Below are 57,671 nucleotides of genomic sequence, written 5' to 3' on the forward strand. Positions count from 1 at the left end.
GGCAGCGTGGCCCGCACCGGCGATTTCGCCCGTTTCAATCTCCAGGTTCGGGATAGCGTCTGCACGTGCGCCGTCGGTAAGCACGAGGTTGCGGTTCGTCTCGTAGGTGTCAGTGCCCTTTGCCTCGGCGCGAATGAGGACGTCGCCGACCCAGCAGGTGCGCGCTTCCGGCAGTTGAGACTGCTTATCGCCCTGCAGCGCGCCCTTGTACAGCACGTTAGAGCGGCAATTCGGCACCGAGTGATCCACCAGCATGCGGTTTTCAATGTACTGGCCTGGATCTGCGAAGTAGACGCCGCTGAGCTCTGCATCGCCGCCCGGTGCAGCGAATTTCACGCGCGGCGTGATGCGCACGACCTCGCCGCCAAAGGCCGCAACGTAGTGGCGCAGCGTCGCGTCTCGCTCGAGCAGAATCGACTGTTGGCCGATGTGGACGGTGTCTTCATTCCATTCGGCGTCGACGACAGCATGCACCGTCGAGCCCTCGCCGAGGTGCCAGTTGACGTTGTCCGCGTGCGTGCCGGAACCTGCGTAGCGCAGCACCACGTTGCCCTTCGCGTGGGTGCCAGACTCGATCAGGATGTTGCCAAAGGTGGTGACGTCCTCGCCGGCACCCGTGACGGTAATGGTGATGTCCTGCTCAAGCTCGGTATCCGCCGGCAGGTGCACGATGATGCCGGTCTCAGCCGAAGACCACGCCTGCGCGGAGACGCGATCGACTGCGCCGCCGGCGACCTTCAAACGCTCGTCGGTAATCGGCACCTCTTCGACGCGCACGGCATCCGGCGCGTCGACAGTGATTTGCGCCTTCGCGGCTGCTGCGAACGTGCCGTTGTGCAGGCCGCGGATGCGGCGCAGGGAGATAAAGCGCCACACCTCGTCGCGGCCAGCGGGGACGGGGAAATCCTCGACGGTAAACGACTGGAAGAGGTCACCCTTGTTGTTGTGCGGGGTGGCGTTTTGTACGGGATCAACAGAAACGGTCATTGGGTTTAGCCCACCGATCCTTCCATTTGCAGCTCGATGAGACGGTTGAGTTCCAGGGCGTACTCCATCGGCAGCTCCTTCGCAATGGGCTCGACGAAGCCGCGCACGATCATGGCCATGGCTTCCTCCTCCGGAATGCCGCGGCTCATGAGGTAGAACAGCTGCTGCTCGGAGACCTTGGACACCTTCGCCTCGTGGCCGAGGGTGACTCGGTCGTTACGGATGTCGTTGTACGGGTACGTGTCGGAGCGGGAGATGTCGTCCACAAGCAGCGCGTCACACTCGACGTTCGACTGCGAGTGGTGCGCGTTCGCGTTGACCTGGATCAAGCCGCGGTACGCCGAACGGCCACCACCGCGCGCCACGGACTTCGACACCACCGAGGAAGAAGTATGCGGCGCCATGTGCGTCATTTTCGCGCCGGTGTCCTGGAACTGACCCTCGCCAGCGAAGGCAACGGAGAGCACCTCTCCGCGTGCGTGCTCGCCGGTCATCCACACAGCCGGGTACTTCATGGTCACCTTCGAGCCAATGTTGCCATCGACCCACTCCATGGTTGCGCCCTCTTCGGCCTTAGCGCGCTTGGTCACGAGGTTGTAGACGTTGTTGGACCAGTTCTGGATGGTGGTGTAGCGGCAACGGCCGCCCTTCTTCACAATGATCTCCACCACCGCGGAGTGCAGCGAATCCGACTTGTAGATCGGCGCGGTGCAGCCCTCGACGTAGTGCACGTAAGCGTCCTCGTCCACGATGATCAAGGTGCGCTCAAACTGGCCCATGTTCTCGGTGTTAATGCGGAAGTACGCCTGCAGCGGAATGTCGACGTGGACCCCCGGCGGCACGTAAATGAAGGAGCCGCCAGACCACACGGCCGAGTTCAACGCGGAGAACTTGTTGTCGCCAGCCGGAATGACGGTGCCGAAGTGCTCTTTAAACAGCTCTTCGTGCTCGCGCAGCGCGGTGTCGGTGTCGACGAAGATCACGCCCTTTTCCTCCAAATCCTCGCGGATCTGGTGGTAGACCACCTCGGACTCGTACTGCGCGGCGACGCCAGCGACCAGGCGCTGCTTCTCCGCCTCGGGGATACCGAGCTTGTCGTAGGTGTCTTTAATGTCCTCGGGAAGGTCGTCCCAGGAAGCCGCCTGCTCCTCAGTGGAACGGACGTAGTACTTAATGTTGTCGAAGTCGATGTCAGAGAGGTCTGCGCCCCACGTTGGCAACGGCTTCTTCTTAAAGATTTCGTGCGCCTTGAGACGCTGGTTGAGCATCCACTCAGGCTCGTTCTTAATCCCCGAGATGTCGCGGACGACATCCTCGTTTAAACCGCGGCGCGCGGAAGCGCCGGCGACATCGGAGTCGTGCCAGCCGTAGCTGTACGCGCCGATGGAATCAATGATCTGTTCATCGTTCATCGGTGTTTCGAGACCGGGTGCGGGGTTAGCTTTCGTCATTATCTCCGCTCCTTTCAGTATGAGTTCTCGCCGCCGTAGCGGTAGCGGCGAGAGGAATATTCGTCGTGCAGATGCCATCGCCGTCGGCGATCAACGCCAAGGGTTGCACATGCGTGCCCACGAGCGCCGAAATGGCTTCGTGCTCCGCCTCGCAAATCTCAGGATGCGCCGAAGCGACGTCCGAAACTGGGCAGTGGTGCTGGCAGAGCTGCACGCCATTGCCCACGGAGCTCACCGTGGCGGCATAACCGTGCCGATCCAGCACCTCGGCGATCGCATGCACGGTCGCCTTGGTCGCCTCCTCCCGGGAAACCGCCTCTGCGCCAGCTGCACCAGCGCCTTCAGCGGTGTCCGCCTCAGCGAGGACCTTCTCAATCCGTGCCCGGGCGAACTCGCGCACTGCGCTGTCTCCCCCAAGCTTTTTAATCATCTCCACGGCGTCGACGGCCAGACCGTCATAATGCGTGCCAAATGAACGCCGACCACGTTCGGTGAGCCGGAAATACTTTGCGGGGCGGCCCCGCGTCGCTTCCTCCCCAGCGACGGCGCGCGGATGGCACGTCTCAGCCAGGTCGTCTCCACGAAGTTTGTCGAGGTGGCGGCGCACACCTGCGGCAGAAAGGCCTAGTTGCTCGGCGATGTCAGTGGCGGTCACCGGGCCAAGCGTTAACAGTGCACGCATCACATCGCCGCGGGTATCTGCGCCCACCGCTCGGTGCTGCTCGGTCATTGCTTCACCTCAGCTTCCTTCAAGGTCGCGCTCCGCAGTGCGCTTCGTTGCACCACGCAACACTTCCACGTTGCTCGCGTGCAAAAGGACGTTCCTTTCGCCTTTACACAACACTAGTGTTTCCAAATTATTTCTGCTGCGTGGGGTCCCCGGCGTGTCATCGGCTACTCACACCGGCATGGACAACACCCCTAGAATGCATAGATTGTGAGACCACCGCACACCGCTGACCACGACCACGGCGCGCGCAGCCCAGCCCGAACCGTGTTTTCGCCCGGGCTCATCGAGGCGTTGCCGCGTCTGGGCACGGCCGGTTCACGTTCGGCGCTTTTGCACCGCGCTGATCTCTCGGACGCGGGTGTTGCAGCTTCAGCCATCGAGCTCAACCGTTTCGCCCTGCTGCGCTGGCTCGGCGCGCTCGGCACGCTGCTCATGGGCTTGGGCGGGCTCGGTGGTGGCGCACTACCGGTGGTAGATAACCCGTGGTTCAACCTGCCCGGCGGTGCGCTGATGGGCAGGATGATGCAAACGTCTTCCGCGGTAGTGCTCATTGGCGTTGGCTGCCTCGTGGTGGCCTGGCTACTGATGGGCCCCTTCGTCGGCGCGGGCACGAAGCATTCACGGATCAGTTCCCGAGTAATCTTTCGGACCTTCATCGTGTGGGCGACACCACTTTTCCTCACTGCCCCCTTGTTCACCCAAGACATCTACTCGTACCTGGCACACGGCTCGATCGTGCGCCAGGGGCTCGACCCCTACGCCGCAGGCCCTGTGGAAATCCTGGGCACAGACAACGACCTCGCGCGCTCGGTCCCCTTCATCTGGGCGCACTCCCCTAGCCCCTATGGCCCGGTGGCGCTTGGTGTTGCGGCGGCAATCTCCTGGCTCACCCAAGACTCCATCTATTTCGGCGTACTCGCCCACCGAGCGGTGTCATTCCTGGGCGTCATTTCGGCTGCCTGGGGCATTCGCGAATTGGCGAAGCGTTGCGGTGTCCACGGGGCTACCGCGCTGTGGCTCGGTGTGCTGAACCCTCTAGCCATGTTGCACCTTATCGGCGGAATCCATAACGAAGCGGTGATGCTCGGCTTTCTCTTGGTCGGCATGGAGCTCGGTCTACGCGGCGTCGACAAGCTCGCACAGCGCGCTCGCGATCCACGTGGCTGGGCACTGTTTCTCGCTTCGAGCGCGCTGCTGACCTGCGGTGGGATGGTGAAGGTCACCGGCTTCATTGCGCTCGGGTTCACCGGGATGGCACTTGCCAGACTCTGGGCCAAGGGCACAGGCACGCGGGCGTCGATACGCGCGATCAGCGCTGCGGCACTCATCCAGGCATTGGCCCTGGTATTGACCGTGGCGGCAGTGTCCCTGGCCACCGGAATTGGCCTCGGTTGGGTCACCGGGCAGGGCGGGGCGGCGTCGATACGCAGCTGGCTGTCAGTCACCACCGATATCGGCGTGCTCAGCGGGCGCCTCGCGATGCTTCTGCAACTCGGCGACCATACTGACGCGATCCTGACCATCACACGCGGGGCCGGGCTGATTGTCGCTGGCGCATTTCTGGTGCGTATGTTGTGGGCGACCTACCGCGGATCCATCCATCCCGTCGGGGGGCTCGGGGTGGCAACGCTGGTGCTGGTGCTGCTCTTTCCGGTTGTGCACCCCTGGTACCCACTCTGGGGAATCTTGCCGCTCGCGGCGTGGGCAAACCGCTTCTTCTTCCGGGCCAGCGTCGCCACCTACTGCGCTGTGTTTAGCTTCCTGGTGCTGCCCCGCGGCCTTGCCCTGCCGCCGGGGACTGTTGCGACCATCTACCTGGCCGCGGCGTGCTACTTCGCGCTGATGTGCGTGGCCGCGTGGCTGTGGTATCGGTGGCGCGCGGGCCGCGGGCTACACTAACCCCCATGGAAAACGATGCCCTGGTAGTTAGCGATGTGGTCAAGACATTTGGCCACACCAATGCCGTCGACGGTGTCTCCTTCCGCGCACAGCGAGGCGAGCTTTTAGCCCTGCTTGGCCCGAATGGCGCCGGCAAGACCACGACGATCGAAATGTGCGAGGGGTTTTCCCCTCCTACCTCAGGCAGCATTCGCGTGCTGGGCTTCGACCCGGCGGCACAACCGCAAAAGGTGCGCGACCGCATCGGCATCATGCTGCAGGGTGGTGGCTCCTACTCCGGAGTCAAAGTCCGCGAAATGCTGCGCCTGGCGGCCTCCTACAACAAGGATCCGCACGACGTAGACTGGCTGATCGAGCTGCTGGGCTTAGAGGGCGTGGCCAACACCTCCTACCGCCGGCTTTCGGGGGGCCAAAAGCAGCGTCTCTCGCTGGCGCTCGCGATCATCGGACGCCCCGAACTGCTCTTCCTCGACGAGCCGACCGCGGGCATGGATGCACAGTCCAGGCTCGCGGTCTGGGACTTGGTCAACGCCCTGAAGCGCGACGGCACCACCATCGTGCTCACCACGCACTTGATGGATGAAGCCGAGACCTTGGCCGACCACGTCGTCATTATTGACCGCGGACAAGTCGTCGCCGACGGACCCTTAAGCGAACTGATTTCCCGCGGAGATGAACCGCTGGTTACTTTCTCCACCGCCACCCCACTCGACCTGGCCGCGTTTAACGCGCAACTCGCGTCGCACGGTGCCTCCGGTGCCTCCGGTGCCCACGGTGACCCCGGTGCCCCCGGCGTCACCGCCGAAGCGCTGCGCCTGGGGTCCTACCAGGTGCGCGGAGAGAGAAACCCCGCGCTCATCACCGCGTTAGCGCAAGCGGCGGAACAGCAAGGCGTGCTTATCAGTCAGCTCGCTATCTCACACCGCAACCTCGAGGATGTTTTCCTCGACATCACGGGCCGAGAACTGCGCAGCTAGCCAGCATCCTGCCCACCACCCAACGCCCCTGAAAAATGAATCGAAGGAGAAACCGACAGTGAGCAACGTCGATGCTCAGGCACCGGGTTCGCCGCGCGCCGCGAATGCACTGCCTGAAGGCACTTTTCGTCCCAACCCACAGCGCGCGTCGCTGATGACTATGGCGCTCGCCCAGGGAAAGATCGAGTCGAAGCTTTTGCTGCGCCACGGCGAACAACTCTTGGTCAACATCTTGATCCCCGCCGCGCTTCTCGTCGTGGCCTCGATCGTCCCGATTTTCGAGAACACGAGCTTCAACGAGCTTGTCCCCATGGTGTTCGCCGTTGCCGCGACAAGCGCTGGGTTTACAGGCCAGGCGATTGCCCTTGCCTTCGACCGTCGATACGGGGCGCTGAAGCGTACTGGCGCCTCCGGGGTGCCCGCGTGGACGATTATCGTCGGCAAGATCATCGGGGTGCTGGCTACCGTCGCGGTACAAATCGTCGTGCTCGGCGCCGTGGCCTTCTACCTCGGCTGGCGCGCAAGCGGCATCGGCATCCTCTGCGGGCTGTGCACCCTTATCGTCGGAGTCGCTGCGTTCAGTGCCATGGGTCTTTTGATGGGTGGCACCTTAAGCTCCGAGATGGTGCTTGCTCTGGCGAACCTCTGCTGGCTCGTGCTGATGGGCATCGTCGGGTGGGTCCAGTACAGCGGCGACATTGGGCAGGCGGGCGCGTGGAATATCGTGCCCACCGTCGCACTGGCAGGCGCGCTGACGAAGGCGCTCGTGGTCTCCTTCAACTGGCAAGCGTGGCTTTCGCTGGTGTGCTGGGCGGTTGCCGCGATGGCAGCCGCCGCGCGGTGGTTCCGCTTCGACGGATAACGGTGTTTCCGCCGGCATGCGTTAAGCTGTGGACGACACTTTTCTCATCCGAAAGTTGCATGCATACTCGCCAAGTTTTCGAAAGGGAGCGCGTCTCGTGAAGTCGACGCATGTGGATTCCACCATTACTCAGTCTCAGGCGCTTGCCGGCCAAGAAGGCATTGCTGCGAACGCCGGAGCGGCCGGCCCGTCGATCAAACTTCAGCGGATCCTGGCCATGATCCTGCTGCTGTGCCAGGGCGGCATCACTGTGACTGGTGCGCTCGTGCGCGTGACCGGCTCAGGCCTCGGCTGCGACACCTGGCCTATGTGTCACCAAGGCTCGCTTGTTCCCGTCGCCGGCGCAGCTCCCTGGGTCCACCAGTTCATCGAGTTTGGCAACCGTCTCCTCACCTTCGTTGTTGCGGCTGCTGCCATCGCAGTGCTGGTCGCGGTGTACCGGGCACAGCGACGCAACGTCGTCAAGGCCCTTGCCGCCGTTTCGCTCGCAGGCGTCGCGGTCCAGGCGATCATCGGCGGGATTTCCGTACATCTGGACCTGCGTTGGTGGGCGGTCGCGGTGCACTTCTTGCCGTCAATGATCTTGGTCGCGGTCGCCGCTGCGCTGTACATGCGCATTGCAGAGCCCGACGATGTCGCACCCACGCGGATGTTCCCCAGGGCAGCAAGCAACTGGGCAATCATCGCCGCGGTCGCACTCGCCTTCGTGCTCATGACCGGCACCATGGTCACCGGCTCCGGGCCGCACTCCGGCGACGCGAACGCGGGTATGGACGGCCGACTCGAGATGGATACGCGCATGCTGGCCTACGTCCACGCCTTCTGCCTCTACATCTATCTGGGCGCGACCGCCGTCTCCGTGTGGATTTTGCGCAAGGCACAGGCGCCAAAGGACGCGCTGCGTACCGCAACAGTCCTCATCGTGCTGATCTTGGTCCAGTGGGCCATCGGCGTGATCCAATTCCGCATGGGCGTGCCTCGCTGGACCATCCCGGTGCACATTGGGATGTCCTCGATGGTGGTCGCGTTTACCACTTTCCTGTGGGCGCATGGCGCCCGCCGCGTTCCCACGCTGGTGTAACCGTTTCGCCTCTTTCATCGCCCGCCGGGGTACCCTTTGGCTATGCGCGCCATAGTCACCGAGTCCCCCGGCGGGTCATTGCTGTGTGCCGATGTCGCCGCCCCCACCCCGGCCGAGGGGGAGCTGCTTATCGACGTCACGTATGCCCTCCTCCAGCCGCAGACCCTCCCCGACGCTGCGAGCACCGTTGTCGGCGCTGCGGGCTGCGGCCGCGTCGCGGAAGACCCCGCAGGAGAGATCGCGCCAGGCACGCTTGTGGCTTTCGTCGACGCCGCAGGGGCGTGCGCCGAGCACGTCGTCGTGGCTCGTGAACGCGTCGCTGCCGTACCCGAAGGCATTGAGGAGTCGGTGGCAGCATGCATGCTCGCCCCGGGGATGACCGCGCACGCGCTGCTCTTTAGCGTGCGGGAGACGCACGACGGCGACACGATGGTGATCACCGACGGGGCGAGCGAGGTAGGCCTCGCACTGACGCAACTGGCCGCAGCGGAAGGTGCCACAGTGTTTTCCGTGGTGCGTACTGGTAGCGGAGAAGAAGCTGCCTACGACGCGGGCGCAACGGGTGTGTTCCGCTACTATCCGGACGCCGCGCAACGCATCTGTGAGGCCAACGGTGGGCGCGGAGTCGACGTGGTCTACGAATCTCACGGCGCGCCCACGACTGCATCGATCCACCCCCTGCAGCTCGCTGTCGAGGCGTGTGCGCCACGCGGCCTGATCTGTGTCTACGGAGACTTCAACGGCGACGTGCAAGGCCCGCGCATCGACCTTGCGGAGCTCGAGCGCCACGGTGGCCTGTATCTCACGCACCCCTCGCTGCGCTGGTACACGCAGACCGCAGACGAGTTCCGTTTCCATTCGCAGGCGGTCACACGCGCCGTCGAGGAGGGGACGCTGCGCTTCGAGGTAGGCCAAGTTGTCCCGCTCGAGCGTGCCGCTGATGCCTACGCCGCGTTCGATGGCGCTGAGCCAGGCTGTCTGGTCGTGCGTGTGGCTGGTTGAGACGCGGGCGTCGACAAGCGAGGGCGAGCGCGACTGCTAGAAATAGCTTGCGATGGTGGGCAGGCCGAGCACCGCATCGACTGAGAGGCCCAAAAAGAGCGCGGCCAAGTAGTTGTTGGACAAGATGAACAGCTTCAGGGGCTTGACTGCTTCGCCGCGCCGCACGCGCTGGTGCAGGCGGGTCGCGACGATCAGGAAAGCGATGCCGGAAACTAGCGCCACAATGAGGTAAATCCACGAGGTTGCAGGCACGAGCGCAAGCGAGACGATGACCGTCCACCACGAGTAGATCACAATCTGGCGGGTGGTCTCTTCCGGTGTGGCCACCACGGGCAGCATTGGCACCTCGGCGCGGGCGTAATCCTCGCGGTACTTCATTGCGAGCGCCCAGGTGTGCGGCGGGGTCCAGAAGAAGATGATGAGGAACATCACGACCGCTTGCCACCAGTGATCCGGCGAGCCGTCGGTGACGTTATCGCGAATCACCGCCCAGCCGACGAGCACAGGCATGCAGCCGGCAGCGCCGCCCCAGATCACGTTCTGCCAAGTCCTTCGCTTCAGCCACTTGGTGTAGACGAAGATGTAGAAGAAGTTGGTAAAGACAATGAAGGCCGCAGCGAGCCAGGAGTTGCACAACACCCCAAGCCACAACACGCTGACGATCAGCAGCACCCAGGCGAAGACGGCGGCGCGCGCCTTGGTGACCTTTGCGCGAACCAGCGGGCGGGCGCGTGTGCGGCCCATCTTCTGGTCGATGTCGTAGTCGGCCACCATATTGAAGGTGTTGGCCGCGCCGGCACCCATCCAGCCACCGAGCAGCGTGGCCAAGATTAGCCACACATTGACGCTGCCGCGGTCCGCCTGCAGCATGGCCGGAATTGCCGCCACCAAGAGAAGTTCAATGACCCTCGGCTTCGTCAATGCGAAATACGCCTTTACGGTCTCCAAAAACTTCTCCTCCAAACAGACACGCCGCACTCCCGGCGGCCTTGCTCATTGCTAGGTTGACGGACACGTATGCCTTGCTCGATAGCGTCTGACGCGCCACCTGTACGGCACAGTGACTTGAGGTGACTCGAGGTAACTCGAGGTGACTCGTGATACTAGTCGGAACGTCAGGCCGGAAAGTTCCCGTCTGCGCCGAGCACATCATTCCTTTGGTTGATGTTAACCCCCAGACCTGCTGAGCACCCAATCAGACACGCGGCGCGAAAACCGATGAGTAGAACACTGCCGTGGTGGAGCCGACTACACTGTGACACGCAAGCGCGCGACCGGGCGGGCGAGCCCGCTCCGGGCCCCGGCGTCGTGCCGGGTTCATGCGCGTCTGAACAGCACTTATTACATCGCGAACGATTGAGTGAGGATACTGTGACACAGTCGACCCTGCCCCCGGAACTGCAAGCCATGACCGTCCGTAATTACCCGGACGATTGGACAGAGACTGACACTCGCGCGGTCGACACCGCCCGTATCCTCGCCGCCGACGCGGTCGAGCGCTGCGGCTCCGGGCACCCCGGTACCGCAATGTCGCTGGCGCCTTTGGCTTACACGCTCTACCAGCGCGTCATGCGTCTGGATCCGACCGACCCGCACTGGGTTGGCCGTGACCGCTTCGTGCTGTCGAACGGGCACTCCTCCCTTACCCAGTACGTGCAGCTTTACCTCGGCGGCTTTGGCCTCGAGCTGGAAGACCTCAAGCAGCTGCGCACGTGGGGCGCGAAGACCCCGGGCCACCCCGAGTACAACCACACAGATCACGTGGAAATCACCACCGGCCCGCTCGGCCAGGGCCTAGCCTCCGCCGTAGGTATGGCTATGGCCGCGCGCCGCGAGCGTGGCCTGTTCGATCCGGAGACCCCGGCAGGCGAAAGCCCGTTTGACCACTACATCTACGTCGTTGCCGGCGACGGCTGCCTGCAGGAGGGCGTCACGTCCGAGGCTTCTTCGCTGGCGGGCACCCAGCAGCTGGGCAACCTGATTCTCTTCTGGGACGACAACCGCATCTCCATCGAAGACGACACGCAGATCGCGTTCACCGAGGACGTCATGGCGCGCTACGAGGCCTACGGCTGGCAGACGCTCACGGTCGAATCCGGCGAGGACATCGCGGCTATCGAGGAGGCTGTGGCGAAGGCGCAGGCAGAAACCACGAAGCCGACGATCGTGCGTGTCAAGACCGTCATCGGCTACCCCGCCCCGAACCTGCAGAACACGGGCGCGGCGCACGGTGCAGCACTCGGTGCCGAGGAGATCAAGCTGGTCAAGGAAGCACTTGGCTTCGACACCGACGTCGACTTCCCCGAAGAAGACGAGGTGATCGCGCACACCCGCAAGCTCGGCGAGCGCGCGGCCGCTGCTCGCAGCGAATGGCAGGAGCGCTTCGACGCGTGGGCGGAAAAGCACCCCGAGCACAAGGCCCTGTTCGATCGCCTGACCGCGCGCGAACTGCCCGCCGGTTGGAAGGACGAGTTCCCCACCTGGGAGCCGGACGCGAAGGGCGTGGCGACTCGTAAGGCGTCGGCCGCGGCAATCCAGGCGGCAGCGGCCGCGCTTCCGGAGCTGTGGGGCGGCTCGGCTGACCTTGCCGGTTCCAACAACACCCTGATCAACGGCGCGCCGTCGTTTGGCCCAGAGTCCATCACCACCGAGATGTTCACAGCAGAGCCCTACGGCCGCAATCTGCACTTCGGTATTCGCGAGCACGCCATGGGAGCAATCATGAACGGTATCGCGCTCCACGGCGGCACCCGCGTCTACGGCGGTACCTTCCTCATCTTCTCCGAGTACCTCTACCCCGCCATCCGCGTCGCGGCGCTGTCCGGCATTGACGGCTACTACGTCTTCACCCACGATTCCATTGGCCTCGGCGAGGACGGCCCCACCCACCAGCCGGTGGAGACGCTCACCGCGCTGCGCGCCATCCCGGACCTTGCGGTGATCCGCCCCGCCGACGCAAACGAGACCTCCGCCGCGTGGATTGCCGCGCTCGAGGGTCGCGAGCAGCCGAAGGCGCTTGCCCTGTCGCGCCAGAACCTGCCGGTGCTCGAGGGCACGAAGGAGAAGGCCTTCGAGGGTGTGGCCAAGGGCGGCTATGTGCTTGTCGACGGGGCGAAGCCCACCCCCGACGTCATCCTCATCGCTTCCGGTTCCGAGGTCCAGTACGCCGTCGAGGCAGCCCAAGCACTGGCGAAGGATAACGTCACCGCGCGCGTGGTCTCCATGCCGTCGATCGACTGGTTCCTGGAGCAGCCCGCTGAGTACCAGGAGGAGGTCTTGCCGGCTGCAGTCAAGGCCCGTGTATCCGTGGAGGCAGGCACCGCGATGCCGTGGTACCGCTTCACCGGCGATCACGGCCGCAACGTCTCTCTGGAGCACTTCGGTGCCTCCGCGCCGGGCGCTGAGCTCTTTGAGCGCTTCGGATTCACCACTGAGCACGTTGTGCAGGCAGCCCGCGAATCGCTCGCATCTGTTGCAGCACAGAAGTAACCGCGACAGGTAAAAAGGGGCTGGGACACCAGCCCCTTTTGTCGACCCTACAACGAAAGGCACACACTATGGCACACGAGAAGCACAACGGCCAGCACACCACCGTCGCGACCAACCGTCTGTACGACATCGGCACCTCAGTGTGGCTCGATGATCTCTCCCGCGACCTGCTCCACGGCACGGAGAACTTCGAGCTGTTTCTCTTAGAGCGCAACATTTTGGGCATTACGACGAACCCGGCAATCTTTTCCGCCGCGATCAGCGCCGGCGGCGACTACGATCGCCAGCTGGATGAGCTGCGGGAAGAGAACGTCACGGCGGAGGAAGCCGTGTACCGGATGAGCATCCGAGATGTGCAGGAGGCGTGCGACGTCCTTGCCGGGGTGTACCAGGACACGCACGGCCGCGATGGACGTGTCTCCATTGAGGTCGACCCGCGCTACGCGCATGACGAAGAAAAGACCATTGCCCAGGCGCGCGAGCTGTGGAAGCAGGTGGCCCGGCCCAACGCGATGATTAAGATCCCGGCCACCGACGAGTCCCTGCCCGCGGTTACGACGGCGTTGTCGGAGGGCATCAGCGTCAACGTCACCCTGATCTTCTCCGTGGACCGCTATAAGCAGGTCATTGACGCGTACAAGGAGGGCCTGAAGCGTGCAGCTGCGCAGGGCCGCGATCTGGAGGAGATCCACTCCGTCGCTTCGTTTTTCGTTTCCCGCATGGACGTCGAGGTGGACAAGCGCCTCGAAACCATCGGCACCCCCGAGGCGCTCGCGCTGCGCGGCAAGGCGGGTATTGCCAATGCGCGCCTGGCCTACCACCTGTTCCTGGACTCTTTCACCGACGTCGACGAGTTGCCCCCGCGGGCCAATAAGCAGCGCCCCTTGTGGGCGTCCACCGGCGTGAAGAACCCCGAGTACCCGCAGAACATGTACGTGGTGGAGCTCGCCGGCCCGGACACGGTCAACACGATGCCCATGAACACAATCAACGTGGTCAACGAATTGGATCAGCTCAAGGGCGATACCTTGACCTACGCCGATGAGCAGGCGCGCGAGGTCTTCGATGGTCTGGAGCAGGTCGGCATCGACCTCGCCGACGTGGTTGCGGTACTCGAGCGTGAAGGCGTGGAGAAGTTTGTCACGGCGTGGCAAGACCTGCTTGACTCCACCGAAGAAAAACTCAACGCGGCGAAGTAAAGGAGACGCGTACAAGGTGAACGAAGAACGGGATGCCCAGGTGCAGGGAGGTAATCCGCTGCGCTCGGCCGTCGACAAGCGGCTGCCCCGCATCGCCGGCCCGTCCGGACTGGTGATTTTCGGCGTAACCGGCGATCTGGCACGCAAAAAGCTTCTGCCGGCGGTGTACGACCTGGCGAGTCGCGGGCTGCTCCCGGCCGGCTTTGCCCTCGTCGGTTTTGGCCGGCGCGACTGGTCGAAGCAGGAGTTTCAGGACTACGTGCGCCAGGCCGTGCAGGCACGTGCCCGCACCGAGTTCGACCAAAATGTCTGGGATCGACTCGCCGACGGCATGCATTTCGTCTCCGGTGCATTCGACGACGATGCCGCTTTTGATGCGCTGGCCGCGACCCTCGCAAAGGCCGATCGCGCCCAGGGCGTCGGCGGCAACTGGGCCTTCTATCTGTCTGTCCCTCCGGAGCATTTCGCGAATGTCGTGCACCAGCTCGACCGCTGTGGGATGGCGCAGCCGGGTAAGGACGAGTGGCGCCGCGTCATCATCGAGAAGCCCTTCGGCCACGATCTGGCCTCTGCGAAGGAACTCAACAAGGTAGTCAACACGGTCTTCCCAGAACACGCCGTGTTCCGTATTGATCACTACCTGGGCAAGGAAACCGTGCAAAACATTATGGCGCTGCGGTTTTCCAACCAGCTTTTTGAGCCGATCTGGAACGCGAACTTTATCGACCACGTACAGATCACAATGGCTGAAGACATCGGGCTCGGCGGTCGCGCGGGCTACTACGACGGTATTGGTGCTGCCCGTGACGTCATCCAGAATCACCTTATCCAGCTGCTCGCCCTCGTCGCCATGGAGGAGCCGACCTCCTTCTCCCCACGCCAGCTGCGCGCCGAGAAACTCAAGGTTTTGCGCGCTACCTCCGCCACCGGCCCGTTTGCTGAGACGACCGCCCGCGGCCAGTACACCGCGGGCCTGCAAGGATCAGTCCCCGTCGTTGGTCTGCGCGAGGAGGAGGGCTTCGACCCGGCCTCGAAGACAGAAACGTTTGCCGCGTGCACGTTAGAGATCAACTCGCGGCGCTGGGCCGGTGTGCCCTTCTATCTCCGCACCGGCAAGCGCCTCGGACGACGGGTAACCGAGATCGCCCTCGTGTTTAAGCGCCCGCCCTATCAGCCCTTCTACCCGGATCAGACGAACCTGCTCACCAACAACGCGGTGGTGATCCGCGTGCAGCCGGACGAGGGCGTGCTCATGCGCTTCGGCTCTAAGGTTCCGGGCGTGGGCCTGGAGGTGCGCGACGTCAACATGGACTTCTCCTACTCGGAGGCGTTTACCGAGCAATCCCCCGAGGCCTACGAGCGGCTCATCCTCGACGCCTTGCTGGACGAGTCCAGCTTGTTTCCCACCAACTCTGAGGTCGAGCGGAGCTGGGAGATCCTCGACCCGATCCTGGAGTACTGGGATGCGCACGGCGAGCCGGACGAGTACCAGGCCGGCACCTGGGGTCCGGAATCAGCCGACCGCATGTTGGCAAAAGACGGCCGCACCTGGCGGCGCCCCTAAACGCGTATAAGGAAAGGAAGCTGCGACGTGATTATTTCGCTGCCGGATACCACTACCCGCCAAATCGCCGGCGCGCTGCTGAAAGCCCAGGAGAACTTTTCCATGGCCACGGGCCGCGTGCTCACCCTGCTCGTCGCCGCGCCTGATACGCAGGACTCGGAGACCATCCTCGAGACGGTACGCACTGCGACACGCGAGAACCCGGCCCGCGTGATCGTGCTGCTGCTTGGCGACGCTTCGGCGCCCACAAGCATGAACGCCGACCTCATCGTCGCCGCGCATTCCGGTGCCTCCGAGATGGTCGTCATGCGCTTGTTCGGCGAGCTCACCCAGCACCTCGACGCGGTGGTGACTCCCCTGCTGCTGCCGGATACGCCAATCGTCGCGTGGTGGCCCGGCCAGGCGCCCGCGCGACCTGTCGAGTCGCAGCTCGGCGCAATCGCGCAGCGACGTATCACGAATGCGCTCGCCGACGACGCGGATGCGCCACTGCGGACCTTGGTCGAGGGCTACCACCCCGGGGATTCGGATATGGCGTGGTCGCGCATTACGCCATGGCGCGGGGTTGTCGCCTCGGCCCTCGACCGCTACGCCGACGACCCGGTGCGGTCAGTCTCGATCGCTGGCGACCCGGCCGACCCGGCAGTGCTGCTCGCAGCCGGCTGGCTCGCCGCGTGTTTGGACGTGGAGGTCACGCGCGCCCCCGTGACGCGGCCCCGCAAGGGCGTGCCTGTCGAACACCTCGCGTTGCATTGCGCCAATGGCGACATCACCGTTGATGTCCTCGACGCGCATACCGCACGCGTGGCGGTGCCGGGAAGCCCCGCATCGCACGTGGCGCTCGGCGCACGCTCGGACGCGTCGTGCCTGGCTGAGGAGCTACGCCACCTCGACGACGACGTCACCTACGCCCGCGCACTGCAAGCCACGACGCTCGTGCGGGAGACGAACCGCGCTCCCTCGTCGGCACCTGCAGTCGACATCGTGCGCGCTGATGATCGTGCGGCGCTCGTCGAGGCCGCGGCCGACCGTCTCATGCGGCTGCTCGCAGACATCCAGGCGGACGGCACCGGTGGGCTGCACGGCGACGGCGTCCCGCGCGTGGTGCTCACGGGCGGCACTGCAGGCATAGAGCTGCTCTCAGTCCTCGCCGACCACGCCCAAGGCGGAGAGAGCCACGGTGTCGATTTTGGCGCAATCGAGTTGTTCTTCGGCGACGAGCGCAACGTGCCGGTGACCCACCCAGATTCGAACGAGGGCCAGGCCCGTCAGGCGCTTCTCGACCGCATTGGGGTGCCTGCCTCCCGCGTCCATGGTTGGGGCCTTGACGGTGGCGATATGCAGGCGGCAGTCGCCGACTATGAACGCATGCTCGACGTCGCCGCGCCGCGTGGCTTTGACCTCCATCTTCTGGGCATGGGTGGTGAGGGGCACATCAATTCGCTGTTCCCCCACACTGACGCGGTCCGCGAGGCGAATGCGCGAGCATGCGCTGTCACCGACTCTCCGAAGCTTCCCGTACAGCGCACCACGCTCACGTTGCCCGCAGTGTGCAGCGCCGAGCGCGTGTGGCTGCTCGTCTCCGGCGCTGAAAAGGCGGAAGCCGCGGGCCACGTTGTTCGCGGTGCTGCCGCCGAGGACTGGCCCGCTGCGGGCGCACACGGCCGGCAAGAGACAGTGCTTTTTGTTTCTGAGGACGCCGCGGGCGAACTCTAGCGGCCCCTCAACGCCGCGAGCCCCTCCCAGCTGTATCGCTGGGAGGGGCTCGCCGCTATTGCGTCTGGTGTTACGCGGAATACGTCTGAATCAGGTTCAGCGCGATGATGCACGCCAACCAGATCAGAGAAATCAGGATGGTGTAGCGATCCAGGTTCTTCTCCACGATGGTCGAACCGGACAGGTTCGACTGCACGCCGCCGCCAAAGAGGCTGGACAGGCCGCCGCCTTTACCCTTGTGGAGCAGGACGAACACGGTCGCAAGCACCGATGCGATTACGAGCACGATCTCCAGAGCCAACGTCATGTGGGGCTATCCTCCACTTTCACTTTGGGAAATTTCTTGAACCTGCATAAGCCTACACCATCACCTTTTCGGGCCCCGCGGCGGACACACGGCTTCTCAAGCGTCCGCCGCGATCCGCGCGGCTAGGCGACGGCGTTGGCCGCAGCGGCTGCCAGTTTGGCAAAGTCGTCGCCCTTGAGCGACGCGCCGCCAACCAGCCCGCCGTCGACGTCCGGCTGACCGACGATCTCGGCGACGGTCTCGGTCTTGACGGATCCGCCATACAGGATGCGGATGCCATCGGCCGTCGCATCGTCAGCAAGCTCGCGGACCAGCTCGCGGATGGCGTGGCAGACTTCCTGCGCATCCTCCGCAGAGGCGACCTTGCCGGTACCGATGGCCCACACCGGCTCGTAGGCGATGACCGTGCGGTTGAGTTCCTCCGTGCTCAGTCCGGCCAGCGAAGCGCGGGTCTGCTCCTCGACGAAGCTCACGTGCTTGCCTTCCTCGCGCACCTCGAGCGGCTCGCCCACGCACACGATCGGCGAGATGCCGTGCGCGAGAGCCTTCTTCGCCTTCGCGGCGACGAGCTCGTCGCTCTCGTTGTGGTACTGGCGGCGCTCGGAGTGGCCGACGACGACCCAGCTGCACCCCAGCTTCTCCAGCATGGCGGCGGAGATTTCGCCGGTGTATGCGCCATTGTCGTGCTGGGACACGTCCTGGGCACCGTAGGTGATCTGCAGCTTGTCGCCCTCGACGAGCGTCTGCACCGAACGCAGGTCGGTGAACGGGACCGTCAGCGCGACATCGACAAGTTCGTAGCCGTCCTTCGGGAAGGCAAAGGCGAGCTTCTGTGCGCTGGAGATTGCCTCAAGGTGATCGAGGTTCATCTTCCAGTTGCCGGCAATGAGTGGCTTGCGTGCCATAGGTATGTACTCCTCTTTCAAGTAAACGGGATACGTGGGGTAAGGACTACTTCGACAGGACGACGACGCCCGGCAGTTCCTTGCCCTCGATGAGTTCCAGGGAGGCGCCACCGCCGGTGGAGATGTGGGAGAACCCATCCTCGTCGAGGCCGAGGGTGCGAACGGAGGCGGCAGAGTCGCCGCCACCGACGACGGTGAAGGAATCGTTGTGCTTCGTTGCCGCGATCATCGCCTCGGCGACCGCCTTCGTGCCGTCGGCAAACTGCGGGAACTCGAACACGCCCATCGGGCCGTTCCAGAACACCGTCTTCGAGTCCTCGATAGCCGCGGCGTACAGCTTGGCCGTCTCCGGACCGATGTCCAAGGACATCCAGCCCTCCGGGATACCGTCCAAATCGACGGTCTTCTTTTCCGCATCCTTGTCAAACTTCTCTGCGACAGCCAGGTCGACTGGCAAGACGAGCTTATCCCCGTAACGCTCGATGAGCTCCTTGCAGGTTGCAATCATGTCTTCCTGCAGCAGGGAATTCTGGACGTTGTGGCCCTGCGCTGCGAGGAAGGTGTAGCACATGCCACCGCCGATGACGACCTTGTCTGCCTTTTCCGCCAACGCTTCAATCACACCGAGCTTGTCCGAGACCTTGGAGCCGCCCAGCACGACGACGTAGGGGTGAGCCGGGGCATCCTTGACCGACGAGAGCGTAGAGACTTCCTTCTCGACCAAGTAGCCGGCGTAGGCCGGGAGCTTCTTCGCAATGTCGTACACCGAGGCCTGCGCGCGGTGCACCACGCCGAAGCCGTCAGAGACAAAGGCACCGTTATCAGCGGCCAGGGCGGCCAACTCTGCCGCGAATTCCTCTCGTTCCGCCTCGTCCTTGGAGGTTTCGCGCGGATCGAAGCGTACGTTCTCCAGCAGTAGGATCTCGCCTTCGGTCAGGCCGTTGGCGCGCTCGTGCGCGTCTTCGCCAGAGACGTCCCCGGCGAGCGCGACGAACTGGCCAAGACGCTCGGAGAGCGCTTCCGCCACAGGCTTCAGCGAAAAGGCGGGGTTGACCTGGCCCTTCGGGCGCCCCAGGTGCGCCATGGCGATGACCTTCGCGCCGCCATCGAGGAGTGCGCGAAGGGTCGGCAGAGAGGCGTCAATGCGACCCGCGTCGGTGATGTTGCCGTCCTCGTCGAGGGGGACGTTGAAGTCGGATCGGACGATGACGTGGCGGCCGTCCACGCCTTCGTCGAGAAGCTGCTGCAGTGTTTGCGTGGTCATCGGTGATTGCTCCTTACAAGTGTGTCTTTGGGTGCCATGATACGCAGTTCTACGCCGAAGGCCCGGTGCATGCGATGTGCACGCACCGGGCCCATCAGCTGAACCGCGAAAGGTTTAGAGGTTGTCAGCGACGTGCTTGGTCATACGGATGTACTGCGAGGTGTAGGACCACTCGTTGTCGTACCAAGAAATGACCTTGACCAGGTTGTTGTCGATGACGCGGGTCATGCCAGCGTCAAAGATTGCGCCGTGGTTGTTGCCGATGATGTCGGAGGAGACGATCGGGTCCTCGGTGTAGAGCATTGCCTTGCCGAGCACCTCGTCCTCGGTCGCCTTCTTCACCGCTGCGTTGATCTCCTCGGCGGTGACGTCCTTGTTCAGCTGGACCGTCAGGTCGGTTGCAGAACCGGTGATGGTGGGCACGCGCATTGCAAAACCATCCAGCTTGCCCTCGAGCTTGGGCAGGACCAGAGCGACGGCCTTTGCAGCACCAGTCGTGGTCGGCACGATGTTCTGGGCAGCGGCACGAGCGCGGCGCAGATCCTTGTGCGGAGCATCCTGGATGCGCTGGTCGCCGGTGTAGGCGTGGATGGTGGTCATGAGGCCGGACTTGATACCGAACTCCTCATCGAGCACCTTGGCCAGCGGAGCGAGCGAGTTGGTGGTGCAGGACGCGGCGGAGATGATGTTCTGGTCGTTGGTGTAGTCGGTGTGGTTGACGCCCCACACGTAGGTGCCGTCGACGTCCTTGCCCGGAGCAGAGATGATGACCTTCTTCGCGCCGGCATCCAGGTGCGCCTTTGCAGTATCACCAGAGCGGAACACGCCGGTGCACTCGAGGACAATGTCAACGTCCAGGTCGCCCCAAGCCAGCTTGGACGGATCCTTCTCCTCGGAAACCTCGATGCGGCGACCATCAACACTGATGGAGCTGTCGTCGAACTCCACCTCGTGACCAAACTGGCCGTACGCGGTGTCGTACTTCATCAGGTGCGCAAGAGTCTCGTTGTCCGTGAGATCGTTGATCTTGACAACCTCGAGCTCGCCCTGGAACTCGTCCTGGATGATGCGGAAGGCTGCGCGACCGATGCGGCCGAAACCGTTGATGCCAATACGAGTAGTCACTGTCAAATACTCCTCTGCTGAGTCGAGTTCTACGGGGCACACGTTGCGCCCCAGGGTTCAGGCTCTCAACACCTGCCGGGAAGCAGTAAAGGTACTGCTACCTGCACAGTTACCGGTCGATCCGGCCCCTTTTGAGCCTGTCGGTGCCCAGTGTAGCGATGCGTGTACAACCATGCATGGCTCCGTGGTGGCCGCTCGCACCTTCGTCAAGGGGTCGAAAATCACGCGCACAAACGGGGGTGGAAATGCCGCTTTCACCCAGATAAGGGTGCCCGGTTTTTGCCTCGACTACGCATTCCGTCGCAACCCTCCCCCGCCTATCGAACGCCCAGCCCCATCAAGGAACACGCGAGTTAGTTGACGTGACTGCAATAATTTTCTGTGTAATATGTCACACTTCGGGTTCATGCGACTTTTCGTCGTCAATAGCGGCGGTCGTCGACGGAATTCCCAGTTCTTTTGCCCGCTTATCCGCAAGTGACAATAGCCGGCGAATTCGACCCGCCACCGCGTCTTTCGTCATCTGCGGATCAGCGAGCTTACCCAGCTCCTCCAGGGACGCGTGGCGGTGTTCTGCGCGCAAGTACCCTGCTTCCGCGAGATGCTCTGGTACATCATCGCCGAGGATGTCCATCGCCCGCTCAACGCGCCGCGCTGCGGTGGCAGCAGCCTGCGCCGAGCGGCGAGTATTCGCATCGTCGAACGTTGCCAATCGTTGACCCGAGCGCGCCCGGAGCTGCTTGCGCCGCCGCTTTTCGTCCCATTCCAGGCGAGCAAGGGGCGCCCCCATCCGGCTGAGCAAAATGCCGATGGTCTCTCCGTCACGAATGTAGACGCGTTCAATGCCTCGCGTCTCTTTCGTCCGCGTCGCAATATCAAGCCGCCGGCCCAGGCCGACGAGCGCGAGCGCCGACTCTTCAGACGGGCACGCAACCTCGAGCGCAGAGGTCCTTCCCGGCTCAGTCAGCGAACCTCGCGCAAGGAACGCCCCGCGCCACGCAGCCTCGACGTCGGCAACAGGGCCGGAAACGATGGTGTGGGGCATGCCCACAACTGGGTGCCCGGACGCGGTGACCAGGCGCAGTTTGCGCACCACCTCTCGCATCCCGTCACGCACGGTGACAACGCACTTTCGCTCCTTCGTGGCGGAGCCGGGGGCGACGATGCCGAGTTCCGGCTCCACGCCAGTGGTGGCGCGCAGCATGGTCACCAGCCGACGGGCAACCTGTTCTTCGCCGAACTCCATGACCAGTGCCACGCCTTGAGGCGTGTCTTGGAAGCTGCCGGCGTAACGGATCATGGCGGTGGCCTCTGCTAGCTGCGTACTCGCCTGAGTGAGGCGAACGTTGAGCAGCTCATCTTTGACTTTTGCGGTCAGCGCCACCGTTGCTGTCCCTTTCTCTTTCGTCTCGGCTGGATAGCCCCGTTTGAAAACGCAGGCATGCGCGCGACCTCGCTATCGGGGCTATCGGGGCGAGGGCGCGCGTATCGACGCTTGATTCTAGCGTGCCCGGTACAACTCCAAAATTGCCTCGGCCAATTTCGCCGGATCGTGCTTGTCAACGAGCTGTCCTTCTGCCGCAGGAACGTGAACGTCACGAAACGCGATACCAGCACTGACCCGCTCCGCCGCGCGCTGCAGATGCCTCCGCTCACCAGCTGAGTGAGACGTGTGGTTGTCGGCGAGAAAATAGTCCACGCGCAACTCAGGGGCATGCTGATTAAACACCTGGATATGCCGCTCAGTACTAAAGCCCAGGGTTTCGCCCGCCTGCGGCAGAAGGTTCAGCATCACGACGACCATCGCGTCGGTCGAATTCAACGCGTCCACGATTCGCGGCACCAGCAGGTGGGGAAGCACTGAGGAAAACCACGACCCAGGTCCGATCGACACGATGTCAGCGGAGTGGATCGCCTCAATCGCCTCGGCCGAAGCCTCTGGACGACTTGGCAGCAAGCGCACTCGGCGCACTTCACCCGAGGTGGAGGCAACGGCTGCCTGCCCCCGCACCGAACGCAGCACTCGCGGGTCGTCGTCCAACCCGGAAACATCCGCCTCGATGTCTAATGGCTGCGGGCTCATCGGAATGACGCGACCGACCGACCGGGTCCACCTCGCGACGATGTCGAGGGCGTTTTGCATGCCGCCGAATTTCTCGGCCAAGCTCACGAGCATGAGGTTGCCGAGGGGATGGCCGGCCATCACGCCATTGCCGCCGAAACGATGCTGCAGCGCCTCCTGCCACAGCCTGCCCTCTTCATCGTCTGCAGTCAGCGCGGCGAGCGCCATACGCAAGTCACCCGGCGGAATGATGGGAAACTCCCGGCGCAACCGGCCTGAAGATCCCCCGTCGTCCGCGACGGTGACCACCGCATTGATCTCAGTGGCCTTGGCTTCGCGGGCGGCAAGCAGGGTTTGGTACAAGCCGTGTCCGCCTCCCAGGCAAGTCATTGCAAGTCGCTGCTGGGACTCGCTCATTGCAAGCTCCTTTCACATGGGAAAGACAACGTATCGGGGTGCCTGTCGCGCCGAAGTGTCGTACGCATGGGCCGAAAAACCTCTTAGTCTCTTGTCAAATCCCTATGCAAGACACTGACATCAAGCTCGGGCTTTTTGCGCAGCCGCTTTCCAATCTCTTCTGCCACCGCAACCGAGCGGTGATGCCCGCCCGTGCAGCCGACGCCCACCGTGATGAAGTCCTTGCCCTCATGCCGGTAGCCTTCAAGCGTACTGCTGAGCAGCCGCACGAAATTCTCAATGAAGGGCTCGGCGTCCGCTTGGCCGAGTACATAGTCAGACACCGGCTTGTCCACACCGCGGAACTCTCGGAGCTCCTCGACCCAGTAGGGATTAGGCAGGAACCGGACGTCGACGATGAGGTCCGCGTCGCGCGGCGAGCCGTGCTTAAAGCCGAAAGATTCGACGGTGACGTGTTGACGCCCGGAGGCAAGCTCGCCTATCGACGCCTCAATCGAGCGCCGCAGGTCATGCACCGACTGGTTCGTCGTGTCGATGATGACATCGGCAACCTCGCGAACTGGTTCCAGCTCCTTGCGTTCCCGCTCTATACCGTGCTTCAGCGTGTCCTTGCCCTGCAGAGGGTGGGTGCGGCGGACCGAATCAAAGCGCTGCATCAGCACCCCGTCACGTGCCTCGAGGTAAAGCACGAAGGGGTTGTAGCCACCCTCTTTGATCTTGGAGATGGTCTCCATCAGCGAGCCGTTGAACATGCGCGCTCGCACGTCGGTGACGACAGCAACCTTCGCCACGGGCGAGTGCTCTCCCGTCGACATCTCGACGAGCTCAAGAATGAGCTGCGGCGGCAAGTTCTGGGAAACGAAATACCCTTTGTCCTCGAAGATTTTTGCCGCCGTGGACAGGCCGCCGCCGGACAAGCCGGTGATGATGACGGGGTGCAACGTTTGCGCTGACTGGCCCACGGATTGGGTCTGAAGCTGGTGCGACTGCGTCATACTCACATCCTAACGGAGCGGAGCCTGCGGCGCGGGTGCCTTTGGCGCTTCAGCGACCTTCGTGCAGGTGCGCGTAGATGGTCGCGGCGAGCTTCGGACCGACTCCGTCGACCTCCTGGATTTCTTCCACTGTCGCCGCCTTGATCTTTTTCACAGAACCGAAGTGCTTGACCAGCTCCGTTCGTCGTGCTGGGCCGAGCCCGGGAATGGAGTCGAGCGCGGACGCGCGCATCCGCTTGGAACGTTGCTGCCGGTGGTACGTGATGGCGAAGCGGTGCGCCTCGTCACGGATCTGCTGGAGCAGGTACATGCCCTCAGAGTTGCGCGGCAGGATCACCGGTTCATCATCGTCGGGAACCCAGATCTCCTCCAAACGCTTCGCCAGTCCGATGAGTTGGACGTCGACGACGCCGAGTTCGTCGAACACCGCCTGTGCGGCATCGACCTGCGGCTTACCACCGTCGACGATGAAAAGCTGCGGTGGGTAGGCAAAGCGCTTGTTGTTCGTGGTTTCCACCTCGGCGGCTTCTTCGGCAAACATCAGCGCAGCGCTCTCCTCATCGGGGTGCGCCAGCTTGTCCTCGTTATAGCGTTTAAACCTGCGACGGGTGACCTCAGCGATAGAGCCCACGTCGTTCGAATGACCGTCGCCGGCGGCCTCCTTGATGCGGTAGCGTCGATAGTCCTGTTTTTTCGGCAGGCCGTCCTCGAAAACTACGAGCGAGGCGACCACATCCGTGCCCTGAATGTGCGAAATGTCGGTGCATTCCATCCGCAGCGGTGCCTCCTGCATCCCCAGTGCATCCTGGATGTCCTGCAGCGCCTGCGATCGCGCGGTGAGGTCACCGACTCGCTTGAGCTTGTGCTGGTGCAACGCCTCAACTGCGTTCTTGTGCACAGTTTCCATCAGGGCCGCCTTGTCGCCGCGCCGAGGCACCCGGATGTCCACCTGCGCGCCGCGCAAGCCCTCGAGCAGCTCGGTCACCTCGGCAAGCTCGTCTGGCATTTCGGCAACGAGGATCTCCCGGGGCACTGGCTGCGGCGCGCGTATCGACGTCCACGATTCCTGATCCACACCGCGCCGCCGGATCTTTTCCTCCTCGCGCTTGCGGTCTTCCGCAAGTTCCTGGCGCTGCCGCTCCACCGCATCCGAGTAGTACTGCACAAGGAAGTTCTGCATCAGGACGGGCAACGCGGGGTCCGTATCCCCGTCTTCGAGCCGTTCGGTCGAGCCGGGTTCGTCACCGGTTTTCTCCACCACCCAGCCGCGCTGGGCGCGGATTCGCCCGCCGCGGACGTTGAAGATCTGGACGGCGGCCTCGAGTTCGTCGGTGTCGAAGGCGATGATGTCCGCGTCGGTATCTTGGCTCAGCACTACGGTCTGGCGTTCCATCACCTTGTTCACCGCGCCGAGGTCATCGCGCAGGCGCGCCGCTTTTTCAAACTCTAGGTTCTCCGCGGCCTCCTCCATTTGCTTTGTCATGCCGCGCACGAGGGAATCCGTGTTGCCGGACATAAAGCCGAGGAAACCGGCAACGATGGCTGCGTACTCTTCTTCGTCCACACGCCCAATGCACGGTGCAGCGCACTTGTCAATGTAGCCGAGCAGACACGGTCTGCCCAGAGACTCGTGGCGGTTGTACACGCCATTGCTGCACGTGCGGATTGGGAACACGCGGGTGAGCAGGTCGAGTGTTTCGCGCACCGCCCACGCGTGCGAGTAGGGCCCGAAGTAGCGCACCCCCTTGCGCTTCGGACCGCGGTAGAAAAAGGCGCGTGGGAAGCGCTCCCGCACACTGACCGCGAGCATGGGGTACGTCTTATCGTCCCTGTACATCACGTTGAACCAGGGATCGAACTTTTTAATCCAGGTATATTCGAGCTGGAGCGCCTCCACCTCGCTGGAGACCACTGTCCACTCCACCGACGCGGCCGTGAAGACCATCTGGCGGGTCCGAGGGTGCAAGTGCTCTGGAGGCTGGAAGTAGTTGTTCAGCCGCGAGCGGAGGTTCTTCGCCTTGCCCACGTACACGACGCGCCCGTTCGCATCGCGGAACTTGTACACACCCGGGTCGGTGGGAATTGTGCCTGTCGCCGGGCGGTAGTCCTGCGGGTTCGCCAACCTGTCAGTCCCTTTCCGTAGTTAGGCTGCTGAGTCCTCCGGCATGTACTGCGCTTCAAGCTCGCGGAACTTGGCGACGGCGTCCAACGCCTGTTCCTTGTCGCCAGCCTGAATGGCCCAGAGCGGCACATACTCGAAATCTGGCAGCTCGAGGCGAGCCATGCGCGAGCCCTTGGGGAAGGACAGCCCGTAGATAACCAGCCAGGGGTAAAAGCGAGTGCCGATGATGTTGGCCACCTCTACCCCATCCTCGTTGGCGCGGACCCGCGGGCGGGTCAGGCAGACCCACGACACAATCGAGATGATGATGCCTACACCAACGAAGGCAAATTTATCGATCCCTGTAATCGCGACACCGGTAAACTCCACGTCCACTACTGCGGCCATGAAAATGTGCACCGCCATGACGAGCACAACCCACGCGAGAGCGACGCGGCGCAAAAAGCGCGACTTCACGGTGAGTTCCCAGGGCTTGGTCGAGGTCTGCGCATGCGGGTCAAGGGCGTTGAGGTAGATAAGCTCCTCGTCGCTCAGCTTGCGCGTCTGCGCCGCGCGCTGCGCGCTGTTGCCTTCCCCCATCGTTCCAGTGTCCCCTGTCACGCGAACGTCCTTTCCTTCCCGCGGCTCAACCGAAAGATTGAGCGTCAGTTGCTTTCCTTGGGATCCTAGTCCCGGGCGCGCAGCGCGCGCACTTTGCCCAGCTCTACGGCCGCGCCGAGCGCCGCACGGACGGCCGCTTGCCCCTTGTCCTCCTTCGAGTCTTCCCCGCCGGAGCGCTCGTAGGCCTGATCCTCGTCTTCCACAGTCAGCACGCCGTTGCCCACGGGTACGCCCTCGTCAAGCGCGACGCGGGTCAGCCCGCTCGTCACCGAGTCGCACACGACCTCGAAGTGCGGCGTCTTGCCCCGGATGACGCACCCAAGTGCGACCACGGCGTCGTAGCGACGGGCGCAGGCCTGCACCAAAACAGGCAGCTCCATCGCGCCGTCAACCAGGTATTCGTCTACCTTCGCGCCGAGTTCGCGCGCTGTGGCTTTCGCACGCTCACGCAAGGTATCGACGATGCGCGCGTTCCAGCGCGTGGCCACGATGGCCACTGTCAGGCCCTCAGCCTGCGGGGTATAGGGTTCCGGCTCACCAGAGGAGGCCATAGGTTTTCCACTCCTTTTTAAGTCGTAGCTCGAGGATACGCGCAATTAGCCAGCCGAGGGCGCGCCGTCGCCGGCAGCCGGTGTGTGTTCGTTCATCCAGCGCTCGACGGCCGGCAGGTCGTGCCCCATGCGGTCGCGCTTGGTGCGCAGGTAACCGATGTTGTCGTGCGAGGGCACGATCTCGATCCGGGTACGGCCGGCGACTCGCGGGCCGAAGCCGCTGAGCGCGTGCACCTTGTCCGGATTGTTGGAGAGCAACTGCATCGACTCGATGCCCAGGTCGGCGAGGATTTGGCCGGCAACTGAGTACTCGCGGGCGTCGATAGGCAGGCCCTGCTCCAGGTTTGCATCCACGGTGTCAAGGCCCCGGTCCTGCAGCGCATAGGCCTGCAGTTTTGCCAGCAGCCCGATTCCGCGCCCCTCGTGTCCACGCACGTAGACCACCACGCCGCGGCCCGCCTCGTGGATGCGGCGCATGGATTCGTGCAGCTGCGGGCCACAATCGCAGCGGGCCGAGGCGAAGGCGTCGCCGGTGAGGCACTCGGAGTGCACGCGCACGAGCACCTCCTCCGTACCGTCGAGCTGCGCGGGGTCGCCGGCAATGAGCGCGACGTGCTCGCTGCCGTCGATGTCGTTGCGGTAGCCCACGGCATGAAACTCGCCAAACTCCGTGGGCAGGCGGGTCTCGGTCACCCGGCTGACAAAGCGTTCATGGCGGCGTCGGTAAGCGATGAGCTGGTCGATGGAGATCATCACCAGCCCGTGGGTGTCGGCAAACTCGCGCAGCTCATCGAACCGGGCCATATCGGTCGGTTCCTGCTCGGAGACGATTTCGCACAGCGCTCCAGCCGGGCGCATCCCCGCCAAACGAGCGAGATCCACGCTCGCCTCGGTGTGCCCGTCGCGGACGAGCACGCCCCCAGCACGCGCACGCAGCGGCACCACGTGGCCGGGGCGAGTGAAGTCGCCAACGGTCGTCGACGCGCTCGCGAGGCGGCGCAAGGTTTCGGCGCGAGAGGTGGCGGAAATACCGGTCGTTCCCGTCGCCGCGTCCACGGTCACGGTGTAGGCGGTACCGCGAGCGTCTTGGTTCCGCGCCACCATGGGCGGCAGGTCGAGCCGGTCCGCGTCTTCGTCTTCCAGGGCCACGCAGATGTAGCCGGAGGTGTAGCGCACCATAAAAGCCACGAGCTCCGGGGTAGCCGCCTCGGCGGCGAAGATGAGGTCGCCCTCGTTTTCGCGATCCTCATTATCCACCACAACCACCGCTTCCCCACGGGAAATGGCGGCGATTGCGTCTTCGACAGCGTCCAAGCGGGAACCGTTACTCATACTCGTTTACCTTAGCCCGCACCATATTCTCGACGTACTTGGCTACCTGGTCGACCTCCACGTTCACCGGATCGCCGACTTGCAGTTCGCCGGCGGTGGTTTCTGCAAGTGTGGTGGGAATCAGGGAAACCTCGAAGTACCCCTCACCGACCGCCGAGACTGTCAGGGACGTCCCGTTCACCGCGATCGACCCCTTCTCCACGACGTAGCGCCCCAGCCCCTGCGGCAGACTAAAGCGCAGGACGTCCCATCGCGGGCCCGGCGTGCGCGAAAGCAACTCGCCGACGCCGTCGACGTGGCCCTGCACGATATGGCCGCCGAGCCGATCGCCGACCTTGAGAGCCCGCTCCAGGTTCACGCGCTGCCCCGCCTGGCCGAGGCGGGTGCGGCGCATCGTCTCCGGCATCACATCGGCCCAAAAGCATTCTGGCTGCGGCGCACCTGCCTCAGGTTGCTCTGGCAGCCCGGTCACGGTCAGGCACACCCCGTCGACGGCGATGGAGTCGCCGTTGCGCGCATCTTCAATCACTTTGCGTGCGCGGATGCACACGCGCGCATCCTTCTCACCAGCTTCGATGGCCTCGATCGTGCCGACTTCTTCAATAAGTCCAGTAAACACTGCTCGTCCTGTCTCTTCTTCCTACTCCAGCAAGTCTTTCCGCGCCATCTCGATGAGCACATCATCTCCCAGCCGCACCACGCGTTCGAGGCGGAAGCGCTGCGCCTTGGCGATCGTCCCCGCGACTTGTCCGCCGAGCACCCCTCGCCCGTCACCGAGCAGTGCCGGCGCGACGTATGCTTGGATCCGGTCGATAAGACCCGCGGTGACAACACTGTGCGCGAGCCGCGCGCCTCCCTCGACGAGCACGTCACGCGCTCCCTGCTCCCACAGCGCCGCCAGCGCGGCCTGCGGGTCCGGGTATTGCGCGTAGCCAAGACGAGCCAGGTTGCCCTCGCCGATGTCGCTGGTGCCCACGACCACGCGGCGCGGTTGCGTCGGGTAGAGCTCACCGTCGGGGCGGCGCGCAGTGAGCTGAGGGTCGTCCGCAATCGCCGTGCCCGTACCCACAATGATTGCGTCGCGCCGCGCTCGATCGCGGTGCACGTGCGCCCGCGCCGCCTCGCCGGTAATCCACTTGCTCGTGCCATCCACCGCGGCGGTGAACCCGTCCAGGGTCGCCGCGTACTTCCAGGTCACCGCGGGTCGCCCCATGCTTATCGACGCCCGCCACGCCGCCAGCGCGACCACCTCCGTGGGCCGATACGTCACCTCTACTCCCGCGCGCCGCAGCACGTCGGCTCCCCCCGCAGCCTGCGGGTTTGGGTCTTTGGTGAGGTAGATGACGGCGGCCACGCCGGCGCTGGCCAGCGCGTCCGTGCACGGTCCGGTGCGCCCGGTGTGGGCGCAGGGTTCAAGCGTGACGATCGCGGTGGCGCCTTGCGCACGGCTACCGGCCGCGGCCAGCGCGTTAACCTCGGCGTGCGCACCGCCTGCAGGAGAGGTCGCCCCGATTGCGATGAGTTGCCCGGTGGCGTCGATAAGCGCGCAGCCGACCGGCGGGTTTGGCGAGGTCGTGCCCCGCACCCCCTCGCCCGCAGAGATTGCCGCGGCAATTCCAGCCTCGATTGCGGCCGGGTCCGGCCAAACATGAGCCATGTCGCACCTTCACACAGTTTTGCACACAGTTTTGAGGGCGCTAGCTGCGCGCCTCTCGCGCGAGCTCGCGGAGGCGCTCAACCGCCTCGGCCGGGTTCTCGGCACCGAAGACCGCAGAGCCCGCGACAAAAGCATCGACGCCGGCCTCCGCCGCCTGCGCGATTGTCGCATTCGCAATGCCACCGTCGATCCCGATGATGGTGTCGAGCCCCTCGGCAGCGATGTGATCACGCAGCGCCATGACCTTGCCCAGCACCTCAGGCATGAACTTCTGGCCTCCGAAACCGGGCTCCACGCTCATCACCATGACCTGGTCAAATTCACCCACGGAGTCCAAGTAGGGCTCGATGGGGGTGCCGGGTTTGACCGCAAATCCCGACTGCACACCAAGATCGCGGCACTTTCGTCCCGCCGCGACGTGGTCCTTCGTCGCCTCCACGTGGAAGATCAGCCGGTCGCCGCCTGCCTTGACGTACGTGGCAAACCAGCGCTCCGGCTCCTCGATCATCAGGTGCATATCCAAGAACTGATCCGTGACCCCGTCGACTGCCTTGGTCACATCTGGTCCAAACGACAGGTTGGGCACGAAGTGACCGTCCATGATGTCAACGTGGAGCAGGTCGGCGTTAGCGACCTTGCGCACGTCGTTGCCAAGATGTGCGTAGTCAGCCGCGAGGATTGATGGGGCGATGTAAATCATGGTGCTAAGCCTACTTCTTCCGCAGCACCGCAAAGAACATGGCATCAGTGCCGTGCCGGTGCGGCCACATCTGCACGCTCTTTGCCTCGCCCGTCTCAGCCATCCCGCAGGCGTACTCGCAGGCCTCAAGCTCCTCGACCTCTCCTCGCTCGAGCGCGTCATCGACCACGCCGCGAGTCTCTCGCACATCGGGAGAGCACGTCGAGTACACGACGACGCCACCCGGGCGGGCGAGCGCAATCGCGGAGGCTAGCAGGGACTTTTGCAGCGGAACAAGCTCGTCGATATCGCTTTCCTGCTTGCTCCAGCGAGCTTCGGGGCGACGTCGCAAAGCACCGAGCCCGGAGCACGGCGCGTCCACCAGCACCCGGTCGTAGCCGGGCTCCAACCCGGGCGCGCGCCCGTCTGCGGTGTGCACCGTGACCGGTAGACCCTGGGTCGCCTTGCGCACCAGGTCCGCGCGGTGCTTGCTGGGCTCAACCGCGTCCACAGTAGCGCCGTCGATGCGAGCGAGCGCACCCATCAGCGCAGCCTTGCCACCCGGACCGGCGCACAGGTCAAGCCAACGCCCTTGATCGTCGGCGACCTCCGTTTCGACAACGGCGCGGGCGATGAGCTGCGAGCCCTCATCCTGCACGGCAGCGATCCCCTCACGCACCGGTGCCAGCTGCCCCGGGTCACCCTCATCCAGGTACACGGCGTAGGGCGAGAATCGGCCTTGCTCGCCCCCGATGGCCAGCGCGAGCTCCTCTGCGCTGAGTTCACCGGGGCGAGCGACCAAGTGCACCCCTGGTCGTCGTGAATCGGCCTCAAGCGCATCACCGAGCTCATCCGCGTGCGCGCCGAGCGCGCTCTTGAAGCTTCTCGCGATCCATGCCGGGTGCGCGTGCTGGAACGCGAGCGCATCGAGCTTGTCCGACGGCATGAGGCGATCGAACCACTGCTGGGCAGTCGAGCGGCCAATTGTGCGCAGGATCCCGTTGGCGAATCCCTTCGCCTTGCCCTGGCCGGCGGCCTCCACCAGTCGAACGGAGGTGTCCACCGCCGCGTGCGGCGAGACTCGCGTGTAGAGCAGCTGGTAGGTACCGAGCCGCAGTGCGGCGAGCACCCACGGGTCGATCTTGTCGAGCTCGCGGGAAGAATTCGCCGCGATGACCGCGTCGAGTACCCCCTGCGTACGGAGCGTGCCATAGGTCAGCTCGGTGGCGAACGCCGCATCACGTCCGGTGATGTGCCGCTCGCGGAGCAGCGCGGGCAGCACCAGGTTGGCGTAGGCGCCGTCTGTCGCGACACGGTGAAGTACGTGTAACGCAGCCTCGCGGGCGGGGTCGTTGCTCTGCGTGCCGCGTTGACGCTTGCGCCCGCCTTGTTTCGACGTCCTCGGCTTTCGTTGATCCGTAGCTGGGACCGACTTCTTCGGCTCGCGCCTGCCTGCGGCCCGGGACCTGAATCCTCCGCTCACTCAAACACCACTCCTTGCGCAACCACGTCTGGCTGGAGCCCGCGGCCCCAGTCTGCTGCAGCCATCATCTTCTTCCCCGGCGGCTGCACGGTGCCCAGGACCACGTCTTGGGTCGCCGTGCCGACGCGCACTTCGTTCTTCTCGACGCTCACGTGACCCGCTGCCAGCGAATCCGCGTTCCCCACCCGCACCGGTCCGATTTTCACGCGTTGGCCTTCCCACGTCGTCCACGCGCCCGGGCCGGGAGTGTGCGAGCGCACGGCGCGATCAATTTCCGCGGCGGAGCTGTGCCAATCGATGCGCGCGTTGTCGGTGGTGAGTTTCGGTGCGTACGTTGCCTCGCCCTCTTGCGCAGCCGGAACGATGCTGCCGTTGTCAAGGCCGGTCATCGTCTCGACGAGCAGGTCGGCACCCGCGTACGCAAGCCGGGTAAGCAGCGAATCTGCGGTGTCGTCTGCACCGATGTGTTCAGTTAGCGTCGCCAGTACCTCGCCCGTGTCCAAGCCCTCGTCGATGCGGAACGTCGTGGCACCGGTGACCGAATCGCCCTCCCGGATAGCTGCCTGCACCGGCGCCGCGCCGCGCCAACGCGGCAGCAGAGAGAAGTGCAGGTTTACCCACCCGTGCTTGGCAAGCGCGAGCATGTCTTCCGGGATCAAGTTGCCGTAGGCCACCACGGGGATCGCGTCTGGGGCAAGTGCCTGCAGACGCTCACGCACCTCCGCGTTGTCGCGCAGCGACTCGGGCGTAAGCACCTCGATGCCGTGCGCTTCGGCCAGTGCCTTGACCGGTGAAGGATGCAGCGTCCTGCCTCGACCACGTCGGGCGTCGGGTCGGGTCAGCACCGCCACCACCTCGTGCTCGGAATCAATGAGCCGCTGCAATGCCACCACCGCTGGCTCCGGGGTCCCGGCAAATACCACTCGCATTTATTTCTCCTTCCACCAATTCGACGCGTAGATTTCCGCCATCGCCGCGTTTTTCTCCTCGCGCTCCATCCGCTGCATGAACATGACTCCGTCGAGGTGATCCGATTCGTGCTGGATACACCGCGCCAACAGCCCCGATGCGGCTATCGCTACCGGGCGCCCGTCAACGTCGCTCCCGGTTGCCAGTACATTCGCCGCGCGCGTGATCGTGCCCCGTACTCCAGGTACCGACAGGCACCCCTCGGTGCCCGTTTGTGTCTCTGTGCCGACCTGGTGCCAAACTGGGTTGACCAGGTGACCACGCATGCCGTTGCATTCGTAGACGAACATCCGAATCTGCAGGCCCACCTGGTTGGCAGCCAACCCCACGCCACCGGAAGCATCCATGATCTCGAGCATCTCCGCGGCAGTGCTTCGCAGCCCGTCCCCAAACTTTTCGACGGGACGCGCCGGGGTCTTCAGTATTGGGTCGCCAAAAAGGCGCAAGCTCAGCGCAGTCATGACTGCCAAGTGTACTGACTGTCCAACAGGTGCGCGCAGCCCACTACCCCACATCAATGGGGTTGACTTGGATGCGCAGCGGCAGGGTCTGCTTGCGCGCTGCCCGGTGCACCGCGCCCGCCCGCAAAGCCCGCCCCAACTCCGTGCGACCGCGCAAAGGCGAACGCACAAGCATGCGCTGCGCCTGGCCAAAGCGGGGCACGTCCCACTCGCCCGGCAAGGTGACGCCGGCTGGCAGGTCCACGGGGCCAAGCACCTCTGCGTGCTCTGGCAGCTCAACGTGATCGAAGAAGTCTTCCAAGGCATGCCGTGGCGCGTCCACGACGGCAATGTGGACGGCAGGTGGGAAGCGCGCATCCTTACGGTGCGCGAGCTCAAGCGCGGCGTGCCCGACCACGTCCCACCGAATGAGGTGCTGCACGATCGGCAGCGCCGGGTCTGCCACGACCACCACCTCGCCGCCTGCACTATGCGGTCGCACGAGCGCTGCCGCTTGCAGCCATTTGGCAAAGGTGTCCTCAGTCGCTCGCAGATCTGGGCGCTGCAAAAGCGCCCACACATCCAACAGCACCGCGGCGCCGTAGCCTCCTGCAACGCTCGGTTCAGCCCCCGGTGTGGCCACGATGATGGCGGGCTCGTCTGGCACCGAATCCAGCACCTTCTCGCCCCAGGAAGTACGCACCCGAAATTGCGCAAACGCCCGACCGAGTTCTTCCGCGGTTCTTTCGGTACCCAGCACCGTCGCCCGGACACGCCGCGATCCGCAGGCTGGACACACGTGCGCAGGATCCATCCGCCCGCACCACCGGCACGTGGGTGCCGCCGCTTCTTCGCCGGACGGCAGCCCCAGCGGACCGTTGCACCACCGGCAGCGAGCCGGCGTCCGGCACTGCCCGCAGGCCAGCGATTGGATATAGCCGGTCCTTGGCACTTGGAAGAGCACAGGTTCACCGCGCTTGAGCGCACGACGCGCAGCCATGAATGCCTCGGAGGGAAGGCGCGCGTGGCGTGCGCGCGGATCGCGCTCAAGGGCTATGTCCGAATCACCAGCGGCGTGGATGTGCGGGCTCAGTTGGCGCAGCACCGGACGCGGCGCGACGAGCTCGTGCATCCAGCCAGATTCGACGAAGAGTTGGGTCTCTGCTGTCCTCGCCCAGCCACCAAGCACCAGCGGCACTCGCTCCATCGCGGAGCGCGTGGTTAACACTTCGCGCGCATGCACATACGGCGCGCGCGGATCCACCAGGTTCGCGTCACCGTCGTGCATGAGCACCATGAGTCGCAGGTCTTGTACTGGGGCGAATGCCGCCGAGCGCGTGCCCACAACGATGCGCCCCTGGCCATGCAGGATTGACAGGTAGCGAGAGTACCGAGCTTGCGGCCCCTGGCTCGCCGTCAGCGTCGTCACCTGCTTTGCGCTGACCAGCTCCCGTATCGCGCGCTCACACGTATCGACGTCGCGTTGATCCGGCACAACGATCAGGACACCCCCACCGTCGCGAGCCAGCTTGACTCCTAAGGCTGCGAGCGCTGCTGCCCAGTCATCACCGGGTGCCACCTGCCACGCAGCGCGCGCCATCTTGCCTTCGACTACAGCGTCGACGAAGCTTTCGCCGAACTCGTAGCTGCTCCACGCGGAGAGGTCAGGTTCGGCCACCTCGCCGAGCTGCGCCCACGGCGTCGACGTGTCCGTCTCCTCGGCCTTCGCGTGGCGCGCCGGGATGGCGGCGCGGTAGATGTCTGAGCGCACGCCGGCATAGCGCTGCGCCAGGGCGTCGATAAGCGAGCGAAGCTGCTCCGGGGCGACCTGCTCGGGCGAGATCACTCGCTCGATGAAACGGAGGCTGCCCTCGTGCGAAGAGGCCGACGTGCGCTCCAGCATTATCGCGTCAACCAGGCGGCCGGCGAAGCGGATCCGCACACGCACTCCCGGCTGCGCTACTTCCGAGTCCTCCTCGGTAACGAGGTAATCGAAAGGGCGATCAAGCTGCGGCAAGCCAAGCAGTGGCAGTACCCGTGCGACGGGAAGGCGAGCGGCAGGCTGGGACATGGTGCCAGATTCTAGCGCAGCGTTGTGCCGTGGCATGCCCCGCCGCTACCGGCTACTTGGCCGCGGCCTTGAGCTCTTCGACCTTATTGAGCTGCTCCCACGGCAGCTCCACGTCGGTGCGCCCGAAGTGGCCGTACGCGGCGGTTGGGCCGTAAATAGGACGCAGCAAGTCGAGATCACGAATGATCGCGGCCGGGCGCAGGTCGAAGACCTTGTCCACCGCCTGCTGGATCGAAGCATCGGTGTGGCCTTCGGCGGCCGTGCCGAACGTCTCCACGTACAAACCCACCGGGTTGGCGCGGCCGATTGCGTAGGCAACCTGCACCTCCACGCGATCTGCAAGGCCAGCGGCGACGATGTTCTTCGCCACCCAGCGCATGGCATACGCGGCAGAGCGATCGACCTTTGAGGGGTCCTTGCCAGAGAATGCGCCGCCGCCGTGGCGAGCCATGCCGCCGTACGTATCCACGATGATCTTGCGGCCGGTCAGCCCCGCATCCCCCATCGGACCGCCGAGCACGAATGAGCCGGAGGGGTTGACGAGTAGTTTGGTGTTGTCGTTGTAGAAGCGCTCCAGACCGGCGTCCTTGACCACCCACTCCAACACCTGCGTGCGCAGCGCCTCGCGGAGTGCATCGCCGTTGAAATCCGGGTCGTGCTGGGTGGAAATCACCACGGTATCCAGGGCGACTGGGCGGTCGCCATCGTACGCGAACGTGACCTGCGTCTTGCCGTCCGGGCGCAGCCCCACGACCGTGCCCATCTTGCGTACCTCTGTCAGACGACGGGCAAGGCGGTGCGCCGTAGCGATCGGCAGCGGCATGTACTCCGGGGTTTCATTCGTGGCGTAGCCGAACATCAGGCCCTGGTCACCAGCGCCTGCCTGATCGTTTTCTTCTTCCGAGTCCTGCTCGCGCACCTCCTGCGAGGTTGAGACACCGTCGGCGATCTCGGCCGACTGGTCCCCGATGGCGATATTGACACCGCAGGTGCGCCCATCAAACCCAACCTCCGAGGAGGTGAAGCCGATACCGACGAGCTTGTCGCGCACGATCTTGGCAATGTTCGAGTACGCAGAAGTCTTCACCTCACCCACGACATGCACCTGCCCGGTGGTCACCAGCGTTTCGACGGCCACGCGCGAATGCGGATCCTGCTGAAGCATGTCGTCCAAAATGGCGTCCGAGATCGCGTCGCAGATCTTGTCCGGGTGGCCCTCGGTGACGGACTCACTAGTGAACAAGCGGTAGTAGGGATCAGTAGACAATACGGTCTCCTTTTTCGATGCAGCAATAGCGTGTATTACGCACCCGCGCCAACTGGGAACCACCAGACAACAACGCTGCTCTGTGGTGGCACCGTGGATGGAAACCATGGCGATGCGCGCACGCGTTGCGGCGGGAACTTCACCAAGAATAGACCAAGCGGTCTAAAACTGCAATGTTGCCCTGCAGACCAATTGGACGAGATACTGATTCGCTCCACTACCTCGAGGTTTGCAGCGTTGGCGAACGAGACAACACGATAATCCCGCGTGAGCACCCACACCGAACACCCCGTTACCAACGGGCTTTCCCGCGCCAAGAAGGACGGGTCACCCCGAACGGTGCAGCAGACGGCCTACGCGTTTGCGTGTCACCGCCTGCCCAGTCAACTGCCAGACAAATTCCGCAGGGGCGGAAGATTTGCTTGCCGACACTCCGCCGTCCCGGCCGACTCGCTGCCGCTTCTCACCCAGCTGGTTCCCAGACTAATTCCGCATGGGCGGAAGTTTCGCTTGTCGACGCTCCACTGTCCCGGCCGACACCCCGCCGCTTCTCACCCAGCAGACTCCCAGGCTAATTCCGCACAGGCGGAAAACCGGCCGTGCGTTCGGGCAGAATACACGCACCTGTAACAACGGTAGAAATAGGCGTTTAACTGGCATGTTCGAAACGTTCAGCACTCATGTTATGCATCCTTGTTAGCGTACGTACATTCGATCCACCCACCACAACACGCCACCACACACCCAGGGGTGCCCACACCAATGTCCGACACCAAAACACCGCCAAAGACCCCGACCCAAGTCCGAGAAGACATCATCGGCGTCTACACCGCGCTGAGCCAACACCACGCCCAAGTACTTTCCGCCATTAGCCAACTATGCGAGCGTGATATCCAAACCGAATACGCCTGCAAAAGCATCCCCGTCTGGCTGATCCGCTACTGCCGAATGAAAAAATCACGCGCCTACGAATACACCGCAGTCGCCATCAAACTCCGACGCTTCGCCTACCTGTGTGAAGCCTTCCATAGGGGCACAATCGACTACTCCACCGTACGACTACTGCTCAAACACATCCACAAAGAAAACGAACACCGCCTCGTCGACATGGCCATCGAACTGGGCTACCACGGCCTTGAAGAAGCACTCGCCGGCCAAAAAGACACCGAAATCAACCCGACACCACCCGCCAAAGGCCTACACCTACGCGAAGACGGCAACATCACCCGCGGATGGTTCAGCATGAGCGCCGTCGACGGCGCACAATTCAAAGCCGCACTCAAAGCAGGAGCCCTCGCCTACCACGCAGGCCTGAACACCATGGCCGACTACGTCGACGAGCACGGCAACTTCGACGAGACCAAACTCACCACCGCGTTAGAGGAAGCCACCACCCGGCCCGATACAAGCGGAGCAGACATCCTCAATACCGGCTTCGGACTACCACCCCAACGCTTCCTGCTCCACGCACTGATGGGCATGGTGCAATTGGTGCGCTCCGGCATGGCCAAAAGCACCCGCCTGGCACCAGCAGCACAAGTCAACATCATGATGAGCACCAGCGGCAACGGCTACCTGCCCAACAACAAAGCCGTACCCGCCTTCAACCTCGCCAACATCGCCGCCAACGCCGAAGCCCGCGGCGTGCTCTTCGACGACCACGGACTCATCATCAACTACGGCCGCAAACGCAGGCTTGTCTCCAAAATCCAAATGGAAGCGCTCATGTCCATGTGGGGGCACCAATGCGCAATGCCCGGATGCAATCATGACATGTTCATGCAAGCCCACCACATCGATGAATGGGTCAACGGTGGCCACACCGACCTAGACAACCTCATCCCCCTGTGCTCATCATGTCACTCCATGGTCACCGACCGCGAAATCCTGATTATGCGCCACGGCGCAGAAATCCACTTCATCGCGCCCGACGGAGCCCGCTGGGTCTCCAACAACCGCCAAACCCCACAACGCAACGACCACGCACGCCTCCAATGCGAACTCGAAGACTACGGCGACACCTTCGCCGACAAACCAAGCAACCACCACAACTGCAAACACGACAACTGCGACACCTGTCAGTGCCCGCCGGAACCAACACCCGACCGCAACGGCGCGCCCAGCACGTAGCCGCAGCGCGGTGTGCTTGCGTGCCGGCAAAATCCCTCATGTCACATGCCGATGTGCTCGATCGCGTCCCAGATCCTCGCCGCTACCTCGTGTTTGGTGCCATCGGTAACCTCGGCTACGTTGCCGTCGCGAGTGAGTAGCCAACCGGAATTTCGAGGCTGTCCGAACACCTTGCCGCCGGAGACATCGTTGACCATAAGCATGTCCGCGCCTTTCCGCGCAAGCTTCGCTTTGCCGTACTCCAGAGGTTGGTCCGTCTCAGCCGCGAATCCCAGAATGCGCGCGCGTGTCTCCCCTGCGTCGCGCATGGTGACCAGCCCACGTAGGATGTCCGGGTTTTCCACCAGGTGTAGCGTCTCGAGGTCCTCGTTCGCCTGCCCCTTTTTCAGCTTCGAGGTTGCCTCATGCTCCGGGCGGAAATCTGAAACTGCGGCAGCCATGATGATCACGTCTGCATCGGCGGCACGCTCATGCATCGCGGTATTCATCTCACGCGTGGAACGTACCCGCACGACCTCGGCACCAGCGGGCGTTTCTAAATCTTCGGTGTTCCCTGCCACGACGGTGACGTGTGCGCCCTTGTGCGCGGCGACGTCGGCAAGCGCGAAGCCCTGGCGGCCCGAGGACCGGTTACCGATGTACCGCACTGGGTCAATATTCTCCTGCGTGCCGCCCGCGCTAATAAGCACTCGAGTGCCAGAGAGCGACTGCGTAAGCGGACCAGTGGCGAGTACCGTGCGCGCCATCTGCGCGATCACGTGCGGTTCCAGCAGACGCCCGGGACCTGTGTCCTTCCCCGTGAGGCGGCCATGCGCGGGCTCGAGTACCGTGATCCCGCGCTCGCGCAGGGTGGCGACGTTTGCCTGCGTGGCCGGGTTCTGCCACATCTCCGTGTGCATCGCTGGCGCGACCACGATCGGACAGGTGGCGACGAGCACCGTGGCCGTGAGCAGGTCGTCCGCGCGGCCTGCGGCGATCCGCGCAATCACATCCGCTGTGGCCGGAGCGATAACGATCAGGTCCGCCTCTTGGCCGACTCGCACGTGCTGCACCTCGTCCACACGCGAAAATACGCCCGTATCAACGGGGTGGCCGGACAACGCCTCGAAGGTAGCCGGTCCGACAAACTCGAGTGCGCTAGGGGTCGGGACGACACGCACGTCGTCGCCCCCCTCTTTGAAATCCCGAATCAGGTGGCACGCTTTGTACGCCGCGATGCCGCCGGCTACGCCCACGACCACCTTTAACGCATGTGCTGGGCTCTTGGACTCGGTGCGCTGTTTGTGAACTTGGCTCATGGCCACCAAGCATACGCAACGCACAACGCCCACCTGCCGACAGGAAGGCAGGTGGGCGTTTACAGCGTGGCTTGCGCCGAAACAGCGCGTCTTTGACGTTACTGCCCCTCTTCGTGCTCCAGGAGACCCGCCTGGATCTCGCGCAGCGCGATGGAAAGCGGCTTCTCGCCGGGCTCCGGTGTCACCAGAGGGCCGACGAACTCGAAGACGCCATCTTCGGAGTCCTGGTAGAAGCTGTTGATCTGGCGGGCACGCTTTGCCGCGAAAATCACGAGAGCGTACTTGGACGATACCTTCGTCAGCAGCTCATCGATCGGGGGTGCGGTAATACCTTGCGGGGTGTCGTAGGTCTTCTGCTCCGGTGAATCCGCGGTGACCTGCGACTGATCCTCAGTAATATTGCTCACAAAAACCTACTCGTTTGTCTCGTTGTTAGTGCTGTTCATCAGGATGCTGGCAATTGCCGCGACGGCGTTGTCCACATCGTCGTTGACCACCACATCATCGAACTCGTGTTGCGCATTGAGCTCTTCACGTGCAGTAAGCAGTCGACGCTGGATTACCTCTTCCGTCTCCGTACCACGGCCGGAGAGGCGCTGTACCAGAATCTCCCACGAAGGCGGGGCCAAAAAGACAGTCGACGCCTCAGGCATCAGCCGTTTGATGTTGCGCGCGCCTGCGAGGTCTACTTCCACCAGCACGGGACGGCCCGCATCGAGCGCCTCCTGCACCGGACCAGCCGGGGTGCCGGAACGCTGCAATCCGCCATGAATGTCGGCCCACTCCAGCATCTCGCCCGCATCAATGCGGCGCTGGAAGTCGTCAGCACTGACAAAGAAGTAGTCTTCCCCGTCGACTTCACCCGGGCGCGGTGCCCGAGTGGTCATTGAGACGGAGAAATACAGATCAGGGACATCGCTCACAAGCCTGTGCACCACTGTCGATTTACCCACAGCGGAGGGGCCGGCCAGCACGACCAGCCTGCCTCGCGGCGATACCTCAGTCATGCTTTAGTCCTCGGAGAAACCGAAGCGCTCGAGCAGGGCACGACGCTGACGCTCGCCCAGGCCACGCAGACGACGAGTCTGTGCGATCTCCAGCTCTTCCATGATCTCGCGAGCCTTGACCTTGCCCACCTTCGGCATTGCCTCGAGCAGTGCGGAGACCTTGGTCTTGCCAATGATCTCGTCGGACTCAGCCTTTGCGAGCACGTCCTTGAGGTTGGTGTCGCCGCGCTTGAGGGAAGCCTTCAGCTCGGCGCGCTGCTTACGTGCCTCGGCTGCCTTTGCAAGTGCTGCCTTGCGCTGCTCATCAGTCAACTGTGGAAGTGCCACTGGTTCCTCCATAAAGTAGTAGTACGTTTCGGTCCAGTCCTACCTAAACCTTCGCTCTGAAAGTACCGGGGCAAAATACCACCGGTGCAACTCTCAGTTCTGGCTCAGTGTAGCACTGGGTTAGTTCCGCCGCGTTGAAGACGTGCCGGTGACGGCACCGCAACTCCTACCGCGCACCGCGCAGTATTTCGCCACGTCAACGCTTTGACGGAACTAAACTACCAGGCTTTTTGACGAAAAGCGCAAACGCCCCCGCCAACTGCCCTATTTTGCCAGGTCGCAGGCTTGTTTTCGCAGTTCACCAACGACCGGCCCGGTCTTGAGCACAGAGCGCGACACGTTCGGAAATACGAGGTGTGCCTGGCTCCCTGCGATCCGGGCGACATCCTCCATTGTGGCGCCCTGCGCGCCCACACCGGGCATGAGCACCGGTGCGTTAAGGCCCTCGAGCACAGGCGGGTGTGCCACCGTTGCTCCGACCACGACGCCGACGTGACCGATCCCCTCGCCCGCGTTGTACTCCGCGCACCCGTCGACCATGTATTGCGCCACAGTGCGACCCTCCAACAACGAACTCTGGAAGGCCTCCGCCTCCGGGTTCGAGTTCGCCGCCATGACGAACACTCCCTTGCCGTTTGCAGCGGCGAGCTCGATCGCCGGAGCGAGCGAACCGACGCCAAGGTATGGCGTCAGGGTTAACGCATCCACCTCGAGCGGGGCACCAGGCGCGAGCCACGCTGCTGCGTAGCCAGCCATCGTCGAGCCGATATCGCCGCGTTTCGCGTCCGCAACGACGAGCGTATCGCGTTCCCGCAGCGCAGCAAGCGTCTCTTCCAGAACCGCGAACCCGCGCGAACCAAAGCGCTCGAAGAAAGCGACCTGTGGCTTCACAAGCGCCACGTGGCCAGCGAAAGCTTCCACGCAAATGCGGGAAAACTCGGCAAGGCCGTCCACGCTGTCCGGCAGGCCCCACTGTTGTAGTAGCGCAGCGTGAGGATCGATGCCGACGCACAACCTGCCGTAGCGCTGGCCGGCGTCGACAAGCCGCTGCCCGAATCCGGGATTTGGTGCCATGAAACCTAAGCCTTCGCTTCCTCGCTCGAGTGCTCCAGCTCCTGCAGGCTCGTCACCGTGATCTCGTTGTCGCGGATCGCCTCGATCCCCTGCACCGCAGCGGTAACACCCTGCACCGTCGTCATGATCGGCACACCTGCTACCACGGCGGCGGCACGGATGTCGTAGCCGTCGTGACGGGCACCGGAGGAACCGGCCGGGGTGTTGAGAATCAGGTCGATCTCGCCCTCGCTGATGCGATCGACGATCGAGGTCCCTTCCCCACCTTCGCGGACTTCCGACGCCTTCTGCGCGACCTCGCAGTCGATGCCGTTGCGGCGCAGCATCTGCGCGGTACCTGAGGTTGCGACGATCTTGAAGCCCATTGTGGACAGCCGCTGGATCGGGAAAATGAGCGTGCGCTTGTCGCGGTTAGCCACGGACACGAACACCGTGCCCTCCGTCGGCAGCGGGCCGAAGGCAGCGACCTCGGCCTTGGCATACGCCACACCGAAGGAGGGTGCGAGGCCCATCACCTCGCCCGTCGATTTCATCTCGGGGCCAAGGATGGTGTCCAGCAGCGAACCGTCGGGGCGACGGAAGCGCGTAAACGGCAGCACCGCCTCCTTCACCGCGATCGGGTGGTCGAGTGGAAGGGATCCGCCATCGTACTCCGTGGGGATCAGGCCCTCCTCGCGCAGCTGCGCAAGGGTGGCGCCCATCATGATGCGTGCCGCAGCCTTGGCCAAGTGCACGCCCGTGGCCTTGGACACGAACGGCACCGTACGGGACGCACGCGGGTTCGCCTCAATGACGTAGAGAATGTCGTCCTTCAGCGCGAACTGGACGTTCATCAGGCCCTTCACACCAATGCCGTGCGCGAGTGCCTCAGCAGAGCGGCGCACCTGGGCGATGTCCTCCGGGCCGATCGTCATCGGCGGCAAAGCACAGCCCGAGTCGCCGGAGTGGATACCGGCCTCCTCGATGTGCTCCATCACGCCGCCGAGGTAGACTTCGTCGCCGTCGCAAAGCACGTCGACGTCAATCTCAATCGCGGAGTCGAGGAAGCGGTCCACCAGCACCGGGTGATCCGGCGACAGCTCAGTCGCACGATCGATGTAGTCGTGCAGGCTCGCCTCGTCGTACACGATTTCCATGCCGCGACCGCCAAGCACGTAGGAAGGTCGCACCAGCACCGGGTAGCCGATACCGGCCGCCACCTCGCGTGCCTCCTCAAAGGACGTCGCGGTGCCGTACGCCGGCGCCGGCAAGTTCGCGGCGGCGAGCACGTCACCGAACTCGCCGCGGTCTTCTGCCGAGTCGATGGCCTCCGGGGTCGTGCCTACGACGGGCACGCCCGCGTCCGCGAGGCGCTGCGCCAGCCCCAACGGGGTCTGGCCGCCCAGCTGGACAATCACGCCAGCCACCGTGCCAGAGGCAGACTCGGCGCGGTAGATCTCCATGACGTCCTCGAAGGTCAACGGCTCGAAGTAGAGGCGATCCGCCGTGTCGTAGTCGGTGGACACCGTCTCCGGGTTGCAGTTGACCATGACCGTCTCGTAGCCGATGCGGGAGAGCTCTAGCGCCGCATGCACGCAGGAGTAGTCGAACTCGATGCCCTGGCCAATACGGTTCGGGCCCGAGCCCAAGATAATGACCTTCTCCCGGCCGGTTTCCGCAACTTCGTTCTCGGCATTCGGGTCCATCTCGTATGCCGAGTAGTGGTACGGCGTCTGCGCCTCGAACTCGCCGGCGCAGGTATCGACGGTCTTGAACACGGGGTGGATGCCCAGCGACCAACGCAGGGAACGCACGCCGTCCTCCCCCGCCAGTTCAGGCCGCAGTGCCGCGATCTGGGCGTCGGACAGGCCGTACGCCTTTGCCTCGCGGAGGAGTTCGGCGTCGAGCACGGGGGCGTCGACAAGCTGCTGGCGGAAGTCCACGAGCGCTTGCAGCTCGGCGAGGAACCAGGGGTCGATGCCGCTGGCCTCGTGCACCTCGTCGATGCTTGCGCCGAGGCGCAGCGCGAGTTCGACGTCGTACATGCGCTTGTCGGTCGGGACCTTGAGGTCCTCGAGCACGGCGGGCAGGTCGCTTTCGCGCCCTTCGGCGAAGTACTCATCCGGGCGGGTCCAGAAGCCGTTCGGCTTGTCCTCCATCGAGCGCATCACCTTGTTCAGGCCCTGGATGTAGTTGCGGCCGATGCCCATGGCCTCGCCGACCGCCTTCATCGAGGTGCCGAGCGTGTCATCGCTGCCCGGGAACTTCTCGAAGGCGAAGCGCGGCATCTTCACGATCACGTAGTCAAGCGTCGGCTCGAACGCTGCAGGCGTCACACCGGTGATGTCGTTGGTGATCTCGTCGAGGGTGTAGCCGATCGCCAGCTTGGAGGCGATCTTGGCGATCGGGAAGCCGGTCGCCTTCGAGGCCAGCGCGGAGGAACGGGAAACGCGCGGGTTCATCTCGATCGTGATGATGCGGCCGTCTTCCGGGTTGACCGCGAACTGGATGTTGCAGCCGCCTGTATCCACGCCTACCTCGCGGATAATGGCGATGCCTTGGTCGCGCATCGTCTGGTACTCGCGATCCGTCAGCGTCAGCGCGGGGGCCACGGTGACGGAGTCGCCGGTGTGGACACCGAGCGCGTCGACGTTTTCGATCGAGGCGATGACCACGACGTTATCGTCGCCATCGCGCATCAGCTCGAGCTCGAACTCCTTCCAGCCGAGGATAGATTCCTCGATGAGCACGTTCGCCTCGGGGCTTGCCTCGAGGCCGCCGCCGGCGATGCGGTCGAGATCCTCCATGGTGAAAGCCAGGCCTGAGCCGAGCCCACCCATGGTGAAGGAGGGTCGCACGACAACGGGCAGGCCGAGCTCTTCGACAGTGTCGTGGACCTCATCCATGGTGTAGCAGACGCGGGAACGGGCGGACTCGCCGCCAATCTTTTCCACGATGTCCTTGAACTTCTGGCGGTCCTCGCCGCGCTCGATGGCGTCGATGTTCGCGCCGATGAGCTCGACCCCGTGCTTAGCCAGGATGCCCTGCCGATCCAACTGGATTGCGGCGTTCAGCGCAGTCTGTCCACCCAGGGTAGCCAGGATGGCGTCGACAGGGGTGCCCTGCTTCGCCTCCTTTTCCAGAATCATGTCGATGTAGTGCGGCTCGATCGGCTCGACATAGGTGTGGTCCGCAAACTCCGGGTCCGTCATGATCGTGGCCGGGTTCGAGTTGATCAGGGTCACGCGCAGACCCTCTTCTTTGAGCACGCGGCACGCCTGGGTGCCCGAGTAGTCAAACTCGCAGGCCTGGCCAATTACGATCGGTCCGGAGCCAATAACCAGGACGTGGTTGATGTCTTCTCGTTTCATCGGTGATACTCCCTAGTACTTTCGTTCTTCCTGGTTATTTCGCGTTCGGGCTGTACTCACGCATCAGCGCAATGAACTGATCGAACAGCGGGTTCGCATCGTGCGGACCCGCGGCAGATTCCGGGTGGAACTGCACCGAGTACGCCATGCCGTTCTCCAGCGCCACGCCTTCGACGACGTCGTCGTTGAGGCAGGTGTGGGTAATCACGGCAGGGCCGAACTCGGTATCGAAGCGATCGCCCGGGCCAACGCCCTCGGGCGCGGCCAGCGCGAAGCCGTGGTTCTGGCTGGTGATGTCGATCTTGGAGGTCAGGTGGTTCTTCACCGGGACGTTGACCCCACGGTGGCCGAACTTCAGCTTGTAGGTGTCAAGACCGAGCGCGCGCCCGAGAATCTGGTTACCAAAGCAAATACCAAACAGCGGCAGCTTGTCCTGGATGATCTTGCGGGTGATCTCCACCATTTCATCCGCGGTGGCCGGGTCGCCCGGGCCGTTGGAGATGAACACACCATCCGGTGTGTACTGCGCAATGTCCGAGAAGGGAGTGTTCGCCGGCACGACAATGGTCTCCACCCCGCGCTCGGCAAGGTGGTTCGGCGTGGCGGTCTTGATCCCCATGTCGTAGGCCACGACGGTGAAGCGCTTCTCGCCCTTCGCCGCAATCGTGTACGCCTCGTCGGTGCTCACCTGGGCAGACAGGTCAGCCCCAGCCATGGAAGGCTGCGCGTTCACCTTCGCCACCAAGTCTTGGACATCGCTTTGCGACGCCGCGCCCACGAACAGACCTGCCGGGGCGGAACCCTCGTTACGCAAGTGGCGCACCACGCTACGGGTGTCAATGCCCGAGATGCCGACGATGCCCTGCGCACGCATTTCCTCTTCGAGGGAGCGCGCTGCGCGCCAGTTCGAGACGCGCTTGGAAAGATCGCGCACGATGAGGCCGGCAACCCAGATGCGGCCGTCGTGGGACTCGTTGTCTTCGTCGTTCCAGCCGGTGTTACCGATCTGCGGGGCCGTCATCACCACGATCTGGCGGTGATACGAGGGATCAGTCATCGTTTCCTGGTAGCCGGTCATGCCGGTGGTAAACACCGCTTCGCCGTACACCGGGTCAATGTCGCTGTCGCGCTCAACTGCGCCGAAAGCGTAGCCACGGTAGACCTTGCCGTCGCCGAGCACGAGGGCCGCGGGGATTCGAGATTCAGTCATAGTTGCTTCCTTTATAAACCTATTTCGTGCTGGTGATGGTCGTTTCTGCTGCAGTATCCTCTGCCCGGTAGGTCACCGTGCCACGCAGCATCGTCAGCGCAATGCTGGTCGCAAACTCGGTGCCTTCGTAGGGGGTGTTCGAGGCCTTGGAGCGCAGCTTGGCACCTTCGACGGTCCACGCCGCGCCCGGGTCGACAAGCACGAGGTTGGCTGGCTCCCCCTCGGCAATCGGGCGGCCTTGGTCCTTCAGACGCAGGATTTCGGCGGGGCGTTCGCTCATCACCTTCGCCACGAAGCGCCAGTCAGCCAAGCCAGATTCGACGAAGACCCGCGCGATGATTGGCAGCGAAGTCTCCAGGCCAAGCATGCCCGGCTTCGCGTGCTCGAACTCGACGCACTTGTCTTCGGAGCCGTGCGGGGCATGGTCGGTCGCGACCACATCGATCGTGCCGTCGAGCAGCGCGTCCCGCAGCGCGATCGTGTCGCGTTGCTCGCGCAGCGGCGGATTGACGCGGTACACGCCGTCGTAGGACTCGAGCTTTTCGTCGGTAAGCAGCAGGTGGTGCGGTGTTGCCTCGGCGCTGACCCCGATGCCCTGCGCTTTCGCCCAGCGCAGAAGCTCCACGGTGCCCTCGGTCGAGGCGTGGCAGATGTGCAGGCGCCCGCCGTAGTCGCGGGTCATGATCACATCGCGAGCAACGACGGATTCCTCCGCTACCCGCGGCCAACCGCCCAGGCCGAGCCGGGCCGCAGTCTCTCCCTCGTGCGCGACTGCGTCCTCGGTCATGCGGTGGTCTTCTGCGTGTTGGGCGAGCAACACGTCGTAGGCCTTGGCGTACTCGACTGCCCGGCGCATGACCTGCGGGTCATTGACGCACTTGCCATCGTCAGAGAACATGCGCACGTGGCCTTGGCTCATCAGCCCAATCTCGCTGAGCTGTGTGCCCTCGAGGTTCTGCGTGATCGCGCCCACCGGGTAGACATCGCACTTGCCGTAGGCTTGGCCCTTTTCCCACACCGCATCGGCGAGGAAAGGCTGGTCAATCACCGGGCTCGTGTTCGCCATGGTAAACACCGCGGTAAAGCCGCCTTTGGCGGCTGCTTCGGAGCCGGTGGCGATGGTTTCCGTGTCTTCGCGGCCCGGCTCGCGCAGGTGCACGTGCATGTCCACGAGGCCCGGGAGCAAGACTTTGCCGCCCGCATCGATGACCTCGAAGGACTCATCTTCGATTTCGTCGAACTTGAGGTCTTTCCCGATAGCGGCGATGACGCCGTCGTCGATAAGCAGCTGTACCTCGTCCTCACCATACGGGCGGACGTTTGTGATTCCGATCTTTCCCATTTACTCTTCCTCTCCCGCGAGCAGCGTAAACAGCACCGCCATGCGGGTGTACACACCGTTTGAGACCTGCTGCAGTACCGCGGTGTTGTCTCGCTCCGCAACAGCAAAGTTAATTTCCATCCCGCGCAGCATCGGGCCCGGGTGCATGATGATCGCGCCTTCTTTCATCCGGTCGGCACGCTGCGGGCTCAAGCCGTACAGCGTGGCGTATTCGCGATGCGAAGGGAAAAAGCCGCCGTGCATGCGCTCGGCCTGCACGCGCAGCATCATCACCACATCCGCGTCGACAACCTCGGCGTCCAAGTCGTATGCAACACGCGCCGGCCAGTGCTCCACCCCCGTAGGCAGCAGCGTCGGCGGCGCCACCAGCACAACTTCTGCTCCGAGCAGGTTGAGCAGATCCACGTTGGAACGCGCGACGCGCGAGTGCACGATGTCGCCCACGATGACCACCTTGCGGCCGACGATCTCGCCGATGCGCTGGCGCATCGTCACCGCGTCGAGCAGGGCCTGAGTGGGGTGCTGGTGCTTGCCGTCCCCGGCGTTGACAATCGACGTGCCCGGCAGCCACTGCTTGAGCAGCTGCGCAGCTCCCGACGCCGGGTGGCGAACCACGATCGCGTCCGCGCCGACAGCCTGAACCGTAAGTGCCGTGTCTTTGAGCGATTCGCCCTTCTTCACCGAAGAGCTCGACGCGGACAGGTTGATCACATCCGCGCTCATCCACTTACCAGCCGTCTCGAAAGACGAGCGGGTACGAGTGGAGTTTTCGTAGAAGAGGGTGAAGATGGTGCGGCCTCGCAGCGTGGGCAGCTTCTTAATCTCCCGGCCGTCGAGGGCTTCTTTGAAGCGGTCGGCCTCGTCCATGATGGCGATCGCCTCGTCCCGGCTTAAGTCTGCAATATCAATGAGGTGTTTCATCCGTTAAGCCTCCCGGTGCAGCGTGACCGCATCAACTGCGTCGATCGGCGTGAGTGTCACGGTCACGTCCTCGGTCAACGCGGTCGGAATGTTCTTGCCCACGTAATCCGCCCGAATGGGCAATTGGCGGTGCCCGCGGTCCACCAGGACGGCGAGCTGAATGGCTTGCGGCCGGCCGATGTCGCGCAGCGAATCGAGCGCAGCACGAATGGTGCGGCCGGAGTAAAGCACATCGTCCACCAGGACAACGGTCGCCCCGTCGAGCGGTGCCGGAATATGCGTAGGGCGCAGCGCGCGGTGTGGTTTGTCGCGCAAGTCATCGCGGTACAGGGTGACATCGAGGCTGCCGACGGGCACGTTCACCCCAGAAAACTCTTCAATGGCTGCAGCGATGCGCTGCGCCAGCGGGACGCCCCCAGAGGGAATGCCGAGCAGTTGCACCGGTGCGGTACCGGATTGCGACGCCGCGTCAAGCGCCGTCTTTTCAATTATTTGGTGCGCAATGCGTGCGATCGTGCGCCCGACGTCGTCTGCGCTCAGCAGTTCCACCGTCGTGCGGGAATCTCCACTCATCTCGCCTCCTTCCCCGCCTCACTGTGCGGAATTTAAAGGATGCTGGATAAAAGCTGCATTCTGCAGTTGAAGTCGCTTCTTTGGACTGCCCCGAATTCTAGCACTCCCCGCCGCTCACCGAGCCCGGACGATGACATCGAGGCCGCAATCGCCAACTCGACACCCCGTTTGGAGGGGCCGCGCCTCTCGCGTCAGCAGAAAGACACGCAGGTACCATCGTGGGCGTGAGTACCAACGACACAACACCGAAGTCCGCTGCTGGCGAGGTGCCGTCTACCGACGCACCCGACCCGGCAACTGTCGCTGAGGTCAACGCCGCAGCGCAGGCAGACCCCAACAACGAGGCAAAGCCGGTTACACCCGAGGCCGTCGCCGAAATCTTTAGCGCTGAGGGCCTCGAGCACCGCGTCGAAGATGGCACAGTCCGATCCGGTTTTATCAACGCGGCGATTGTGGTTGCCTTCGATGATGACCACCTCATCTTTGAATCGCTGTGGCGCGGCGAGATCCCCAAAGAGATGGCCTCCCACATATTGCTCGCCACCAACGAGCACAACCAGACCCACTTCGCGCCCACGCTGCGCTTCTTTGAGCAGGGCGAGCAAAACCTGGCAATTAGCGCGATCCGCACGCTCGATATCACGCACGGAGCGTCCTACAACCAGCTCGGCGCGTTCATCATGAGCTCGATCGACACCACCCTGCAAGCCTTCGACTTTTTGGCAACCTCATTCCCCACCCTCGTCACCTGGGAGGACCCGCACGATGAGCACTAACACCACGCAATTGGTCACCATCGACCGCGTCGCGAAGGCCCTGGAAGGCCTGGACATCACGGTGCAGACGGACGCTTCAGGTCGTGCCGCCCACGCCAACATCAACGGCTACAACGTGCTCTTCGTCCTGCTTGACTCCGTGCTCATCGCCCGCGCGGACGCCGCGACCGAGACCCCCTCAGATACCCCTGACCCCACCGTGTATCTGGCGGCGAATCAGGTCAACTCTTCGTTCTTAGATGCCCGCGCACTGGTCGTGAACAAGGCAAAGACCTTGGTCATTCGCACCGAGGCGGAAAACCAGGTCGCCGCCGGTATGACCGACGAGCAGCTGTCCAGCGCACTCAAGCGCAGCCTCGACGGACTCATGCGCGGCCAGGACGCGATGCACGCGCTGATCGAAGAGATCACAAGCGCCCGCGAATCCGCCGAGGAGCAGGACAACTAGCGTCCTAGGAATTTTCCAGCCGGGCCAGCTCCGTCTCCTTGTCGAAGTCTCCTGCAGGCCACTGCGGGTCCAGCTGTTGCAGCGCGTCGACAAGCAGGGTCTTGACCACGGTCCGGCAGTACTTCTTGTTGTCAGAGGGGATGCAGTACCAGGGGGCAACGTCGGTCGACGTTCGAGTCAACGCGATCTGATATGCCGCCATGAACTGCGTCCACAGCTTGCGGTCATCGATGTCACCCGGGTTGTACTTCCAGTGCTTCTCCGGGTTTTCGATGCGCTCGCGGAGGTTTTCCGCCTGGAACTCGCGCGAGATGTGCGGCATCACCTTGATTATCTTGGTGCCGTTTGCCGCAGCTTCCTTTTCGAACTCCACGATGGCATCGTAGCGGCGCTCGATCTCCTCTGGCGCAGCCATCTGCTTAACCCGCTGCACCAGCACGTCCTCGTAGTGGGAGCGGTCGAAGACACTGATTTGCCCCGGTTCCGGCAAGTGCGGAGCAATCCGCCACAAGAAATCGTGCTCGGCCTCTTCCTTCGTCGGCCGGCCAAATGCTTTGATATGCACGCCCTGCAGATCCATGGTCCCGCCGATCACGTGGCGGATGATCCCGCCTTTGCCCGCAGTATCCATGCCCTGGAGCACCAGGAGCACAGAGCCGGTATGCGGGGTGCCTGCCCGGCCGTTGGCATAGAGCTTCTTCTGCAGCTCGCCGAGGTCGTCGTCAAACTGCTCAAAGGCATCCTCGACGTCCTTGACCCCCGGGGTGGCCGCTGGATCGACGTCGTCGATTTGGAAGTCGGGGCCTACCCTGAATGCCTGCGCTTCCTCAATAGAAATCTTCGCCATGTTTCTTCCTCCTCCTTCGCGGGTGGATATGCAAAAAGTGCCCGCGAGGTTTTCGGGCACTTGAGGACGTCTACTCGACCGGTTGTTGCTCGTCCGCGGGCTGCGGGGGCTCCGATGCTGCGGGGACTGCTGCCTCCGACACGGTCTCGGTAACAAGCCTCTGCGCGTCGTCGGCAGCAAAGGGTGCATCCGGGCGGCCGCGCTGCGCAATGCCGTCGAGCACGACATTGACGTAGGGCGCGGCCTGCGCTGCTGAGTACTCGGCCGCCATCTCGACGCCTTCCTTAATGGAGACCGGCGCATCGACGTCGTCATTGAACATGATTTCCCACGCGCACACGCGCAAGATCTGACGGTCGACGGCGGGCAGACGGGACAGTTCCCAGTCCTCCACCAAAAAGCGCTCAATCGCGTCGTCGAGATCGTCGAGCTGCTCGGCGGCACCCGCCACGATCTGCTGCGTGTAATCCGCGACCGGGGCGACCGAATTCTGCGGGTTCTTTGCCAACTCGACGCGATCCTCGACGATACTGACCGGGTCAATGTCGCGCGTTTCCGCCTCAAAGAGGATGTCTACTGCACGACGCCGCGCGCGGTAGCGAGCTCCGTGTCGCTTAAAGTCCGCCATTAGTTGCTCACGCGGGAGAGGTACTCACCCGTGCGGGTGTCTACCTTGACCACATTGCCGGTCTCCAGGAACAGCGGCACCTGGATCTCCGCTCCGGTTTCCAGCGTCGCCGGCTTGGTGCCACCGGAGGAACGGTCGCCCTGCAGACCCGGCTCCGTGTGCTCAACCTTCAGGTCGACCGAAATCGGCAGCTCGGCAAACAGGGCCTCGCCTTCGTGGAAGGAGACCTGCACACGCATGTTTTCCAGCAGGAAGCGGGCTGCGTCACCGAACTTGTCGGCCGGCAGCTCGAACTGCTCGAAAGTCTTATCATCCATCACAACGTAGGCGGTGCCGTCGTTGTACAGGTAGGTCATATCGCGGCGGTCAACGTTCGCGGTCTCAACCTTCACGCCGGCGTTCCACGTCTTGTCCACGGTCTTGCCGGTGACGACATCCTTGAGCTTGGTGCGCACAAACGCTGGGCCCTTGCCCGGCTTAACGTGCTGGAACTCAATAATCTGCTGGAGCTTGCCGTCATTCTTGAGTACAAGTCCGTTCTTAAAATCGGCGGTAGTTGCCACGTGAAACCTTTCCTCTGATCCTCTGATATGTCAGTAGAGAGTGTGCAAACACAATAATGCTACAGCACGGTCAATTCCTTAGGGTACTGAGTAATCACCTTCGGTACTCCAGAAGTGATAATCAAGGTGTCCTCAATGCGCACCCCGCCTTTGCCCGGGACGTAGATCCCCGGCTCAATGGTCAGCGTCATCGATTCGCGCAGCTCGCCCTTACCCGACGTCGAGGCGTAAGGCGCCTCATGTACGTCAAGGCCCACCCCGTGACCTGTCGAGTGGACGAAGTACTCGCCAAATCCGGCCTCTTCAATGACCCGGCGGCAGGCCGCATCCACGTCAACGAGTTTTGCACCGGCCACGGCAGCACGCACGCCGGCCTTCTGGGAAGCCAAGGTGACCTCGTAGATCTCACGGAGGAAGTCGTTTGGCTGGCCGATCGCAAAGGTCCGTGTCATATCGGAGTTGAACCCGAGGCGGTGCATGCCAAAATCGATGGTGACCAGCTCGCCTTCCTGCACGACCCGCTCGCCGGCACCGTGGTGCGGCTTCGCCGAATTCGGGCCAGAAGCGACAATGGTGTCAAAGCTGGGGCGCTCCGCGCCAAGTTTGCGCATTCGGTACTCCAGATCGGCCGCGATGTCGCGCTCTGTGCGTCCGGCTGCCAGTTCCCCTGCGCTCACAAGCTGCTCGAGCGCCTCGGTGGCAAGCGCTGCCGCTTCCTCGAGGCGGTGCAGCTCAAGGTTGTCTTTGGTCAGACGGATCTCCTCCACCGCCCCAGAGACAGGCACTAACGTGACATCTGCCGGGCACGCTGCCTGGAGCTGTTCCAACTGGCTCACGCTGAGGTAGTCCGCCTCAAAACCGACGCGGTGTCCCTCAACCACCTGGCCCAAGAGTTCCTCGGCGACTTTGCGGGTGATCGTCGCGGGCACATCCGGAACCTCTTCCGCGATCTGGGTGGTGTAGCGCCCATCGGTGGCGATCTTTGCCGTACGATCCTTCGAAATCAACAACGCACCGTTTGAACCGCTAAAGCCCGAGAGGTATCGCACATGCGTGAGATGCGTGATCAACACATCATCAATGCGTTTTGCGGCTAAGGCAGAGGCAAGTTTGCGCCGCCGAGTTTCAAAACGAGTATCTGCCAGTGACATGTCTTCCTCCAAACGTGTGTGATTCTAAGCTTCGGTCGCTCCGGTCTGCGCAAAATGCTCGAGCGCGAGCAGGTAGCCATTCGTGCCCAACCCGGCTATCACGCCCTTGGCGATAGGCGAAAGGTAGGAGTGGTGCCGGAAAGGCTCGCGAGCGTGCACATTCGAGATGTGCACCTCGATAAAGCCGCATGCGTCGGTCAGCTCGACCAGCGCGTCGCGCAGTGCCACCGAGGTATGCGTCCAGCCACCCGGGTTGATGATGACGGGCACGCGCGCTTCCGCAGCCTCATGCACCCATTCGAGCATCTCGCCCTCGTGATTCGTTTGGCGCAGCTCGACGCCCACCCCAAGCTCGGCCGCGCGCTCCTGGAGTTGACGCTCCACGTCTGCAAGCGTCGTGTGCCCGTATATCTCCGGTTGGCGCTTGCCTAACCGATTCAGGTTTGGTCCGTTGAGCACGAGAATCTTCATCGCTAGGCCTCCTTCATTCTTTCTAGAAAAAGTCCGCGTACTGCTACGCGCTACTGCGCAATCGCCTCGTAGGCCGCACGCATCTCCTCGATCGTGGCGTCCTCCAGGCGAGTGCACGAACCGAGTTTGTTCAGCACCACAAACCGGATTTGGCCATCGCGGTTCTTCTTGTCGTGCGTCATAGCCTCGTAGAGCTCGTCGAACGCACCCTCCTCGTAGGTGGTGGGAAGCCCGACTGCGCTGAGGACTTCGTGGTGGAGTGCGAGCAGTGAGTCGTCGATTAGCCCGCGATTGTGCGCGAGATGCGCGGCAAACATCATGCCCACCCCGACCGCATTGCCGTGGCGCCAGGTGTAGTGCTCGCGGCGCTCGATGGCGTGGCCCAGCGTATGCCCGTAGTTGAGGATCTCGCGCAGGCCCGACTCCTTCAAGTCGCGGCTGACCACTGCCGCCTTGACCGCGACCGAGCGTTCCACGAGCTCGGCCCAGTGGGCGTCGGCACCGGCGCGGTAAAGCTCGAGAATCTTCGGATCGGCAATGAAACCGGTCTTGACCAGCTCAGCGGAGCCAGACACGATTTCTTCCTGTGGCAACGTGTAGATGCGTTCCAAGTCGATAAACACTGCGTCCGGCTCGTGGAACGCACCCACGAGGTTCTTGCCAATCGACGTATTGATACCTGTCTTCCCGCCGACGGCGGCATCGACCATGGCAAGCAGCGTCGTCGGCACCTGGATCACCTTGATCCCGCGCATCCAGGTGGCGGCAATGAACCCGGCGATGTCAGTCGCCGCGCCGCCGCCGAGACCAATGATCACATCCTGGCGCGAAAAGCTATGCTCGCCCAGCAGATCCCACAGGCTGCTGGCCGTCTCGAGCGACTTGCCGGCCTCTGCGTCGGGGATGGGGGCAAGCACCGCAGTCAGCCCCTCGGCCTCGATGTCCTGAGCGATCGAGCGCGCAACGGCCTGTAGCGGTCCCTGGTGCACGATCGCCGCCTTACGTGCGCCAATTGTCTTTACCCTTGCCGCGACTTCACGAATGGTGTCGTACCCGATGTGAATGTCGTACGGGTCTGCTCCCGTCACTTGCACTGTGGCCATGGTTGCTCCTTGGGTAGGTGAAACTCGCGGGGATGGTACGGAAACTATTCCTCGGTGGACTCAATGATGCTGAGCACCTCAGCCACCACGCGCTGCGGCGGCCGGGAATCAGTCCGCACCCGATAATTGGCGACCTCGCGGTAGTAAGGCTCGCGCGTGGCTAGCAGATCGCGATAGTGCTGCGCCGGGTCATCGGCCTGTAGGACGGGGCGCGTTGTCGAGCCGGCCGTACGGCGGATGCCTTCCTCCGCAGTCACGTCGATCCACACCACGGTGTGGCGCTGCAAAAGTTGACGCGTCGACGCAGTGAGCACCGCCCCACCGCCAAGGCTGACCACCCCGCCTGTTGCGAGCGCTTGGGCGACGCACGCCGCTTCCACCTCGCGGAAGCGCTCCTCGCCAAGCTCGCTGAAGATCTCGCCGCAGGTCTTGCCTTGCGCCTGCTCGATGAGCAGGTCACTGTCCACAATCGGCAGATTTAACGCGCTGGCAATACGCCTGCCGATGGTCGATTTACCCGCCCCCGGAGGCCCAACCAACACGACCCGCGGTGCGGATGCGACAACTGCGGCGTTCGTGTCCGCCTCGCTGGCGTCGAAAGGCGCTGCGAGGGCGTCTGGCTGTGTGGATTGTGGCTGTGTGGATTGTGTCTGTGCCGTCATCGCTACTGCCTTTCTTCCGTGTCTTCCGTGCCGTCTGCGTCAAACGCCAAGCGTTGAGCAATTGCTTCCTTGTACGCCGCGATGTTGCGCTTGGTTTCTTCCAGACTATCGCCGCCAAACTTCTCGAGTACAGCGCGCGCGAGCACGAGCGCCACCATGGCCTCGGCCACCACGCCGCCGGCCGGTACCGCGCATACGTCGGACCGCTGGTGGATACCTGTCGCTGCCTCCCCGCTTCGCATGTCGACGGTCTGCAGTGCCCGCGGGACGGTGGAAATGGGCTTCAACGCTGCGCGTAGACGCAGCTGCTCACCGTTGGTCATGCCGCCTTCCAGGCCGGCGGCACGGTTCGTCAAGCGATGCACCCCGGTCTCGTCGCGCACCATTTCGTCGTGCGCGGCAGAACCGCGCCTCCGGGCCTCAGCGAAACCGTCACCGACTTCTACGCCCTTCACCGACTGGATCCCCATTAGCGCGCCTGCAAGTTGCGCATCGAGGCGGTGCTCGCCGGAAATGTGCGAGCCAAGCCCGATCGGTAGCCCATCGACGATGACCTCGACCACGCCGCCGAGCGTGTCACCCGACTT

Annotated in this window: 53 protein-coding genes and 1 pseudogene (2 of these 54 running past the window's edge); 13 read left to right on the top strand and 41 right to left on the bottom strand. The window is 63.6% G+C overall.

The genetic code is table 11. The annotated features are described in order from the left end of the window. The 3 genes in view from sufD to M3G14_RS06075 are tightly spaced (at most 5 nt apart) and all read right to left on the bottom strand, a layout consistent with a single transcriptional unit that may run on beyond the window. A protein-coding gene (gene sufD / locus M3G14_RS06065; protein WP_259925490.1) for a Fe-S cluster assembly protein SufD crosses the window boundary here: on the bottom strand, nt 1-987 show its 5' portion. The gene continues 186 nt to the left of window position 1, outside the view; only the first 987 of its 1,173 coding nucleotides appear in the window; the start codon lies at nt 985-987; the stop codon falls past the left edge of the window. Between the two features lie 5 nt (nt 988-992). Further along, the gene (gene sufB, locus M3G14_RS06070) at nt 993-2,438 is read right to left on the bottom strand and encodes a Fe-S cluster assembly protein SufB (RefSeq protein WP_259925491.1); all 1,446 of its coding nucleotides are present in this window, start codon (nt 2,436-2,438) and stop codon (nt 993-995) included. Further along, entirely contained in the window at nt 2,425-3,168 is a 744-nt protein-coding gene (locus tag M3G14_RS06075; protein ID WP_259925493.1) for a metalloregulator ArsR/SmtB family transcription factor, read from the bottom strand. The genes sufB and M3G14_RS06075 overlap by 14 nt, the downstream gene beginning before the upstream one ends. A gap of 264 nt (nt 3,169-3,432) precedes the next feature. Here M3G14_RS06075 and mptB point away from each other — a divergent pair, with 264 nt between their 5' ends. The 5 genes from mptB to M3G14_RS06100 all read left to right on the top strand — a co-directional run bounded on the left by mptB (nt 3,433) and on the right by M3G14_RS06100 (nt 8,989). Then, on the top strand, nt 3,433-5,067 hold the full coding sequence (gene mptB / locus M3G14_RS06080; protein ID WP_259925602.1) for a polyprenol phosphomannose-dependent alpha 1,6 mannosyltransferase MptB: 1,635 nt from the start codon (nt 3,433-3,435) through the stop codon (nt 5,065-5,067). A gap of 5 nt (nt 5,068-5,072) precedes the next feature. Further along, on the top strand, nt 5,073-6,044 hold the full coding sequence (locus M3G14_RS06085) for an ABC transporter ATP-binding protein (RefSeq protein ID WP_259925494.1): 972 nt from the start codon (nt 5,073-5,075) through the stop codon (nt 6,042-6,044). 154 nt (nt 6,045-6,198) lie between these two features. Then, nucleotides 6,199-6,906: an ABC transporter permease gene (locus tag M3G14_RS06090; protein WP_259925603.1), complete on the top strand. Its 708-nt coding sequence runs from the start codon at nt 6,199-6,201 to the stop codon at nt 6,904-6,906. A gap of 160 nt (nt 6,907-7,066) precedes the next feature. Continuing rightward, nucleotides 7,067-7,987 carry a heme A synthase gene (locus M3G14_RS06095; protein ID WP_259925605.1) on the top strand — a complete coding sequence of 307 codons (921 nt, stop codon included), beginning with the start codon at nt 7,067-7,069 and terminating at the stop codon, nt 7,985-7,987. A gap of 42 nt (nt 7,988-8,029) precedes the next feature. Then, the gene (locus tag M3G14_RS06100; protein ID WP_259925497.1) at nt 8,030-8,989 is read left to right on the top strand and encodes a zinc-binding dehydrogenase; all 960 of its coding nucleotides are present in this window, start codon (nt 8,030-8,032) and stop codon (nt 8,987-8,989) included. A gap of 36 nt (nt 8,990-9,025) precedes the next feature. Here the strand turns inward: M3G14_RS06100 and M3G14_RS06105 are convergent, their stop codons facing one another. After that, nucleotides 9,026-9,952 (bottom strand): heme o synthase, encoded by a 927-nt coding sequence (locus tag M3G14_RS06105; protein WP_259925606.1) that lies wholly within the window; start codon nt 9,950-9,952, stop codon nt 9,026-9,028. 444 nt (nt 9,953-10,396) lie between these two features. Here M3G14_RS06105 and tkt point away from each other — a divergent pair, with 444 nt between their 5' ends. The 5 genes and pseudogenes from tkt (at nt 10,397) to pgl (ending at nt 16,957) form a co-directional block, all read left to right on the top strand. Further along, nucleotides 10,397-12,478 (top strand): transketolase, encoded by a 2,082-nt coding sequence (gene tkt / locus M3G14_RS06110; protein ID WP_259925608.1) that lies wholly within the window; start codon nt 10,397-10,399, stop codon nt 12,476-12,478. Between the two features lie 68 nt (nt 12,479-12,546). After that, on the top strand, nt 12,547-13,677 hold the full coding sequence (gene tal, locus M3G14_RS06115) for a transaldolase (protein WP_259925498.1): 1,131 nt from the start codon (nt 12,547-12,549) through the stop codon (nt 13,675-13,677). Between the two features lie 16 nt (nt 13,678-13,693). After that, nucleotides 13,694-15,241, top strand: coding sequence for a glucose-6-phosphate dehydrogenase (gene zwf, locus M3G14_RS06120; protein WP_259925499.1), 1,548 nt, complete (start codon nt 13,694-13,696; stop codon nt 15,239-15,241). Between the two features lie 102 nt (nt 15,242-15,343). Next, nucleotides 15,344-16,150, top strand: a pseudogene (locus M3G14_RS06125) (glucose-6-phosphate dehydrogenase assembly protein OpcA); the annotation flags it as partial. Between the two features lie 27 nt (nt 16,151-16,177). Continuing rightward, nucleotides 16,178-16,957: a 6-phosphogluconolactonase gene (gene pgl / locus M3G14_RS06130; protein WP_396122201.1), complete on the top strand. Its 780-nt coding sequence runs from the start codon at nt 16,178-16,180 to the stop codon at nt 16,955-16,957. A gap of 70 nt (nt 16,958-17,027) precedes the next feature. Here pgl and secG read toward each other — a convergent pair whose 3' ends face one another. The 19 genes from secG to metK all read right to left on the bottom strand — a co-directional run bounded on the left by secG (nt 17,028) and on the right by metK (nt 37,203). Further along, entirely contained in the window at nt 17,028-17,264 is a 237-nt protein-coding gene (gene secG, locus M3G14_RS06135) for a preprotein translocase subunit SecG (RefSeq protein WP_259925502.1), read from the bottom strand. Between the two features lie 122 nt (nt 17,265-17,386). Continuing rightward, nucleotides 17,387-18,169, bottom strand: a complete 783-nt coding sequence (gene tpiA, locus M3G14_RS06140) for a triose-phosphate isomerase (RefSeq protein WP_259925503.1) — start codon at nt 18,167-18,169, stop codon at nt 17,387-17,389. Between the two features lie 46 nt (nt 18,170-18,215). Continuing rightward, the gene (locus M3G14_RS06145) at nt 18,216-19,433 is read right to left on the bottom strand and encodes a phosphoglycerate kinase (protein ID WP_259925504.1); all 1,218 of its coding nucleotides are present in this window, start codon (nt 19,431-19,433) and stop codon (nt 18,216-18,218) included. Nucleotides 19,434-19,547: 114 nt separating this feature from the next. Further along, the gene (gene gap, locus M3G14_RS06150; RefSeq protein WP_259925506.1) at nt 19,548-20,558 is read right to left on the bottom strand and encodes a type I glyceraldehyde-3-phosphate dehydrogenase; all 1,011 of its coding nucleotides are present in this window, start codon (nt 20,556-20,558) and stop codon (nt 19,548-19,550) included. Nucleotides 20,559-20,949: 391 nt separating this feature from the next. Continuing rightward, on the bottom strand, nt 20,950-21,942 hold the full coding sequence (gene whiA / locus M3G14_RS06155; RefSeq protein WP_259925507.1) for a DNA-binding protein WhiA: 993 nt from the start codon (nt 21,940-21,942) through the stop codon (nt 20,950-20,952). Nucleotides 21,943-22,059: 117 nt separating this feature from the next. Then, nucleotides 22,060-23,037, bottom strand: a complete 978-nt coding sequence (gene yvcK / locus M3G14_RS06160; RefSeq protein ID WP_259925509.1) for a uridine diphosphate-N-acetylglucosamine-binding protein YvcK — start codon at nt 23,035-23,037, stop codon at nt 22,060-22,062. 83 nt (nt 23,038-23,120) lie between these two features. Then, on the bottom strand, nt 23,121-24,032 hold the full coding sequence (gene rapZ / locus M3G14_RS06165; RefSeq protein WP_259925510.1) for an RNase adapter RapZ: 912 nt from the start codon (nt 24,030-24,032) through the stop codon (nt 23,121-23,123). A 49-nt stretch (nt 24,033-24,081) separates the two neighbouring features. Beyond that, entirely contained in the window at nt 24,082-26,154 is a 2,073-nt protein-coding gene (gene uvrC, locus M3G14_RS06170; RefSeq protein WP_259925511.1) for an excinuclease ABC subunit UvrC, read from the bottom strand. Between the two features lie 21 nt (nt 26,155-26,175). Beyond that, on the bottom strand, nt 26,176-26,733 hold the full coding sequence (locus M3G14_RS06175) for a PH domain-containing protein (protein ID WP_259925612.1): 558 nt from the start codon (nt 26,731-26,733) through the stop codon (nt 26,176-26,178). Nucleotides 26,734-26,819: 86 nt separating this feature from the next. Next, complete coding sequence (ribH, locus tag M3G14_RS06180; RefSeq protein ID WP_259925513.1) at nt 26,820-27,305, bottom strand: 6,7-dimethyl-8-ribityllumazine synthase; 486 nt, start codon at nt 27,303-27,305, stop codon at nt 26,820-26,822. A 45-nt stretch (nt 27,306-27,350) separates the two neighbouring features. After that, nucleotides 27,351-28,637 carry a bifunctional 3,4-dihydroxy-2-butanone-4-phosphate synthase/GTP cyclohydrolase II gene (locus M3G14_RS06185; RefSeq protein ID WP_259925514.1) on the bottom strand — a complete coding sequence of 429 codons (1,287 nt, stop codon included), beginning with the start codon at nt 28,635-28,637 and terminating at the stop codon, nt 27,351-27,353. Continuing rightward, entirely contained in the window at nt 28,630-29,256 is a 627-nt protein-coding gene (locus tag M3G14_RS06190; protein WP_259925515.1) for a riboflavin synthase, read from the bottom strand. Before M3G14_RS06190 ends, M3G14_RS06185 begins: the two co-directional genes overlap by 8 nt. A gap of 21 nt (nt 29,257-29,277) precedes the next feature. Then, a complete protein-coding gene (gene ribD / locus M3G14_RS06195) occupies nt 29,278-30,294 on the bottom strand; it encodes a bifunctional diaminohydroxyphosphoribosylaminopyrimidine deaminase/5-amino-6-(5-phosphoribosylamino)uracil reductase RibD (protein ID WP_259925517.1) in 1,017 nt (338 codons plus the stop codon). Nucleotides 30,295-30,334: 40 nt separating this feature from the next. Beyond that, the gene (gene rpe / locus M3G14_RS06200; RefSeq protein WP_259925518.1) at nt 30,335-30,994 is read right to left on the bottom strand and encodes a ribulose-phosphate 3-epimerase; all 660 of its coding nucleotides are present in this window, start codon (nt 30,992-30,994) and stop codon (nt 30,335-30,337) included. Between the two features lie 10 nt (nt 30,995-31,004). After that, complete coding sequence (locus M3G14_RS06205; RefSeq protein ID WP_259925519.1) at nt 31,005-32,456, bottom strand: RsmB/NOP family class I SAM-dependent RNA methyltransferase; 1,452 nt, start codon at nt 32,454-32,456, stop codon at nt 31,005-31,007. Then, on the bottom strand, nt 32,453-33,385 hold the full coding sequence (fmt, locus tag M3G14_RS06210) for a methionyl-tRNA formyltransferase (protein ID WP_259925520.1): 933 nt from the start codon (nt 33,383-33,385) through the stop codon (nt 32,453-32,455). Before fmt ends, M3G14_RS06205 begins: the two co-directional genes overlap by 4 nt. Further along, nucleotides 33,386-33,886, bottom strand: coding sequence for a peptide deformylase (gene def, locus M3G14_RS06215; protein ID WP_259925521.1), 501 nt, complete (start codon nt 33,884-33,886; stop codon nt 33,386-33,388). A gap of 43 nt (nt 33,887-33,929) precedes the next feature. Then, nucleotides 33,930-35,936, bottom strand: a complete 2,007-nt coding sequence (locus M3G14_RS06220) for a primosomal protein N' (protein ID WP_259925522.1) — start codon at nt 35,934-35,936, stop codon at nt 33,930-33,932. 52 nt (nt 35,937-35,988) lie between these two features. Continuing rightward, nucleotides 35,989-37,203, bottom strand: coding sequence for a methionine adenosyltransferase (metK, locus tag M3G14_RS06225; RefSeq protein WP_259925524.1), 1,215 nt, complete (start codon nt 37,201-37,203; stop codon nt 35,989-35,991). Between the two features lie 762 nt (nt 37,204-37,965). Between metK and M3G14_RS06230 the strand changes: the two genes are divergently transcribed. After that, the gene (locus tag M3G14_RS06230) at nt 37,966-39,333 is read left to right on the top strand and encodes an HNH endonuclease signature motif containing protein (protein ID WP_259925525.1); all 1,368 of its coding nucleotides are present in this window, start codon (nt 37,966-37,968) and stop codon (nt 39,331-39,333) included. 41 nt (nt 39,334-39,374) lie between these two features. On the opposite strand, the gene coaBC is transcribed toward M3G14_RS06230, so the two are convergent. The 10 genes from coaBC to pyrR all read right to left on the bottom strand — a co-directional run bounded on the left by coaBC (nt 39,375) and on the right by pyrR (nt 50,435). Then, nucleotides 39,375-40,631: a bifunctional phosphopantothenoylcysteine decarboxylase/phosphopantothenate--cysteine ligase CoaBC gene (coaBC, locus tag M3G14_RS06235; protein WP_259925526.1), complete on the bottom strand. Its 1,257-nt coding sequence runs from the start codon at nt 40,629-40,631 to the stop codon at nt 39,375-39,377. A gap of 98 nt (nt 40,632-40,729) precedes the next feature. Further along, the gene (rpoZ, locus tag M3G14_RS06240; protein WP_095066809.1) at nt 40,730-41,029 is read right to left on the bottom strand and encodes a DNA-directed RNA polymerase subunit omega; all 300 of its coding nucleotides are present in this window, start codon (nt 41,027-41,029) and stop codon (nt 40,730-40,732) included. A gap of 15 nt (nt 41,030-41,044) precedes the next feature. Beyond that, nucleotides 41,045-41,638, bottom strand: coding sequence for a guanylate kinase (gmk, locus tag M3G14_RS06245; protein WP_259925527.1), 594 nt, complete (start codon nt 41,636-41,638; stop codon nt 41,045-41,047). A gap of 3 nt (nt 41,639-41,641) precedes the next feature. Continuing rightward, nucleotides 41,642-41,965 (bottom strand): integration host factor, actinobacterial type, encoded by a 324-nt coding sequence (gene mihF, locus M3G14_RS06250; RefSeq protein WP_038590808.1) that lies wholly within the window; start codon nt 41,963-41,965, stop codon nt 41,642-41,644. A 264-nt stretch (nt 41,966-42,229) separates the two neighbouring features. Next, entirely contained in the window at nt 42,230-43,039 is an 810-nt protein-coding gene (gene pyrF, locus M3G14_RS06255) for an orotidine-5'-phosphate decarboxylase (RefSeq protein ID WP_259925528.1), read from the bottom strand. A gap of 5 nt (nt 43,040-43,044) precedes the next feature. Further along, complete coding sequence (gene carB, locus M3G14_RS06260; RefSeq protein ID WP_259925533.1) at nt 43,045-46,389, bottom strand: carbamoyl-phosphate synthase large subunit; 3,345 nt, start codon at nt 46,387-46,389, stop codon at nt 43,045-43,047. 34 nt (nt 46,390-46,423) lie between these two features. Next, the gene (gene carA / locus M3G14_RS06265) at nt 46,424-47,599 is read right to left on the bottom strand and encodes a glutamine-hydrolyzing carbamoyl-phosphate synthase small subunit (RefSeq protein WP_259925535.1); all 1,176 of its coding nucleotides are present in this window, start codon (nt 47,597-47,599) and stop codon (nt 46,424-46,426) included. 19 nt (nt 47,600-47,618) lie between these two features. Next, the gene (locus tag M3G14_RS06270) at nt 47,619-48,941 is read right to left on the bottom strand and encodes a dihydroorotase (protein WP_259925536.1); all 1,323 of its coding nucleotides are present in this window, start codon (nt 48,939-48,941) and stop codon (nt 47,619-47,621) included. Further along, nucleotides 48,942-49,862, bottom strand: a complete 921-nt coding sequence (locus M3G14_RS06275) for an aspartate carbamoyltransferase catalytic subunit (RefSeq protein WP_259925537.1) — start codon at nt 49,860-49,862, stop codon at nt 48,942-48,944. 3 nt (nt 49,863-49,865) lie between these two features. After that, nucleotides 49,866-50,435: a bifunctional pyr operon transcriptional regulator/uracil phosphoribosyltransferase PyrR gene (pyrR, locus tag M3G14_RS06280; protein WP_259925538.1), complete on the bottom strand. Its 570-nt coding sequence runs from the start codon at nt 50,433-50,435 to the stop codon at nt 49,866-49,868. A 224-nt stretch (nt 50,436-50,659) separates the two neighbouring features. On the opposite strand from pyrR, the gene M3G14_RS06285 reads away from it, so the two are divergent. Next, on the top strand, nt 50,660-51,211 hold the full coding sequence (locus M3G14_RS06285) for a YbjN domain-containing protein (RefSeq protein ID WP_259925539.1): 552 nt from the start codon (nt 50,660-50,662) through the stop codon (nt 51,209-51,211). After that, nucleotides 51,201-51,659 carry a YbjN domain-containing protein gene (locus tag M3G14_RS06290; protein WP_259925541.1) on the top strand — a complete coding sequence of 153 codons (459 nt, stop codon included), beginning with the start codon at nt 51,201-51,203 and terminating at the stop codon, nt 51,657-51,659. The genes M3G14_RS06285 and M3G14_RS06290 overlap by 11 nt, the downstream gene beginning before the upstream one ends. Before the next feature lie 4 nt (nt 51,660-51,663). Here the strand turns inward: M3G14_RS06290 and M3G14_RS06295 are convergent, their stop codons facing one another. From M3G14_RS06295 to aroC, 8 genes are all read right to left on the bottom strand, one after another. Beyond that, on the bottom strand, nt 51,664-52,506 hold the full coding sequence (locus tag M3G14_RS06295; RefSeq protein WP_259925542.1) for a PPK2 family polyphosphate kinase: 843 nt from the start codon (nt 52,504-52,506) through the stop codon (nt 51,664-51,666). Between the two features lie 70 nt (nt 52,507-52,576). After that, nucleotides 52,577-53,134 carry a transcription antitermination factor NusB gene (gene nusB / locus M3G14_RS06300; RefSeq protein ID WP_259925543.1) on the bottom strand — a complete coding sequence of 186 codons (558 nt, stop codon included), beginning with the start codon at nt 53,132-53,134 and terminating at the stop codon, nt 52,577-52,579. Next, nucleotides 53,134-53,697 carry an elongation factor P gene (gene efp / locus M3G14_RS06305; protein ID WP_259925544.1) on the bottom strand — a complete coding sequence of 188 codons (564 nt, stop codon included), beginning with the start codon at nt 53,695-53,697 and terminating at the stop codon, nt 53,134-53,136. Before efp ends, nusB begins: the two co-directional genes overlap by 1 nt. 59 nt (nt 53,698-53,756) lie before the next feature. Beyond that, nucleotides 53,757-54,848, bottom strand: coding sequence for an aminopeptidase P family protein (locus M3G14_RS06310; RefSeq protein WP_259925545.1), 1,092 nt, complete (start codon nt 54,846-54,848; stop codon nt 53,757-53,759). Nucleotides 54,849-54,872: 24 nt separating this feature from the next. Further along, on the bottom strand, nt 54,873-55,319 hold the full coding sequence (aroQ, locus tag M3G14_RS06315; protein ID WP_259925546.1) for a type II 3-dehydroquinate dehydratase: 447 nt from the start codon (nt 55,317-55,319) through the stop codon (nt 54,873-54,875). A 50-nt stretch (nt 55,320-55,369) separates the two neighbouring features. Further along, nucleotides 55,370-56,422: a 3-dehydroquinate synthase gene (gene aroB / locus M3G14_RS06320; RefSeq protein WP_259925547.1), complete on the bottom strand. Its 1,053-nt coding sequence runs from the start codon at nt 56,420-56,422 to the stop codon at nt 55,370-55,372. A gap of 44 nt (nt 56,423-56,466) precedes the next feature. Then, a complete protein-coding gene (locus M3G14_RS06325; protein WP_259925548.1) occupies nt 56,467-57,084 on the bottom strand; it encodes a shikimate kinase in 618 nt (205 codons plus the stop codon). A 2-nt stretch (nt 57,085-57,086) separates the two neighbouring features. After that, nucleotides 57,087-57,671 carry the 3' end of a chorismate synthase gene (gene aroC / locus M3G14_RS06330; protein WP_259925551.1) on the bottom strand. Its footprint extends 654 nt past the window's final position, so the window shows 585 of its 1,239 coding nt (coding positions 655-1,239); its start codon lies beyond the right edge, outside the window; its stop codon occupies nt 57,087-57,089.

The sequence above is a fragment of the Corynebacterium sp. p3-SID1056 genome (genome assembly GCF_025152525.1).
Classification (GTDB): domain Bacteria; phylum Actinomycetota; class Actinomycetes; order Mycobacteriales; family Mycobacteriaceae; genus Corynebacterium.

Coding starts and splice junctions, on each gene's coding strand:
- M3G14_RS06275 (WP_259925537.1), bottom strand. CDS start 49,862: ATGAAACACCTCATTGATATTGCAGACTTAAGCCGGGACGAGGCGATC.
- sufB (WP_259925491.1), bottom strand. CDS start 2,438: ATGACGAAAGCTAACCCCGCACCCGGTCTCGAAACACCGATGAACGAT.
- pyrR (WP_259925538.1), bottom strand. CDS start 50,435: ATGAGTGGAGATTCCCGCACGACGGTGGAACTGCTGAGCGCAGACGAC.
- rapZ (WP_259925510.1), bottom strand. CDS start 24,032: ATGACGCAGTCGCACCAGCTTCAGACCCAATCCGTGGGCCAGTCAGCG.
- carB (WP_259925533.1), bottom strand. CDS start 46,389: ATGAAACGAGAAGACATCAACCACGTCCTGGTTATTGGCTCCGGACCG.
- M3G14_RS06220 (WP_259925522.1), bottom strand. CDS start 35,936: ATGTCCCAGCCTGCCGCTCGCCTTCCCGTCGCACGGGTACTGCCACTG.
- M3G14_RS06310 (WP_259925545.1), bottom strand. CDS start 54,848: ATGTCACTGGCAGATACTCGTTTTGAAACTCGGCGGCGCAAACTTGCC.
- rpe (WP_259925518.1), bottom strand. CDS start 30,994: ATGATTTACATCGCCCCATCAATCCTCGCGGCTGACTACGCACATCTT.
- secG (WP_259925502.1), bottom strand. CDS start 17,264: ATGACGTTGGCTCTGGAGATCGTGCTCGTAATCGCATCGGTGCTTGCG.
- gmk (WP_259925527.1), bottom strand. CDS start 41,638: ATGACTGAGGTATCGCCGCGAGGCAGGCTGGTCGTGCTGGCCGGCCCC.
- yvcK (WP_259925509.1), bottom strand. CDS start 23,037: ATGAGCGAGTCCCAGCAGCGACTTGCAATGACTTGCCTGGGAGGCGGA.
- aroB (WP_259925547.1), bottom strand. CDS start 56,422: ATGGCCACAGTGCAAGTGACGGGAGCAGACCCGTACGACATTCACATC.
- M3G14_RS06175 (WP_259925612.1), bottom strand. CDS start 26,733: ATGGGGGAAGGCAACAGCGCGCAGCGCGCGGCGCAGACGCGCAAGCTG.
- tpiA (WP_259925503.1), bottom strand. CDS start 18,169: ATGGCACGCAAGCCACTCATTGCCGGCAACTGGAAGATGAACCTCGAT.
- ribD (WP_259925517.1), bottom strand. CDS start 30,294: ATGGCTCATGTTTGGCCGGACCCGGCCGCAATCGAGGCTGGAATTGCC.
- tal (WP_259925498.1), top strand. CDS start 12,547: ATGGCACACGAGAAGCACAACGGCCAGCACACCACCGTCGCGACCAAC.
- M3G14_RS06295 (WP_259925542.1), bottom strand. CDS start 52,506: ATGGCGAAGATTTCTATTGAGGAAGCGCAGGCATTCAGGGTAGGCCCC.
- aroQ (WP_259925546.1), bottom strand. CDS start 55,319: ATGAAGATTCTCGTGCTCAACGGACCAAACCTGAATCGGTTAGGCAAG.
- M3G14_RS06145 (WP_259925504.1), bottom strand. CDS start 19,433: ATGACCACGCAAACACTGCAGCAGCTTCTCGACGAAGGCGTGGACGGC.
- M3G14_RS06270 (WP_259925536.1), bottom strand. CDS start 48,941: ATGGGAAAGATCGGAATCACAAACGTCCGCCCGTATGGTGAGGACGAG.
- M3G14_RS06290 (WP_259925541.1), top strand. CDS start 51,201: ATGAGCACTAACACCACGCAATTGGTCACCATCGACCGCGTCGCGAAG.
- def (WP_259925521.1), bottom strand. CDS start 33,886: ATGACTGCGCTGAGCTTGCGCCTTTTTGGCGACCCAATACTGAAGACC.
- tkt (WP_259925608.1), top strand. CDS start 10,397: ATGACCGTCCGTAATTACCCGGACGATTGGACAGAGACTGACACTCGC.
- M3G14_RS06185 (WP_259925514.1), bottom strand. CDS start 28,637: ATGAGTAACGGTTCCCGCTTGGACGCTGTCGAAGACGCAATCGCCGCC.
- M3G14_RS06085 (WP_259925494.1), top strand. CDS start 5,073: ATGGAAAACGATGCCCTGGTAGTTAGCGATGTGGTCAAGACATTTGGC.
- M3G14_RS06230 (WP_259925525.1), top strand. CDS start 37,966: ATGTCCGACACCAAAACACCGCCAAAGACCCCGACCCAAGTCCGAGAA.
- M3G14_RS06325 (WP_259925548.1), bottom strand. CDS start 57,084: ATGACGGCACAGACACAATCCACACAGCCACAATCCACACAGCCAGAC.
- fmt (WP_259925520.1), bottom strand. CDS start 33,385: ATGCGAGTGGTATTTGCCGGGACCCCGGAGCCAGCGGTGGTGGCATTG.
- M3G14_RS06100 (WP_259925497.1), top strand. CDS start 8,030: ATGCGCGCCATAGTCACCGAGTCCCCCGGCGGGTCATTGCTGTGTGCC.
- ribH (WP_259925513.1), bottom strand. CDS start 27,305: ATGGCCTCCTCTGGTGAGCCGGAACCCTATACCCCGCAGGCTGAGGGC.
- M3G14_RS06075 (WP_259925493.1), bottom strand. CDS start 3,168: ATGACCGAGCAGCACCGAGCGGTGGGCGCAGATACCCGCGGCGATGTG.
- M3G14_RS06090 (WP_259925603.1), top strand. CDS start 6,199: ATGACTATGGCGCTCGCCCAGGGAAAGATCGAGTCGAAGCTTTTGCTG.
- pyrF (WP_259925528.1), bottom strand. CDS start 43,039: ATGGCACCAAATCCCGGATTCGGGCAGCGGCTTGTCGACGCCGGCCAG.
- coaBC (WP_259925526.1), bottom strand. CDS start 40,631: ATGAGCCAAGTTCACAAACAGCGCACCGAGTCCAAGAGCCCAGCACAT.
- carA (WP_259925535.1), bottom strand. CDS start 47,599: ATGACTGAATCTCGAATCCCCGCGGCCCTCGTGCTCGGCGACGGCAAG.
- nusB (WP_259925543.1), bottom strand. CDS start 53,134: ATGGCGGACTTTAAGCGACACGGAGCTCGCTACCGCGCGCGGCGTCGT.